At 62.5% G+C, this 57,671-nt stretch carries 47 protein-coding genes and 1 tRNA gene; 12 read left to right on the plus strand and 36 right to left on the minus strand.

The window, feature by feature from the left end:
• Positions 1–595: 595 nt before the first annotated feature.
• From tyrS to infC, 17 genes are all read right to left on the minus strand, one after another.
• A complete protein-coding gene (gene tyrS / locus GBB18_RS07965) occupies positions 596–1,879 on the minus strand; it encodes a tyrosine--tRNA ligase (protein ID WP_151550169.1) in 1,284 nt (427 codons plus the stop codon).
• A 25-nt stretch (positions 1,880–1,904) separates the two neighbouring features.
• On the minus strand, positions 1,905–2,081 hold the full coding sequence (locus GBB18_RS07970) for a Trm112 family protein (RefSeq protein WP_151550168.1): 177 nt from the start codon (positions 2,079–2,081) through the stop codon (positions 1,905–1,907).
• Positions 2,082–2,092: 11 nt separating this feature from the next.
• The gene (gene argH / locus GBB18_RS07975; protein ID WP_151641328.1) at positions 2,093–3,529 is read right to left on the minus strand and encodes an argininosuccinate lyase; all 1,437 of its coding nucleotides are present in this window, start codon (positions 3,527–3,529) and stop codon (positions 2,093–2,095) included.
• A gap of 88 nt (positions 3,530–3,617) precedes the next feature.
• A complete protein-coding gene (locus GBB18_RS07980) occupies positions 3,618–4,814 on the minus strand; it encodes an argininosuccinate synthase (protein ID WP_151550166.1) in 1,197 nt (398 codons plus the stop codon).
• Between the two features lie 149 nt (positions 4,815–4,963).
• Positions 4,964–5,455, minus strand: a complete 492-nt coding sequence (locus tag GBB18_RS07985; protein WP_151550165.1) for an arginine repressor — start codon at positions 5,453–5,455, stop codon at positions 4,964–4,966.
• Entirely contained in the window at positions 5,452–6,411 is a 960-nt protein-coding gene (gene argF / locus GBB18_RS07990; RefSeq protein ID WP_151550164.1) for an ornithine carbamoyltransferase, read from the minus strand. Before argF ends, GBB18_RS07985 begins: the two co-directional genes overlap by 4 nt.
• Positions 6,408–7,604, minus strand: coding sequence for an acetylornithine transaminase (locus tag GBB18_RS07995; RefSeq protein ID WP_151641329.1), 1,197 nt, complete (start codon positions 7,602–7,604; stop codon positions 6,408–6,410). The genes argF and GBB18_RS07995 overlap by 4 nt, the downstream gene beginning before the upstream one ends.
• A 7-nt stretch (positions 7,605–7,611) precedes the next feature.
• The gene (gene argB / locus GBB18_RS08000; RefSeq protein WP_151550162.1) at positions 7,612–8,553 is read right to left on the minus strand and encodes an acetylglutamate kinase; all 942 of its coding nucleotides are present in this window, start codon (positions 8,551–8,553) and stop codon (positions 7,612–7,614) included.
• Between the two features lie 86 nt (positions 8,554–8,639).
• Positions 8,640–9,800: a bifunctional glutamate N-acetyltransferase/amino-acid acetyltransferase ArgJ gene (argJ, locus tag GBB18_RS08005; protein ID WP_151641330.1), complete on the minus strand. Its 1,161-nt coding sequence runs from the start codon at positions 9,798–9,800 to the stop codon at positions 8,640–8,642.
• 85 nt (positions 9,801–9,885) lie between these two features.
• Positions 9,886–10,929 carry an N-acetyl-gamma-glutamyl-phosphate reductase gene (argC, locus tag GBB18_RS08010; protein ID WP_151641331.1) on the minus strand — a complete coding sequence of 348 codons (1,044 nt, stop codon included), beginning with the start codon at positions 10,927–10,929 and terminating at the stop codon, positions 9,886–9,888.
• 202 nt (positions 10,930–11,131) lie between these two features.
• Positions 11,132–13,645: a phenylalanine--tRNA ligase subunit beta gene (gene pheT, locus GBB18_RS08015; RefSeq protein ID WP_151641332.1), complete on the minus strand. Its 2,514-nt coding sequence runs from the start codon at positions 13,643–13,645 to the stop codon at positions 11,132–11,134.
• 79 nt (positions 13,646–13,724) lie between these two features.
• Positions 13,725–14,801 (minus strand): phenylalanine--tRNA ligase subunit alpha, encoded by a 1,077-nt coding sequence (gene pheS / locus GBB18_RS08020; protein WP_192795980.1) that lies wholly within the window; start codon positions 14,799–14,801, stop codon positions 13,725–13,727.
• A gap of 154 nt (positions 14,802–14,955) precedes the next feature.
• Positions 14,956–15,768 (minus strand): RNA methyltransferase, encoded by an 813-nt coding sequence (locus GBB18_RS08025; protein ID WP_151550157.1) that lies wholly within the window; start codon positions 15,766–15,768, stop codon positions 14,956–14,958.
• A 40-nt stretch (positions 15,769–15,808) separates the two neighbouring features.
• Positions 15,809–16,249, minus strand: coding sequence for a TM2 domain-containing protein (locus GBB18_RS08030; protein WP_151641334.1), 441 nt, complete (start codon positions 16,247–16,249; stop codon positions 15,809–15,811).
• 455 nt (positions 16,250–16,704) lie between these two features.
• Positions 16,705–17,091: a 50S ribosomal protein L20 gene (gene rplT, locus GBB18_RS08035; RefSeq protein ID WP_151530259.1), complete on the minus strand. Its 387-nt coding sequence runs from the start codon at positions 17,089–17,091 to the stop codon at positions 16,705–16,707.
• Between the two features lie 67 nt (positions 17,092–17,158).
• Positions 17,159–17,353, minus strand: a complete 195-nt coding sequence (gene rpmI / locus GBB18_RS08040) for a 50S ribosomal protein L35 (RefSeq protein WP_018019889.1) — start codon at positions 17,351–17,353, stop codon at positions 17,159–17,161.
• A 41-nt stretch (positions 17,354–17,394) separates the two neighbouring features.
• Entirely contained in the window at positions 17,395–17,916 is a 522-nt protein-coding gene (infC, locus tag GBB18_RS08045; protein ID WP_151530260.1) for a translation initiation factor IF-3, read from the minus strand.
• A gap of 1,039 nt (positions 17,917–18,955) precedes the next feature.
• Here infC and GBB18_RS08050 point away from each other — a divergent pair.
• Positions 18,956–20,899, plus strand: coding sequence for a hypothetical protein (locus tag GBB18_RS08050; RefSeq protein WP_192795981.1), 1,944 nt, complete (start codon positions 18,956–18,958; stop codon positions 20,897–20,899).
• 33 nt (positions 20,900–20,932) lie between these two features.
• Here the strand turns inward: GBB18_RS08050 and uvrA are convergent, their stop codons facing one another.
• Positions 20,933–23,791, minus strand: a complete 2,859-nt coding sequence (gene uvrA / locus GBB18_RS08055) for an excinuclease ABC subunit UvrA (RefSeq protein ID WP_151641336.1) — start codon at positions 23,789–23,791, stop codon at positions 20,933–20,935.
• Between the two features lie 191 nt (positions 23,792–23,982).
• Between uvrA and GBB18_RS08060 the strand changes: the two genes are divergently transcribed.
• The 3 genes from GBB18_RS08060 to GBB18_RS08070 all read left to right on the plus strand — a co-directional run bounded on the left by GBB18_RS08060 (position 23,983) and on the right by GBB18_RS08070 (position 28,252).
• Positions 23,983–24,585: an MBL fold metallo-hydrolase gene (locus tag GBB18_RS08060; protein ID WP_151550153.1), complete on the plus strand. Its 603-nt coding sequence runs from the start codon at positions 23,983–23,985 to the stop codon at positions 24,583–24,585.
• Between the two features lie 172 nt (positions 24,586–24,757).
• Positions 24,758–25,582, plus strand: coding sequence for a DoxX family protein (locus tag GBB18_RS08065; RefSeq protein ID WP_151550152.1), 825 nt, complete (start codon positions 24,758–24,760; stop codon positions 25,580–25,582).
• A gap of 300 nt (positions 25,583–25,882) precedes the next feature.
• The gene (locus tag GBB18_RS08070; RefSeq protein WP_151641337.1) at positions 25,883–28,252 is read left to right on the plus strand and encodes an AAA family ATPase; all 2,370 of its coding nucleotides are present in this window, start codon (positions 25,883–25,885) and stop codon (positions 28,250–28,252) included.
• Positions 28,253–28,311: 59 nt separating this feature from the next.
• On the opposite strand, the gene GBB18_RS08075 is transcribed toward GBB18_RS08070, so the two are convergent.
• From GBB18_RS08075 to coaE, 3 genes are all read right to left on the minus strand, one after another.
• On the minus strand, positions 28,312–28,755 hold the full coding sequence (locus GBB18_RS08075) for a universal stress protein (protein WP_151530266.1): 444 nt from the start codon (positions 28,753–28,755) through the stop codon (positions 28,312–28,314).
• 202 nt (positions 28,756–28,957) lie between these two features.
• Positions 28,958–31,060 (minus strand): excinuclease ABC subunit UvrB, encoded by a 2,103-nt coding sequence (gene uvrB / locus GBB18_RS08080; RefSeq protein WP_151641338.1) that lies wholly within the window; start codon positions 31,058–31,060, stop codon positions 28,958–28,960.
• Positions 31,061–31,070: 10 nt separating this feature from the next.
• Entirely contained in the window at positions 31,071–31,670 is a 600-nt protein-coding gene (coaE, locus tag GBB18_RS08085; RefSeq protein WP_151641339.1) for a dephospho-CoA kinase, read from the minus strand.
• A 71-nt stretch (positions 31,671–31,741) separates the two neighbouring features.
• On the opposite strand from coaE, the gene GBB18_RS08090 reads away from it, so the two are divergent.
• On the plus strand, positions 31,742–32,707 hold the full coding sequence (locus tag GBB18_RS08090) for an L-lactate dehydrogenase (protein ID WP_151641340.1): 966 nt from the start codon (positions 31,742–31,744) through the stop codon (positions 32,705–32,707).
• 146 nt (positions 32,708–32,853) lie between these two features.
• Here GBB18_RS08090 and GBB18_RS08095 read toward each other — a convergent pair whose 3' ends face one another.
• Both GBB18_RS08095 and rpsA read right to left on the minus strand, forming a co-directional pair.
• A complete protein-coding gene (locus GBB18_RS08095) occupies positions 32,854–34,920 on the minus strand; it encodes a glucose PTS transporter subunit IIA (protein WP_151641341.1) in 2,067 nt (688 codons plus the stop codon).
• A gap of 553 nt (positions 34,921–35,473) precedes the next feature.
• Entirely contained in the window at positions 35,474–36,937 is a 1,464-nt protein-coding gene (gene rpsA, locus GBB18_RS08100; RefSeq protein WP_151550145.1) for a 30S ribosomal protein S1, read from the minus strand.
• 224 nt (positions 36,938–37,161) lie between these two features.
• Here rpsA and GBB18_RS08105 point away from each other — a divergent pair, with 224 nt between their 5' ends.
• Together GBB18_RS08105 and GBB18_RS08110 are read left to right on the plus strand one after the other, a co-directional pair.
• On the plus strand, positions 37,162–37,926 hold the full coding sequence (locus GBB18_RS08105; protein ID WP_151641342.1) for a class I SAM-dependent methyltransferase: 765 nt from the start codon (positions 37,162–37,164) through the stop codon (positions 37,924–37,926).
• A gap of 50 nt (positions 37,927–37,976) precedes the next feature.
• The gene (locus GBB18_RS08110; protein WP_151550143.1) at positions 37,977–38,885 is read left to right on the plus strand and encodes an AEC family transporter; all 909 of its coding nucleotides are present in this window, start codon (positions 37,977–37,979) and stop codon (positions 38,883–38,885) included.
• Positions 38,886–38,908: 23 nt separating this feature from the next.
• Here GBB18_RS08110 and polA read toward each other — a convergent pair whose 3' ends face one another.
• Positions 38,909–41,578, minus strand: a complete 2,670-nt coding sequence (gene polA, locus GBB18_RS08115; RefSeq protein ID WP_151641343.1) for a DNA polymerase I — start codon at positions 41,576–41,578, stop codon at positions 38,909–38,911.
• Positions 41,579–41,698: 120 nt separating this feature from the next.
• Positions 41,699–41,772 (minus strand) — tRNA-Leu (locus GBB18_RS08120).
• Positions 41,773–41,989: 217 nt separating this feature from the next.
• On the opposite strand from GBB18_RS08120, the gene GBB18_RS08125 reads away from it, so the two are divergent.
• The 4 genes from GBB18_RS08125 (at position 41,990) to GBB18_RS08140 (ending at position 45,698) form a co-directional block, all read left to right on the plus strand.
• The gene (locus GBB18_RS08125; RefSeq protein WP_151641344.1) at positions 41,990–42,895 is read left to right on the plus strand and encodes a DUF368 domain-containing protein; all 906 of its coding nucleotides are present in this window, start codon (positions 41,990–41,992) and stop codon (positions 42,893–42,895) included.
• 108 nt (positions 42,896–43,003) lie between these two features.
• Positions 43,004–43,912, plus strand: coding sequence for an ABC transporter substrate-binding protein (locus tag GBB18_RS08130; RefSeq protein ID WP_151550140.1), 909 nt, complete (start codon positions 43,004–43,006; stop codon positions 43,910–43,912).
• Positions 43,913–43,976: 64 nt separating this feature from the next.
• Positions 43,977–44,930 carry an amino acid ABC transporter permease gene (locus tag GBB18_RS08135; protein WP_151550139.1) on the plus strand — a complete coding sequence of 318 codons (954 nt, stop codon included), beginning with the start codon at positions 43,977–43,979 and terminating at the stop codon, positions 44,928–44,930.
• Positions 44,931–44,936: 6 nt separating this feature from the next.
• Positions 44,937–45,698, plus strand: a complete 762-nt coding sequence (locus tag GBB18_RS08140; RefSeq protein WP_151550138.1) for an amino acid ABC transporter ATP-binding protein — start codon at positions 44,937–44,939, stop codon at positions 45,696–45,698.
• 42 nt (positions 45,699–45,740) lie between these two features.
• Here GBB18_RS08140 and GBB18_RS08145 read toward each other — a convergent pair whose 3' ends face one another.
• From GBB18_RS08145 to GBB18_RS08180, 8 genes are all read right to left on the minus strand, one after another.
• Complete coding sequence (locus GBB18_RS08145; protein ID WP_151641345.1) at positions 45,741–46,484, minus strand: sulfite exporter TauE/SafE family protein; 744 nt, start codon at positions 46,482–46,484, stop codon at positions 45,741–45,743.
• Positions 46,485–46,591: 107 nt separating this feature from the next.
• A complete protein-coding gene (gene coaD / locus GBB18_RS08150) occupies positions 46,592–47,080 on the minus strand; it encodes a pantetheine-phosphate adenylyltransferase (RefSeq protein WP_151550136.1) in 489 nt (162 codons plus the stop codon).
• 15 nt (positions 47,081–47,095) lie between these two features.
• Entirely contained in the window at positions 47,096–47,731 is a 636-nt protein-coding gene (locus GBB18_RS08155) for an RsmD family RNA methyltransferase (protein ID WP_151641346.1), read from the minus strand.
• 7 nt (positions 47,732–47,738) lie between these two features.
• Positions 47,739–47,987, minus strand: coding sequence for a biotin/lipoyl-containing protein (locus GBB18_RS08160; protein WP_151641347.1), 249 nt, complete (start codon positions 47,985–47,987; stop codon positions 47,739–47,741).
• Between the two features lie 19 nt (positions 47,988–48,006).
• Complete coding sequence (locus tag GBB18_RS08165) at positions 48,007–50,178, minus strand: ATP-dependent DNA helicase RecG (protein WP_151641348.1); 2,172 nt, start codon at positions 50,176–50,178, stop codon at positions 48,007–48,009.
• Positions 50,179–50,181: 3 nt separating this feature from the next.
• A complete protein-coding gene (locus GBB18_RS08170; protein WP_151641349.1) occupies positions 50,182–51,768 on the minus strand; it encodes a DAK2 domain-containing protein in 1,587 nt (528 codons plus the stop codon).
• A gap of 14 nt (positions 51,769–51,782) precedes the next feature.
• Complete coding sequence (locus GBB18_RS08175; RefSeq protein ID WP_151550131.1) at positions 51,783–52,487, minus strand: uracil-DNA glycosylase; 705 nt, start codon at positions 52,485–52,487, stop codon at positions 51,783–51,785.
• Between the two features lie 51 nt (positions 52,488–52,538).
• A complete protein-coding gene (locus GBB18_RS08180) occupies positions 52,539–53,549 on the minus strand; it encodes a thiamine-phosphate kinase (protein ID WP_151550130.1) in 1,011 nt (336 codons plus the stop codon).
• 158 nt (positions 53,550–53,707) lie between these two features.
• Between GBB18_RS08180 and GBB18_RS08185 the strand changes: the two genes are divergently transcribed.
• On the plus strand, positions 53,708–54,703 hold the full coding sequence (locus GBB18_RS08185; RefSeq protein ID WP_192795982.1) for a DUF3515 domain-containing protein: 996 nt from the start codon (positions 53,708–53,710) through the stop codon (positions 54,701–54,703).
• 13 nt (positions 54,704–54,716) lie between these two features.
• On the opposite strand, the gene GBB18_RS08190 is transcribed toward GBB18_RS08185, so the two are convergent.
• The 3 genes from GBB18_RS08190 to GBB18_RS08200 are packed head-to-tail and all read right to left on the minus strand — an operon-like array spanning position 54,717 to position 57,603.
• Positions 54,717–55,787 (minus strand): ABC transporter substrate-binding protein, encoded by a 1,071-nt coding sequence (locus GBB18_RS08190; RefSeq protein WP_151641351.1) that lies wholly within the window; start codon positions 55,785–55,787, stop codon positions 54,717–54,719.
• A 15-nt stretch (positions 55,788–55,802) separates the two neighbouring features.
• The gene (locus tag GBB18_RS08195) at positions 55,803–56,591 is read right to left on the minus strand and encodes an ABC transporter ATP-binding protein (RefSeq protein WP_151641352.1); all 789 of its coding nucleotides are present in this window, start codon (positions 56,589–56,591) and stop codon (positions 55,803–55,805) included.
• 7 nt (positions 56,592–56,598) lie between these two features.
• Positions 56,599–57,603 carry an iron ABC transporter permease gene (locus GBB18_RS08200; RefSeq protein WP_151550173.1) on the minus strand — a complete coding sequence of 335 codons (1,005 nt, stop codon included), beginning with the start codon at positions 57,601–57,603 and terminating at the stop codon, positions 56,599–56,601.
• Positions 57,604–57,671: the final 68 nt, after the last annotated feature.

Here is a 57,671-nt window from a genome sequence, read left to right on the forward strand (position 1 = left end):
ACATGCGACCAAACAAACCCCAATCACAAGGGCACCTGATCCACACACAACCAAACACGCACACCACAACAAAAGCAGCACACATCAACAAAACAAAGCTGGCACACTATCGAGTTCTCAAACAACATCCGCACACCATCAAACACCACACAAGCAGTGCCATCAAGCAGCGTGTCGAAAGCTTAATACACAAGCACCGTAACAGTCAAACCAACAACCGAACAACACTCGGTAAAACCTTCACCACCAACAAAACAACCAACACAACCGCGCCGGCCGCCTCGCTGACTCCGAAAACACTACACACAACCCCCACCCAACACCAAAACCCCAGCACAACACGCACAAACAGGAACCAGTACAGCTTCGTCGTGCACGCCTATAGCCGCCCCTCTGGGGGCGGTCGGTGCTCAGTACTCACGGCCAGAGACCACGTACCCCACCACTACCCCTGCCTCCTACATTGGGGCATGGAGGTGAGGTGCTCAGTGGTACCGATAGCGGCGACAGCGCACCTCTTCCCTACATACGCAAAAAACGAGGACCGCGCGGGGTGTTCCCACGTGGTCCTCGCCTTGTAGCGCTACAGATGCGGCTATGTCAGCAGGCGTACGCCCGCGAAGTTCTTCTTGCCGCGGCGCAGTACCAACCAGCTGCCGTGCAGCAGGTCCTCGGCGCTGGGCTCCCACTCCGCGTCGGAGACCCGCTCATTATTGGCATAGGCGCCGCCTTCCTTAATGGTGCGTCGAGCAGCACCCTTTGACTCAGCCAAGCCGGAGGCCACAAGCAGATCGACGATGGTGTGCGGCTCATCAGCCGCGATATCCACGACCTCACCATTGGAGGTTTCGGTGACCGCAGCAGCTAGGGTCTTCTCGTCGAGATCGGTGAGTTCACCGCGGCCGAACAGGGCCTGCGCAGCAAGTTCCACGGCCTTGCGGGCTTCCACGCCATGCACCAAGTCAGTCATTTCTTGGGCGAGACGCTTTTGGGCCTCACGCTTGTAGGCGCGCTCGGCTACTTCCTGCTCGTACTCGGCGATTTCTTCCTTACTGAGGAAGGTGAACCAGCGCATGTAGTCGATGACCACGGAATCGCCGGCATTGATGAAGTACTGGTACCAGGCATAGGCGCTGGTGAGCTTCGCGTCCAGCCAGAGCTTGCCGCCGCCGGTGGATTTGCCGAACTTCTGGCCATCGGCGTCGGTAACCAGAGGCACGGTGAGTCCGTGCACCTTCTTCTGATCGAGGCGGCGGTTGAGATCCACACCGGAGACGATATTGCCCCACTGATCGGAGCCGCCGATCTGCAGCACACAATCGTAAGTGCGCTGCAAATGCACGAAGTCGTTGGCTTGCAAGAGCATGTAGGAAAACTCGGTGTAGGACATGCCATCGCTGTCCAGGCGACGCTTCACGGTGTCGCGATCGAGCATGGTGTTAAGCGAGAAGTTCTTTCCCAAATCGCGCAGGAATGCGATCACGCTCATCTGGCCGGTCCAATCGGCATTGTTGAGCATCAAGGCGGTGCCGTTGGCACCATCGCCGAAATCCACGAAGCGCTCCAGCTGGGCCTTAATGGATTCCACGTTCTCCGCGATGGTCTCCTCGGAGAGCATGGACCGCTCCCCCACGTCGCGCGGGTCGCCGATCATGCCGGTGGCGCCGCCGGCGATAGCGATCGGGCGGTGGCCGAACTGCTGGAAGCGCTTGAGCATGATGAGCGGAACGAGGTGTCCGGCATGCAGCGAGGAGCCTGTGGGATCAAAACCGCAATAAAGCGTGATCGGGTTCTCGCAGGCCTCGCGCAAGGCATCGAGGTCGGTGGACTGGTTAATCAGGCCGCGCCAGTGCAGCTCATCAATGATGTTGTCAGACATGAAGTCCTCAGGGCTAGAAGATGGATTATTGTTCGGGGAAGTCGCGTGCCTCGTCGGCGAGCAACACAGGGATGTCATCGTCGATGCGATAGGCGATGTGCAAGCGAGGGTTCACCAGCACATCCGCGTCGGCGTCATAGCTCAGCGGTCCCTTGTCTTGGGGGCAGGCAAGCACCTCGAGCAAATCGGGATCAATACTCATGGCATATCATCCTATCGCCCGATGACGGGTGTGGTGGCCCATTGCCGATACTCGGCCGCGAGCGTGTCGACGCGCTCGCGTTGCTCATCGACGCGCACCCCGGCAGTACCGCCGCGGGTGGTGCGGGAGGCGACGGCGCCATCGATGGTGAGGACCTCGCGCACCTTCGGGGTCAGCCGCTTATCCACACTGGCCAGCTCCTCGTCGCTGAGATCAACGAGGTCCACTCCTCGGGACTCGGCGAGGCGCACGCAAGCACCGGAGGCCTCGTGGGCTTCCCGGAAGGGCACGCCCTCGCGCACCATCCACTCCGCGAGATCGGTAGCAAGGGTGAAACCGGCGGGGGCGAGCTCGCGCATGCGCTGCTCGTTGAAGGTGAGAGTGCCCACCAGCCCAGTCATGGCGGGCAGCAACAACTGCAGCTGCTGCACGGAGTCCACGATGGGTTCCTTATCTTCCTGCAGGTCGCGGTTATAGGCCAAGGGCATGGCTTTGAGGGTGGCGAGCAGACCAGAGAGATTACCGATCAAGCGGCCGGACTTACCGCGCACCAGCTCGGCGACGTCCGGGTTTTTCTTCTGCGGCATGATCGAACTGCCGGTCGACCACGCATCGGCCAGGGTGACATAGTTGAACTCCGGTGTGGACCACGCAATGATCTCCTCCGCGAAGCGGGACATATCCACCGCGATCTGGGCCAGCACGAAGGCCGTTTCCGAGGCGAAATCGCGGGAGGCGGTGGCATCCAATGAGTTATCGGCGGCGGAATCAAAGCCGAGCTCTTCGGCGATGGCCTCGGGGTCCAAGTGCAGCGAGGAGCCGGCGAGAGCACCGGAGCCATAGGGCGAGACGGCGAGGCGCTTATCTAGGTCCTGCAGGCGCTGGACGTCGCGCAGCAGCGGGTGGGCGTGCGCGAGCAACTGGTGTGCGAGTAGCACCGGCTGCGCAGCCTGGAAGTGGGTTTTGCCCGGCATGATTGCGCGGGGGTGCGTGGCCGCTTGGCGCGAGATGGCGTCGACAAGCTCGAGCACGCCGAGGCTGATCTCACGGATAGCATCGCGGACCCACATGCGAAAGAGCGTGGCCACCTGATCGTTGCGGGAACGGCCGGCGCGCAGCCGCCCGCCCACCTGCGGACCGACGCGATCGATGAGGCCGCGCTCCATGGCGCCATGTACGTCCTCGTCGCTGGGGTCCGGGGTGAAGCTGCCATCGGCCACGTCGGCGCCGAGCTGTTCGAGGCCGGCGAGCATGGTTGTATAGTCCTCATCGCTGAGCAGACCCGCCTTGTGCAGCACCCGCGCGTGGGCCTGCGAGGCGAGCACGTCATAGGGGGCGAGGACCCAGTCGAAGTGGGTGGACACGCTCAGCGCAAACATCGCCTCGGAGGGCCCGCCGGAAAAGCGCCCGCCCCACAGCGCACCCTGGTTGGTTCCGTGCTTATCCATGTGAGTTCCTTTAATTGGTTGGTGGTACACAGCCGAGACGCCGACCCGAGGCCGCACAGGCTTCGAATCGGCGCACAGACTCTCTAGTTTAGGCCTCGCGGTCGCGCTTGCAGGCGATCTGGGAGGACAGGCCGTGGAGGTGGACGAAGCCCTTGGCCATGGACTGGTCGAAGGTGTCGCCGGTGTCGTAGGTGGCCAGGTTGAAGTCATAGAGCGAGCTCTCGGAGCGACGACCATTGACCACGATGCTGCCGGCGTGAAGCACGAGGCGGATATCGCCGGTGATGTTCTGCTGGGTGGAGTCGATGAAGGCATCGAGGGAGCGCTTCAGCGGGGCGAACCACAGGCCGTCATAGACTTCCTCGGACCAGCGGGCGTCCACGCCACGCTTGTAGCGGGCGAGCTCGCGCTCCAAGCAGACGTCCTCGAGGGCCTCATGTGCCTTGATGAGGATCATAGCCGCGGGTGCCTCGTAGACCTCGCGGGACTTGATGCCCACCAGGCGGTCCTCCACCATGTCCAGCCGGCCCACGCCCTGGGCACCGCCGCGACGGTTGAGCTCCTCGATGGCCTCGAGCACGCTTACCTTGCGGCCATCGATGGCCACGGGCACGCCGTTCTCGAAGGAGATGATGACCTCGTCGGGGGCGTTACCGAGGGTGGGCTCTTCGGTGTAGGCGTAGAGATCCTTTGTCGGCGGGTTCCACAGATCCTCGAGGAAGCCCGTCTCCACGGCACGACCCCATGCATTCTGGTCGATGGAGAAGGGAGACTTCTTGGACTGCTCGATCGGCAGGTTGATCTCCTCTGCGAAAGCAATGGCCTTATCTCGGGTCCATGCGTAGTCACGGGCCGGGGCGATCACCTTCAGGTCTGGGTTGAGGTCGGCGAAGCCCACCTCGAAACGCACCTGGTCGTTGCCCTTACCGGTGCAGCCGTGGGCGACGTGGGTGCCGCCGTGCTCCTCAGCAGCCTGCACTAGGTGCTGCACGATCAGCGGCCGAGAGATAGCAGACACCAGCGGGTACTGCTTCATGTACATGCCATTGGCCTTGATGGTGGGCAGGCAGTAGTTCTCGGCGAACTCGTCCTTGGCGTCGATCACGATGGATTCCACGGCGCCGCAGTCCAGGGCGCGCTGCCGCACGGACTCCATATCCTCGCCGCCCTGACCCAAGTCGATCGATACGGCGATCACTTCCCCACCGGTCATCTTGGCCAGGTACGGAATAGCAACAGAGGTATCGAGGCCGCCGGAATAGGCAAGCACAACGCGGTTAGTCATAATCAGTCATTCTCCTTGGTGGTAGTCACCAACAATGGTGTGTTTTCAGTGTAAGTATGTAGTTCTCGCTGCTGCGGAACATTCACAGTGTAGTCTGCTACTCCTCGATGATGAGGGTGCACGCGCGCACTCTCATCATCGCGGGAGGCTTAGCTGTTCTCGCGGCTGGTTTTGCGGAAGCGTTCGGCCAATTCCGCCCCGGTGAGTGGCTCCCTCGCCAGAACGAAAACCGTGTCATCGCCGGCGATCGTGCCCACTACCTCGTGCATTCCCACGCGGTCGATGAAACTCGCCAGGTATTGGGCGGCCCCGGGCGGGGTGCGCAGCACGGTGATATTGGCGCTGTGATCGACAGAGACGAGCAATTCTTCCAGCATCCGACGCAGTTTCTCTCGTGGCCCTCGCAGCTCATTGCTGGCGGCGGGTTCTTGGTATCCCACGGCATAGAAGGCACGGCCACCATCGGGGCGCACCTTCTTCGCTCCCAGCTCATCGAGGTCGCGGGACAAGGTGGCTTGGGTGATATCGATGCCCTCGTCGAGCAAAAGCTCGGAGAGTTGCACCTGGCTGGAGACACGGCTGTCGTTGAGGATCTCGAGGATCCGCGCCTGCCGGGCGGTTCTGGATACGGGCTGGCTCACGCGCTACCGCCTTCCTGGTGTTCCATCAGCCACACCATCAGTGCCTTTTGGGCGTGAAGTCGATTTTCCGCCTCATCAAAGACCACCGACTGCGGGCCATCAATCACCTCGGCAGTGACCTCACTGCCGCGATAGGCCGGCAAACAGTGCAGGAAGATGGCATCATCCTTGGCCTGCGCCATCACCTCGGCATTGACCTGATAGGGCTGGAAGGGGGTGGTGCGGTCGATACCGTCTTCCTCCATGCCCATCGATACCCAGGTATCGGTGATCACCACGTCGGCACCGGCGACATCGGCCACATCGGCGCTGACGGCGACGGTGGCTCCCGTGCGCTGGCCGATAGCACGTCCACGCTCGACGAAACGCTGCTCCGGCTGGAAACCCTCGGGGGCAATGATGGTGATGTCCATGCCCGCAGTGGCGCACCCGAGAATGTAGGAATTAGCCATGTTATTCGCGCCATCGCCGAGATACACCGCCTTTGTGCCGTGGAGACCCTCCGGCCCCGCTTCTGGGCAGAGATGCTCCACGCAGGTGAGCAGGTCGGCGAGGATCTGACAGGGATGCAGATCATCGCTTAAGGCGTTGATGATCGGCACCGTGGCCGTGGTCGCCATCTGCTCGAGGTTCTCGTGAGCATAGGTGCGCCAGGCGATGAGCGAGACGAAACGCGATAGCACCGCGCCGGTGTCTTCGAAGGTCTCTCCCTTGCCCATCTGGCTGCTGCCGGTGTTCACCACAATGGGGCTGCCCTGGAGCTCGGCGATGCCGGCGTGGAAGGAAAAACGGGTGCGCGTCGAGGTCTTGTCCAGCAGCAGCGCTACGGTCTGCGGCCCAGCGAAGGTGCTTTTCGCATAGCGATCCTTCTTGAGCTCTAGGGCCAGTTGCAGCACCTCCGCCTGTTCGGCGGGGCTGAGGTCATCATCGGCGAGGAAATGTCGCACTGTGGTCATTGCTGTTCTACCTCTTTACACGTCTCGGCGAGACGAACGATCGCGGTGTCAATATCGGATTCGGTGATGACCAGCGGCGGGGTCAGACGCAGCACGTCATCGCCGCAGGCGTTGAGGATCAGGCCGTGGCGATAGCCGGCCTCTACTACCTTCTTCGCTAGCGGCTTGTGCAGCACCAGCCCCAGCATGAGGCCACGACCCCGCACGTGATCCACCAGCTCTAGCTTGTCGACGCCGTCCGCGAGGCGCTGTCCCTTCTGACGCACGCTCGCGAGGAAGGCGGGATCAGCAACAGTGTCCACCACGACGCGGCCAGCGGCGCAGACGATGGGATTACCGCCGAAGGTCGTGCCATGGGAGCCGGGACCAAAGAGTTCAGCGGCACGCCCAGTGGCCATGCATGCCCCGAGCGGCAGCCCGCCGCCCAGGCCCTTGGCCATGGTGATCACATCGGGAATTACTCCCGCTTCGTGCTCGAAGGCCCAGAAGTCGCCGGTGCGGCCAATGCCGGTCTGTACCTCGTCGACGATCATGAGGATCCCGTAGCGATCGCATAGCTCGCGCACGGCCCGCAGGAATCCCTTAGGTGCGGGCACCACGCCGGTTTCGCCCTGGATGGGTTCGAGCATGATGGCCGCCACGTCCTCAGGCGCGCGAGCGACCATCTCGTTCAGCGCGTCGATATCGCCATAGGGGTAGTACTCCACTCCCGCCGGCAAAGGCTCAAACGCGGCGCGTTTATCGGGCTGGCCGGTCAGCGCCAGCGAGCCCATGGTGCGGCCATGAAAACCATGCACTGCGGTGAGCACACGCGACCGCTTGGTCAAGCGAGCAAGCTTGAATGCGGCCTCATTGGCTTCTCCTCCGGAATTGCAGAAGAACACCCGGGCGCTCTCGCCGGCCACCGCATCGAGACGGGATAGCTGGGCCTTGAGCTGCTGTGCCAAGTCCACGGTGGGGGCCGAAGCAAAGAGGTTCGAGACATGCCCGAGGGTCTGGGTTTGCTGCGAGACGGCGTCGACAAGCGCTGGATGTGCATGCCCCAGCGCATTGACGGCAATGCCGGCGAGCATATCGATGTAGGTGTTGCCAGCGGCGTCGCGCACGTGGGCGCCCTCACCGGAGGTCAGTTCCACCGCGGGCGTGCCGTAGGTGTTCATGAGCGCGCTGGACCATGATTCGAGAGCAGTCATGACTGGTTTAGGCGTCCTTTCTGAAAATAGTGGACTCGGGATAGTCCTCGCTGTCATAGGAATCCGGCAGCACCATGGTGCCAATACCGCCCTCTGTGAGCAGCTCCAGCAGCACGGAGTGGGCGATGCGGCCATCCACCACGTGGGCGGCATTGATGCCCTGATCCACCGCCCGCAGGCAGGATTCCATCTTCGGGATCATGCCCTCGTGCAGCTGCGGCAGAATCTTAGACAATTCCGAGGAGGTGATCTTCGATACCAGCGAGGACTTATCGGGCCAGTCGGTATAGAGACCCTCGACATTGGTGAGGATGAGCAGACGCTCCGCGCCAATAGCGCTGGCCAGGGCGCCGGCGGCGGTATCCGCATTGATGTTGTAGACCTCGCCGTCGAGACCCGGGGCGATGGTAGAGACCACGGGGATACGGCCGGCATCGATAATGTCCATCAAGGCTTCAGGATTGACATCGACGATGTCTCCCACGAGTCCGATATCGAGATGCTCGCCACCGACATCGACATAGCGCTTGGTGGCGGTGAACAACCCGGCATCCTCGCCGGAGGTTCCCACCGCATAGGGGCCATGGGAGTTAATCAATCCCACGAGATCGCGGCCGACCTGGCCAAAGAGCACCATGCGGACGATCTCCATCACCTCATCGGTGGTGACACGGAAACCGCCCTTGAACTCCCCCTCTAGACCCACGCGGCTGAGCATCTTCGAAATCTGCGGACCACCGCCGTGCACCACGACTGGCTTGGCGCCCACGGTGCGCAAAAAGACCATGTCTGCGGCGAAGGCAGCCTTGAGCTCCTCGTCCACCATGGCATTGCCGCCGTACTTGACCACCACGATCTTGTCGCGGAAGTGCTGCAGCCATGGCAGCGCCTCAGCAAGCACATTGGCCCGGACTTCGTTGTCCAGATTCCTCGTTAGGTCGTTCGTCATCTCTTCTTCTCTCGCAGCGATACCGCCGTGCGGCGGGGGTCGCTAGATTATGTGCTCGGATGGAACACGCTGCACGTAGTGGGCGGCTAGCTGGAATAGGCGCTATTGATTTCGACATAAGCATGGGAAAGATCGGTGGTACGCACCATGGCGTAGCCCTCACCGTCCATGCCCAGATCCACGCGGACATCGATATCGGCGCCGGACAAATCCACCTCGCGGGCATCCGGGGTGCCGCCGGTATCAATGCACACGGGGTGATCGTTGAAGTACACGGAGATGTGCTCCGGATCCATGTCCGCATCGGCCATGCCGACCGCGGCGAGCACGCGACCCCAGTTGGGATCAGAGCCAAACATCGCGCACTTGAAGAGGTTATCGCGGCCCAAGGTACGGGCGGCGTTGAGCGCCTGAGCATCCGAGGTGGCGCCGGTGACCTCGATCTTGACCCGCTTGGTCACGCCCTCGGCATCGGCCTGCATGGCATCGGCCAGATCAGCGCATACCGCGAGCACCGCAGCATCCAGCTCCTCCTGGGTTGGCTCGATGCCCGATGCCCCCGAGGCCAAGAGGAATACGGTGTCATTCGTAGAGGTGGAGCCGTCAATATCGAGGGTGTCGAAGGTGACGGCGGTGGCCTTGTGGATCGCCTCATCGGCCATGGCGGCGGTGATCTTCGCATCCGTGGTCAGGCACGCCAGCATGGTGGCCAGCGAGGGCGCGATCATGCCCACGCCCTTGCCCATACCGGCCATGCACCAGCCTTCGCCACTAAAGAAGCTCTGCTTATCGGTGGTGTCCGTGGTCAGAATGGCCTGGGCCGCGGCGGCGCCATGATCACCGAGATCACTCACCAGGGCGCGCACGCCAGCGCGGGCTTTGTCCATGGGCAAAGGCTCACCGATCAGCCCGGTAGAACACGCCGCCACGTCCGTGGGACTGCACTCCAGAGCTGCGGCGACCTGCGCGGTGAGCTCCGCCGCGTCCTTGTCGCCCTGGACACCATTGCAGGCATTGGCGTTACCGGAGTTATACAGCACCGCGGTGAGCTGGCCATCAGCCACGGCCGTGCGCGATAGCTTCACCGGAGAGGCCACAATGCGATTGCGGGTAAAAGCGCCGGCGGCCACGAATTCCGGGCCTTGATTAACCACGAGTGCCATATCGGACTTGCCCGAGGGCTTAATGCCTGCAGTAGTTGCTGCAGCCACAAAACCGGCGGGAGTGGTGATGCTCTGAGTGCTCATGGGCGAAAATCCTTGACGTTATGTGAGGGAATAAGAACAACAGTGGAAGGGCGAACGATGGGCGGAGGAGATAATCCCCGCCCCCTTAGGGGGCCACACCCACCAAGGGTAGGCCCAGCGTTTCCTCCCAGCCGAGAGCCAGGTTCATGCACTGGACCGCGGCACCGGCGGTGCCCTTGGTGAGGTTATCGATGGCGGAGGTCACCAGTAGTCGGCCGGAGAGTTCATCCAGCTCCACCTGCACCTGACAGCTATTCGCCCCCACCACGTTCTGGGTCTGGGGCTGCTGGCCGGCGGGCAGCAGCTGCACGAAGGGCTCCTCGGCGTAGAACTGCTCATAGGCGGCGCGGGCGGAGGCCGCACTCACCCCAAGACGAGCCGGGGCGGTTGCGGTGGTGAGGATGCCGCGCGGCAGCGGGGCCAGCACCGGGGTGAAGCTGAGCGTGATCTCGCTGTCGGTGAACTCCGAGAGATTCTGAATCATCTCGGGGGTGTGGCGGTGCTTACCGGCGGTGTTATAGGCCTTGAGTGAACCCATAGTTTCCGATCCCAGTAGCGGCACCGACGCCTTCTTGCCTGCCCCGGAGACACCCGTGATGGAGGTGATCGCAATATCGGGCTCGATCAGCCCTGCCGCTACCGCGGGCATCAGCGCCAAGGTGGCACCGGTGGGAAAGCAGCCCGGCACTGCAATACGGGTGGCACCGCGCAGCTGCTCGCGATGGCCAGGCATCTCAGGAATGCCATAGGGCCAGCTGCCTGCGTGCTCTGATGCGTAGTAGCGCGTCCACGCCTCTGAGTCGCGGAGGCGGAAATCGGCCGCGCAGTCGATCACGATGGCCTCTTCCCCGACCTGGCGGGCGATCTCTGCGGAAAAACCATGCGGCAATCCGAGAAAGACCACATCATGGCCGGCCAGGTTCTCGGCGGTGGTCTCCTCGATAACGCGCTCGTGCAGTGGCAGCAGCTGGGGCATCAGATCTGCCACGCTCTGCCCGGCCGAGGAGTTCGCCGTGAGGGCGCCAATGCGCAGCTCTCCGCTGAGATAGGCGGGATGAGCGAGCAGCAGGCGCAGGATCTCAGATCCGGCATAACCTGTGGCTCCAGCAACGGCAACAGAAATAGTCATAGAAGCCAAGTATAGCTTTTATGCAGACTTTTGCAAACTATGCATTGCGGCGGCGTGGCGGGTGGAGGCCGGTGGTCGCGCCGGCGGAGGGTGGCGGCGGGGTGTACTACACACCACAGCGGAGAACCCCTCGTGGGGTCCTCCGCTGCTACGCATCAGAGCGTATCGAGGTATGCAGGGCTTTAGCCCCGCTGACGCGCTTCTAGGCGCGGATGGTTGCGTCGAGCTTTTCCTTGGCTAGGTCCACGGCTGCCATGCGTGCGGCGTTGCACTCCTCGTCGGTGAGGGTGCGATCCGCGGCGCGGAAACGCAGCGCGAAAGCGAGGGACTTCTTGTTCTCGCCGAGGGTCGCGGAGCGGTAGATATCGAAGAGTTCGACATGCTCGAGCAGCTCTCCCGCACCCTGGGCTACCACGGTGCGCACGGTCTCTGCGGGGATATCCTCGTCCACCACGAGTGCCACATCCTGCAGTAGCGCCGGGTAGGCAGAGAGGACGGGCGCGGGGAAGTTCTCCTCCAGCGGCAGGGCGGTGACATCCAGCTCCATGGCGCAGGTACGCGGTGGCAGCCCGGTGTCCTTGCACACCTGCGGGTGCAGCTCGCCGGCATAGCCGACCACGGTATTGTCCACACGCAGCTCCGCACAGCGGCCGGGGTGCCACGGCAGCTGTTCGGCATTCGCCAATTCCAGCTCCACGCCCGCCGCGGCGGCGACGATGCGCGCGGATTCGATGGCATCCGCATAGGTGTAGGCACGGCCGGCACCCCACGGGCCCTCGGCCACCTTGTTGCCACAGGCCACCGTGGCCACGTGCAGTGGCTGGTAGGGCAAGGAGGTGAGCAGCTGCTCGATTTCTTCTGCGCTGGGTCGCTGGGCCGTAGAGGGCATGGGAGAGCTGTCGGCACGGTGGAAGGAAACCTGCTCTTGGCCGAACAACGCCACGCTGGCGTGACCCCGAGCAACGTTGCGCTTCACGGCGTCGAGCATCGCTGGTAGCAAGGTAGTGCCCAGCACGGAGTGATCCGATTCGAGCGGGTTTTGCACGTGCACGACATTGCGGCGCTCATCCTCGGAGTCCAATCCCCACTGATCCAGAATCGAGGTCTCCATGAAGGGGGTGGGTAGAACCTCCGCGTAGCCGGAGTAGGCCAAGGCATGGCCGATGGCGCGGCGGCGGCGCTGCGCGGGGGTCAAACCCGTACCGGCAGGAGCGGTAGGCACGATCGAGGGAATCGATTCCAGGCCCTCAAGGCGCAGAATCTCCTCCACCAGGTCCACGTCCATGGTGATATCGGGGCGCCAACTCGGCGGGGTGACGGCCAGGGTGGTGTTTTGTCGCGCCACCTGGCAGCCCACCTCCTCCAAACGGGCCACCACCACGGATTCTTCGTAGTGCACACCGGCATAGCGGGAGGGGAAGTCCACATCCATCATCACGGTCACGGGCTCGTGCTCGGCGACCTCCACGAGGGTGCGCTCTTGAGCGACCTCTCCCCCACCCAGACGGGCGAGCACGCTGGCGGCGACATCGAGGGCCACCTCCACTAGGTGCGGATCGACGCCGCGCTCGAAGCGTCGAGAAGCCTCAGAGCTCAGCTTGTGTCGGCGGGAGGTGCGCGCCACCGTGATCTGATCCCAAATGGCGGCTTCGAGATAGATATCCGTCGATTTCTCGTTCACCTCGGAGGAGCTTCCCCCCATCACGCCGGCTAGGGACTGCACGCCGTTGTCATCACAAATGACCACATCCTCGGGGTGCAGCTCGCGCTCCACATGATCAAGCGTGGTCAGCGTCTCGCCCTCGGTGGCGCGCCGGACCACGAGGTTGCCGCTAATCAGCGAGGCATCGAATGCGTGCATCGGGGTACCGAGCAGCAGCATCACATAGTTCGTCACATCGGTGGCGAGGTTTACTGGGCGCTGACCGCACAGCATCAGCTCGCGCTGCATCCAGAAAGGCGTAGGTACGGCAGGGTCAATGCCCGTGACCGCACGCAGCCCGAAGCGCCGTGCCTTGGTGTCCGCTCGCACATCCACATCGAGCAGCGTTCCGGCGACCTCGGGAACAGCGACCTCAATATCGGCCACCGCGGGAGTGTACGCGGGATCTACAAAGGGCTTGTTCAGGCTCGAGGCGATCTCCCGCGACAGGCCACGGGCAGAAAGCGCATAGCCGCGATCCGGGGTGATATTCACTTCGAAGACGGTGTCATCTAAGCCGAGGACCGGGCGGGCGTCCGCACCCGGCTCTGCCACGCCCTCCGGCAGGGTGATGATGCCCGGGTTCTGCTTATCGGTCAGCCCCAGCTCCATAGCGGAGCAGATCATGCCGGCCGAGGTGTGGTCATAGGTACTGCGCGCGGAGATCTCGAAACCACCGGGTAACACGGTACCCGGGAGGGAGACCACTACATAGGAGCCCTCGGAGAAGTTCCGGGCACCGCAGACAATCTCTTGGAGCTCGCCGGTGCCGTTGGCCTCGCCAACATTGACATGGCAGAAGCGGATGGGCTTTTTAAAACCGGTGAGTTCTTCGATGCTGTCCACCCGCCCAATTACGAGCGGGCCGGTGATCTCCGGCAGCGGCGCATAGCCCTCGGTTTCGAAGCCGACCCGCACAAAGGCGGCGTCGAGCTGCTCGGAGTCGATGCTGAAATCGGGCTGCTCGGCATAGGCGCGGAGGAGTCGGGTGATCCAGTTCTGAGAAATGAACATTGTGTCTTAGCTCTTTTTCCTTCTTAACTCTGCTGCGTACATCACGGTGCGGCACAGCGCTGCGCCGCTCACGTGACTTCTATGCCTGCACTCCGAAGGGCAAGGTGAAGCGCACATCGCCCTCGACCATATCGCGCATATCGGAGAGTCCATTGCGGAATTGCAGGGTGCGCTCCAGCCCCATGCCGAAGGCGAATCCGGTGTATTCCTTCGGATCAATACCGGCGGCGATCAACACATTCGGGTTCACCATGCCGCACCCGCCCCACTCGATCCAGCCGGCGCCGCCTTTCTTATTCGGGAACCACACGTCCACCTCTGCCGAAGGCTCGGTGAAGGGGAAGTAATTGGTGCGCATACGAGTGCGGGTCTCAGGGCCGAAGAGGGTCTTAGCCAAATGATCGAGCGTGCCGCGCAGGTGCGCCATGGTCAAGCCCTTATCCACAGCCAACCCCTCCACTTGGTGGAATACCGGGGTGTGGGTGGCGTCGAGCTCATCGGTGCGGAACACGCGTCCTGGGCAGGCGATATACAGCGGCAGATTACGCGACAAGAGGGTGCGCACCTGCACCGGCGAGGTATGGGTACGCAGCACCTGGCGGGAGCCTTCGGGAGCAATATGGAAGGTGTCCTGCAGGGTGCGCGCGGGGTGATCCGGCAGGAAGTTCAAGGCATCAAAGTTGAAGTACTCGGCCTCCACCTCGGGGCCCTCGGCGATTTCCCAGCCCATGCCGATGAAAATATCGGCGATATTCTCGCTCAGCGTGGTGATCGGGTGCAGCGCTCCCTTTTGGCTGCGGGTGGTGGGTACCGTGACATCGACGCGCTCGGATTCCAGCACCTCGCGGTTGTGCTTCTCCTCCAACACGGCATGAGTCTGCGCATAGTGCTTTTCGACGCGGCCTCGCGCCATATTCACCAGTCGCCCCAGCTCTTTGCGCTGCTCCTTAGGCACCTGGCCGAGGCTGCGGCGGGCCTGGGGAATGGGGGCTTGATCACCTAGGTGTGCCTTGCGGGCCGCCTGCAGCTCCTCCAGCGAGGAGGCGGTATCAAAAGCGTCGATGGCCTCGGTGGCGGCCTTGTTTAAGCTCTCTTCGGTCAGTTGAATCTCAGACACCGTCTCTTCGTCCGAACCTTTCTGCGCGGCAGTACACATTCTGTGGGCATTAGTAGTGGGTAGCAGTTTACTGCTCTGCCTACTGCCTGCACATCACAGGGGGTGGAACAGCGCCCGCTGTATCGACTCATGTGCCCGCGCCTAGGTTCGCGCCCTCACCGGCGCAGGACGCCGGATCGGGAGCATGAGCTCGCTAGGAGTTCAGTGCCTTTGAGGATTCATACATGCAGATCGCTGCGGCGGTGGCGAGGTTCAAGGACTCTGCACGGCCCCGTAGCGGGATGCGGATACGCACATCGGCCTGCTCGATCAGCTTCTCGTGCAAGCCATGCGCCTCATTTCCGAAGAGCCACGCGGTGGGCTGTGCGAGAACCTCCTGGGCATCGTCTAGGCTGGTCTCCCCTTCGGCGGTGGTGGCCACGATCTGCAGCCCCTTCTCCCGCACGGCGTCGAGGACCTTCGGGATATTGGGTTCGCGGGTGACCGGCACGTTAAACAGCGAGCCGGCCGAGGAGCGCACCACCTTTGGATTAAGCGGGTCCACGGTGTCCCCAGCGAAGAGCACATGGTCGGCACCGGTGGCGTCGGCGACACGGATCAGCGTTCCCGCATTACCCGGCTCAGAGGTGTCCACGGGAATACTCACCAGTGTAGGCGTGGGCGCGTCGGAGAAGGCGTCGACGCGGGTGACGATCGGGGTGCAGACAGCAATGATCCCCGTGCCCGAGACGGTGTCTGCCAGCTTTTTGGCAGCACGGTCGGTCACGGGGTGGACGTATACGCCCGAGGATGCGGCGGTGTTGACGAGGCCGGCGTGTCGGGCGTTCGCGGATTCCGTCACGAAAATATCGGTGGCTACGCCGCGGCGCACTGCCGCTTCCACCGCGTTTTCGCCTTCCGCGAGGAATCGCTGGGCCTTTTTGCGCCCAGCTGGGCGGAGCAGTTTGGCGGCGGCCACCACTCGCGGGGTGCGTTCGGTAAAGGCATCGCTGAAGTCTAGGTGCATGGCCCTAGGCTAGCAGTACCGACGCGGTTGCTCACTGGCGCTAGCTCAGCGGCACTCCGTTAGCATCGCGGTCATAGCCGCCCATGCCGGCCAGAATCATGATGAACTCGACGAAAGCCCAGATTCCCACGGCGATAAGGACGAATGCGCCGATGATGAACAGCAGACCCAGGTAGCCGAAGATGGTGCACACCAGCTGGGCTGCGCCGCGCCCATTCCGGCCGAGGTAGAAGTTGTGCACGCCGAAGGTTCCGAGGAAGAACGCGAGCACAGCGGCGAGCACCTTCGACTTTTGCTGCACCGGTGCCATGTTCTGGGGATAGTTCCCAGCCATGCCGTACTGCTGTGCCGGCACCTGCTGGCCATAACCCTGAGGGGTCTGGCCGTAGCCTTGGGGATTCTGCGCGTGGTTCGGAAAATCATAAACGGGACGGTTCTTCTCCACGGGCAAACCGTCCTTGTCGTACTCGATTTCAGCCATGGCCTTCGTTAAGCCACCTTTCTCTCACCTTTAGTTCTGTTCACCGGCACCTAGCTCGAGGTGCCCACTGGATGGTGCGCACCGGCTCGGTCCGTGCCGATGATTTGTTCAATCTAACCATGTCGCCTCGGCCTTCGCAGCCATGACCACGAAAGTGAGGGTAATCTGGGCGACCCGCGTCGATAAGCACTGCCAACACTCGAGCCGGTAGCGCCGGATACTATGGCTATATGCGCTGTTATCCTGCGCAATCAACGCGTGTCTCACTCTATACAACGCCCTAGACACCTGCCGGCGTGGCATCGCACGCGCGTTCGACGCCTCGTGTGACAACAGTGACCCTGGCGCAGGGTCACGCCCACGACAAACAAAACCACCCGGCACCAGAGATGGCGCGGGGTGGATAGTGCCGCGGTCGCTGCCCTTCTACAGGGCAGCACCTGCTGCTTGAGCGATTAGGCAGCGTTCTTCGGGGCGTTGACATCCTCCGGAAGAGCGGCCTTGGCTGCATCGCAGATAGCGGAGAATGCAGCGAAGTCGTTCACGGCGAGCTCAGCAAGAATCTTGCGGTCAACCTCAATGTTGGCCAGGCGCAGGCCCTGGATCAGGCGGTTGTAGGTGATGTCGTTCAGGCGCGCGGCCGCGTTGATACGGGTGATCCACAGGCGACGGAACTCACGCTTCTTGGTGCGACGATCGCGGTAAGCGTAGGTCATGGAGTGCAGCCACTGTTCCTTGGCCTTACGGTAGAGGCGGGAACGCTGGCCGCGGTAGCCCTTAGCGGAATTCAGAATCTTGCGACGCTTCTTCTTAGCGTTTACTGAGCGCTTGACACGTGCCACAGTGATACTTCCTTAACTGATCAATTAAAAGTGTTGGTGAATGAAGGGGTGCGGGTGGGTGAGGCTCTTAAGCCTTGCCCAGCATGCGCTTGACGCGCTTGACGTCCGACTTGGCAACGTCGGTGGTGCCCTTCAGACGGCGGGTACGAGTGGAAGGCTTACCCTCCAACAGGTGGCGGCGGCCGGCCTGCTCGCGACGGAGCTTGCCCTTGCCGGTGATCTTCACGCGCTTAGCCATACCCTTGTGGGTCTTCTGCTTCATAAGTCTTCTTCCTTAGAACCCTGTAAAAAGTTTCTGTCTAGTTACTTCTTGCCCTTGCGTACAGGGCCGAGAACCATGGTCATGTTGCGGCCGTCCTGCTTGGGACGGGCCTCGACGATTCCGATGCCGTCGACGTCTTCTGCAAGACGCTCCAGCAGACGGAAACCTAGTTCCGGTCGCGACTGTTCACGACCGCGGAACATGATCGTCACCTTGACCTTGGAACCCTTTTCCAAGAATCGAACGACGTTATTCTTTTTGGTTTCGTAGTCGTGGTCGTCGATCTTCGGACGGAACTTCTGCTCCTTGACCACCGTCTGCTGCTGGTTACGGCGGGACTCACGGGCCTTCTGGGCCAGTTCGTACTTGTACTTGCCGTAATCCATGATCTTGCACACCGGCGGCTTGGCCTTAGGTGCAACCTCAACGAGGTCGAGGTCTGCGTCGTAGGCAAGCTTACGAGCGTCCTCAATACGGACGATTCCTACTTGTTCACCACCGGGGCCAACAAGTCGGACCTCCGGTACTCGGATTCGCTCATTAATGCGAGCTTCAGCGCTGATGGGGACTCCTCAGATCGACGAAAATAACGTGACTCTTGTTCTTTCGCGCCCCGCCGTCACCGGCGCGGCGCGTAACTGACCGCTTAATCGATATCTCGCGCAATGATCCCCGAACCTTTCCGCGCCCACGGTGTGGCAACACACGCGGAGCGGAAACAAGAAAACTCCCGTTCTCCTCGGCAGTAGTCTGCGAGAAGAGCGGGAGATCCACTCAACACACCTCATTGGCGAACACACAGTGTCCGCCCGCTGTGGCGTGATGCAAACCCTGATCCTCGCATATGCGGGCCTCGGGTGGGAGGGATCTCCACTTTGATTAATCCACAACAGCCGTAATACACGACTGTAAGCGGTAGTGGTCCACACCTTAACAGCTCACTGCGCCGAGGACAAATCCACTCCGCGCAGCACTACGCCGGCACACCCTTGCGGCGGGAAGACACCCACCCAGATACCCCGCTCGGGGAGCACCCGTAGAGCAGTCTAGCTGGACTTCTTGCGCATGTAGTACACCCTTCATTGTCTTGCCGAGCGACGGTTTCACGGCTGGCTTAATCTAGGTTTTATGGCCGAAAATTCTTATCCTTCTCCTCGTCCTCAGCAGCCGCCCCACGGACAGCCACCTCAGGAGCAACCCCCTAGTAAGCCGCCGTCGCAGGCGCAGACATCGGATTCTGAACGAGAACAGCTCTACCTCGCCTTAGACCAGTTATCTCGCGCCGCTCACTCCATGCAGCAGGCGGTTACGGTTATTCGTTCCTCGCTTGACTCCGGTGCGAAGCCACGCCCGCATTTTCCTCGCGGTGGCCAGCACCCTGCGGGTGCGCCGCAGCACAGGAATCAGCCGAGCCCGCAGGCACAGACCGCGCCTAGTCCGCAGTCTTATGGCTATGGCTATCCGCAGCCTGGCGGACAGCCGCCCTATCCCCCGCCACCACCGGGATATAGCTCCCCCGTATTGGCGGGCTATCCGGCGCCGGGCCAGGACCCGCGCCCGCCTGTCGGCGCACCCGTAGCGTCACCCCAGCAGGGTGCGCCCGTGGGTCCACCCCCAGGCCACACGCCTTATAGCAGCGGCCAGCCGGAGCACAGTGCACGAGGACAATGGTGGCGCGATGAAGTATCAACGCTGCGCGTCATCGCCGCCGGCGGCGGTATACTCACCCTGTTCGGCGTCGGCTTTTTGGTCAATATTGCGATCTCGAATGGCTGGTTTGGCCCCGGGGCACGGGTGGCGACGGCCTATCTGCTGGCCGCAGTGATGCTCTTTATCGCTGTGCGCCATTACCGCAGCGCCAGCACCGCCACTGGGGCGATCACGGCGCTGGTGGCGACCTCCGCTGGCACCGCCTGTGTCACTACCCTGGCGCTCTACTCGCCTTTGGGCTGGATGCCCGACTACCTCGCGGCAGCTCTGATCCTCGTGCTCAGCGCAGCATATGTGTGGTTGAGCCACTGGATGCGCGCCGAGCTCGCCGTGGTTCTTTTGTCCACGGTCTCCGCTCTGTGCCTTATCTTGCTCGCCTCCGAGGGAGTCTCCTCCGGCGACAGTATCTTTGTGCCCGTCCTCCTGCTTGCCGCCATGGTCTACGGCGTCGCATGGCTGCGCGGGTGGTCGAAGGTGCGCGTCGCCAGCGCGCTGATAGGCATGCTCGGCATCTACACAGACCTCAACGCCGTGGTGCTGTTGATGGACGAGCGCGGGTTCGGACCCGGTGTTCTCCTGCTCTACACAGCGGCCGCCTACGCGTGGCTATGCCTCGCCGGTATTCACGCCGCCCGCCACCTCGCACATACCGCAACCCAGCAGGGAGAACGCGCGGACGCCGCAGCCACCGAGCATCTTCGCCGCTCTGTACTCACGCATCTGCTCGTGGTGCTCCTCGTGGGCCTTACTGTTGCGGGCAACTCCCCCGCCCTCTATCCCCTCCTGCTCATTCTCCCCGTGGCCATCGTGAGCGGCTACGCGGCATACACAGCCCACGGCCTCGGCAGCATAACGACGAGCAACGCGGATCTCGGCGGCGGATGGGGGCTGCTGGCTCCGCTGAATCCCGCCCCGCTGCAGCATGCTCAGGCTCATCGCAGTAGCTACTCGCTCAACGAAGCCGCGCTGCTATTCGCCCACGGCTACTATGCCCTATTCCAGCTCCTGCTGCCGCTGGCAGCGGTAGTGGCCTGGTTCGCCGCTGATTTCTCCGCCGCTAGTGCTGAATTGTTTGGTCTGGTCTTTCTCGCCGTGGCCATGATGGTGGTGTGGGCGGCAGTTCGCGTCGCCACGCTAGTGCCGATGTCTGCTTCTGGCAGGGCGCAGCTGTGGGTGGGGTGGCTCATCGCCATTCAGCTGATCATGCTGTCTCAGACACTGACCGTGATGACCCTCCTGGGCACTGCTTATACTCGCCTCGGCGAGCAGCCACCGCTGTTCGTCGTGCTCACCACGCTCGGGGTGCTGGGCGCCTTCCACGTGCCCTCACTTCTGCGGGGGCTATCGACACGGTCTTATGTGCTGGGCGGGCTGCTGACGCTTTCTCTATCGCTCACGCTCATTGTTCTCGCCGTCACCCGCGCCACCGCGACGCTTGCCCCCAGCATGATCTCTGCCGCATTCTTCACCTCGCATGCCGTGGCATCGGTGTGCTGGATGGTGGCAGCGGCACTCATCATCCTGGGCAAGACCCCCATCGCCCGCGACTATGAGTTTCCCGTCGGGCTATTGCTGGCCCTTGCCGCCACGGTCAAGGTGGTGTTCTTTGATCTCACCACCCTCGACTCTGTGGCACGCACGATCACCTTCCTCGGCTGCGGCCTCGTTCTCCTCGTGGTGGCGATCATTCGCTCCCGCACGATCAGCCCCTCTGCGACTGATACGACGGGCGTGGCCGCTGCGCCGCACCAGGCCCAGGACCCTGCCGAAGCGCATCCAGCGATGGCCGCAGCGGATACCCGCCCCCAGCATCCCGATCCAGGTGCGGGACATTAGCGGCATTCCAGCTATGGCGGCGCTGGCTGTGGCTTAGACCGTGGCCAGCAAGGGCTGGAGGAACTGGCCGGTATAGGAGCCGGAGACCTGGGCGACATCCTCGGGTGTGCCTTCGGCTACTACCTGGCCGCCGCCGTCGCCGCCTTCGGGGCCCATGTCGATAATCCAGTCGGCAGCCTTGATCACATCAAGGTTGTGCTCGATGATCACCACCGAGTTGCCCTTATCCACTAGGCCTTGGATCACCAGCATGAGCTTGCGGATGTCCTCGAAGTGCAGGCCCGTGGTGGGCTCATCGAGGATATAGATGGTGCGACCATTGGAGCGTTTCTGCAGCTCTGCGGCGAGTTTCACGCGCTGCGCCTCGCCGCCCGAGAGCGTGGTGGCCGACTGGCCCAGCCGTACATACCCCAAGCCCACCTCGGTGAGCGTGTTGAGATAGCGGTGGATCGAGGTGATCGGCTGGAAAAACTCCGCCGCCTCCGCGATGGGCATGTCCAAGACCTCGGCGATGTTCTTGCCCTTGTAGCGCACCTCGAGGGTTTCGCGATTATAGCGGGCCCCGTGGCACACCTCGCAGGGTACGTAGACATCCGGCAGGAAGTTCATCTCGATCTTCAAGGTGCCATCGCCCTTGCAGGCCTCGCAGCGGCCGCCCTTGACGTTGAAGGAGAAGCGTCCCGCCTTATAACCGCGCACCTTGGACTCGGTGGTCTCGGCGAAGAGAGTACGAATCTTGTCGAATACACCGGTGTAGGTCGCTGGGTTCGAACGTGGGGTGCGACCAATCGGAGACTGATCCACCTGCACCAGCTTATCGAGATGCTCGATGCCTTCCACGCGCTTGGCTCGCCCTGGCACGAGCCGAGCGCGGTTGAGCTCATTGCTCAATACCTTGGACACGATCTGGTTAATCAGCGTGGATTTACCCGATCCGGAGACACCAGTGACACAGGTAAGCACCCCGAGCGGGATGGTCACATCCACATTCTTCAGGTTATTTTCTCGCGCACCTACCACCTTGAGACAGCGTTCTGGGTCAGTCGGGCGGCGGTGTGCTGGCACGCCCAACACCTTCGCCCCGGAGAGATAATCGCCGGTCAGAGAATCGGCGGCGTTGAGTATTCCCTCCGGTTCTCCTTGATAGACGATCTCGCCGCCGTATTCACCGGCGCGGGGTCCGATATCCACCAGCCAGTCAGCCGCCTTGATCGTGTCTTCGTCATGCTCGACCACGATGAGGGTGTTGCCGAGATCGCGCAGCCGCTCCAAGGTGGCGATCAGGCGCTGGTTATCGCGCTGGTGCAGCCCAATGGAGGGCTCGTCCAGCACGTAAAGCACCCCCGCCAAGCCCGATCCGATCTGGGTAGCCAGGCGAATGCGCTGCGCCTCTCCGCCGGAGAGTGTGCCGGCAGCGCGGTCGAGGGTGAGATAGTTCAGCCCTACATCCAGTAGGAAGCGCAGGCGTGCTTGTACCTCCCGCAGCACTGCACCTGCGATCATTTCCTCGCGTTTATTCAGGGTGAGATTGTCGAGGAAGGCGCGGGCATCCTCGACCGATAGCGCCGATACCCCAGCAATGGATTGCTCGCCGTGGCCCTCCGAGGCGAGACGCACGGAGAGGATTTCGGGCTTGAGCCGCGAGCCCTGGCACGCTGGGCAGGGCACCTCGCGCATATAGCCGCGGAAGCGTTCCTTCTGGTGCTCGGAATCGGTTTGCTCAATCTTGCGCTCCACGAACGCGATCGCGCCCTCGAAGGGTGCGGTCCAGTCGCGGCGGCGACCGTATCGGTTCTTATAGCGCACCCGTACCTCGGTGCTGGAGCCGTGCACGAGTGCCTTTTGCTGCTTCTTCGTCAACGAGGAATAGGGGGCGTGCGCATCGAAGTCCATTGCCTCTGCCAGCGCCTCGACGAGCTTGACAAAGTATTTCTTATTCGGCGAGGAGTGCCACGGGGCTATCGCATCCACCACCTTGGCATCGGCATCCGGGATAAGCAGCTCCGGATCCACGACTAGGCGGGAACCGAGACCATCGCAGCGCTCGCAGGCGCCATAGGGAGAGTTAAAGGAAAAGGCGCGCGGTTCCATCTCATCGAGATGAAAATCGTGGCCGTTGGGGCAGGCCATCTTTTCGGAGAAACGGCGGACTCGGTGCGGGTCGGCGTCGTCAAGCCCCACAAAATCAAGGACCACGACCCCATCGGCCAAGTTCAACGCTGTCTCGATGGAGTCGGTGAGGCGCTGCTTCTGCGATTCCTTGACCTGCAAGCGATCAACCACCACATCAATATCGTGCTTGATCTGCTTCTCCAGTTTGGGCGGCGAGGATAGTTGGTGCATCTCGCCATCGACCATCACGCGGGCATAACCCTGGGCGGCGAGATCCGCGAAGAGATCCACAAACTCGCCCTTGCGGGTGCGCACCACCGGCGCCAACACCTGGAACTTGGTGCCCTGCTCCATCTCCAGCACCTGATCCACGATCTGCTGCGGCGTTTGGCGGTCGATCACCGCATCGCATTCCGGGCAGTGCGGCGTTCCCGCGCGCGCATAGAGCAGGCGGAGATAGTCGAAGACCTCAGTAATCGTGCCCACCGTGGAGCGCGGGTTGCGGTTGGTGGACTTCTGATCGATCGACACGGCCGGCGAGAGTCCCTCGATCATCTCCACATCGGGCTTGTCCATCTGCCCCAAGAACATGCGCGCATAGGACGAGAGCGACTCCACGTAGCGACGCTGCCCCTCGGCGAAGATGGTGTCGAAGGCAAGCGAAGACTTGCCCGAACCAGACAAACCCGTGAACACCACGAGCTTGTCGCGCGGGATATCAATATCTACCCCTTTGAGGTTGTGCTCGCGGGCTCCGCGGACAATGAGGCGTTCAGCCACAGGCTTTCCACTACCTTTCCTAGTGCACGACATCGGTGTTGATGCTGGGCATCGTCTCACTTCAACGCCGCTGATGCGCAATTCATTCCCGTGGACGAAATGCGGTCTGTGCTCCACCGCCCCCACGGCATAGTCGAGTGTTCCCCACCGCGTCCGACCACCGTCTCTGTGTCTCATCTAGTGTAGTACGCATGAGTGCCGAACTAATTTTGGATTCCCTCTCTGTATCCGAGATGGATAACAACTGCTACCTTGTGGTCGCTGGCGATGAGGCGATGCTTATCGACGCCGCCTCGAACCCAGACGCCCTCATGGAGCTCGCCGCCAAGCACAAGGCCACGATCACCACGGTGGTCACCACCCACCGCCACGGCGATCACGTGGGTGCACTCGCGGAGATCCTGCAGCGCACCGGCGCCCGCCACGTCTCCTCGAGTCTGGATGCGCCCGCGCTGCCGTGCGATGTGGACGAGGAGCTGGACCACGGCGATACCCTCAGCTTCGCCGGCCACGAGATTCCCGTGTTCGTCCTTCGCGGCCACACCCCAGGCGGTCTCTGCTTGGAATTGACCATCGACGGCGATACCCACCTCATCGTTGGTGACAGCCTCTTCCCCGGCGGCGTGGGAAAGACCAACTCCAAAGAAGATTTCGCCCGCCTGATCACCGATGTCAAGGAACGCGTCTTTGATGTCTACCCGCCCGAGGCGCACGTTCACCCCGGCCACGGCGATTCCACCACGGTGGGGGCCGAAGCACCGCATCTCGAAGAGTGGTGCGAGCGCGGCTGGTAGGCCGCGTAGCGCTTATCGACGCAGCGTGCCAGATATTCCTACATCTACCTGAGAACACTGCGCGCCTCGGCCTCATGTCCTTTTCGTCTAGGATGGTGTGAGGTAAAACTTCAGTTCGAGTCCGACACGGGCTGCGAGCTACCAGAAAACATATAAGGAGCTGGAAGAACGAATGATCCGTAAGATCGCTCGCCCCATGGTGGCCACCGTCTACATCGCTGACGGTGTGGACACCATCACTAATACCGAGAAGCACGTCGAGGGCACCAAGACTATCCTCGACCGACTGCGCTCGGTGCTGCCGAATGACTACAGCCGCAAGCTGCCGGAGGACCCGGAGACCGTGGCAAAGGCCATTGGCGTGACCAAGACCACCGCCGGCACCCTGCTGGCCTTGGGCAAGGCACCGCGCCTGGCAGCCGGCACCCTCGCAGTGCTGTCTATTCCCACCATTCTCGCTCGCCACGCTTTCTGGGAGACCCAGAACGAGGACGAGAAGGCCGCTCGCCGCAGTGGTTTTATGACGGACGTTGCTCTGCTGGGCGGGCTGTTCATCGCCTCCGCCGACACCGCCGGCAAGCCCGGACTGAAGTGGCGCGCTAACCGTGCTGCTAAGGATGCCAACAAGACCATCCAGTCCGCTCTTCCGGGCAAGTCTGACACGGAGAAGTTCAAGGAGAATGTGGCCGAGCAGGCCTCCGCCGTCAACTCCGCCACGAAGGACTTCCTGTCCACCACCTCCGAGAAGGTCTCCGGCTACGCCGACGAGGCTAAGTCTTATGTGGACGACAACAAGGACGATTGGTTGGATCTGGCCAAGTCCAACACCAAGACCGCTAGGAAGAAGCTGGTCAAGGTTGCCGACCAGGCCCAGAAGCGCGCCGAGAAGGCCCGCAAGGATGCCTCCAAGAACGCTCCGAAGCTGCAGAAGCGCGCCGACAAGGCCCTGCGCAAGGCACAGAAGAGCTTGGACAAGAAGGTCAAGGATTTCGCCTAAGCTACCTCGGCACTGAGCTTCAGTGCCAGCACATCCACCAACGCCCCAGTTGTGTCCCCGTGCGGGGCCCGCTGGGGCGTTGTGCATACCGGGGCGAGGCGGGCTAGGGTGCGGCGCAGCGGGGTAGAAGGTGGGAACAAACGTGGCCGCTCTGCTGTTGGCTCTACTACGATGCTCTAGTTCATGCTGCCCGCCACTGGCGCCGCTGGCGTCGCCCCGCGGTGCCGACGTGGGCGAGTATGATCATCATTTCTCGTATCCTGCATTCGATGTGTGTGACGTGATCAGAAAGGATCTCTCTTGCCGCATAGTCCGCACGGCCCTCTCCCCGACTCCGACGCTGCCCGCGACGCCGCGACAACTGATGCGATCGCCACCGAGCAGCGCTATGTGGATGGTCTTTTCGATCATCTCGACGAGGACATTCGGGCTGCCCGCGAGCGGCTAGCGGCCGTGTCGCTGCGCCCCGAGGGAGTGGACCCGGACACAGATGATCTCATTCGCCGCGAAGCCGAGTACCACAGCCTGAATGAGAAGCTGGATCGTGCCGCGCTTGCCCAACTCGGTTTAGTTTTTGGCCGTATTGACGTCGATGATGCCGACCCCGACGATCCCATTGAGCTCGATGGGCAGCGCGTGGATCGTCGATATATCGGGCGTATGGGAGTCCAAGATGCCGCCGATAATTATCGCTCTTTGCTTCTCGATTGGCGCGCCCCCATGGCACGCCCCTTCTATCTGGCCACCACCGTCAACCCGGCGGGGGTGCACCGTCGCCGCCATATCCGCACCCGCGGGCGTACCGTCACAGCAGTCGATGAGGAACGGCTTGTGGGCCAGTCCCCTGCCACATCCGATGGAGACGCTCCCGCCGATATCGCTGGTGAGGCCGCTTTGGCGCAGGCGCTCAATGCTGCCCGCTCCGGCCACATGAACACCATCGTGGAAACGATCCAGCGGGAACAAGACACCATCATCCGCGATAACAACCGCGGCGTGATGGTGGTCGATGGCGGCCCCGGCACCGGCAAGACAGCAGTGGCGCTACACCGTGTGGCCTATCTGCTCTATACCTGGCGCGCACAACTGGCCAAAACCGGCGTGCTCATTGTGGGGCCGAATCGTCGCTTCCTGGACTACATTTCGCGGGTGCTGCCAGAGCTCGGCGAAACTGGCGTGGTTCTCTCCACCATTGGAGAGCTCTATCCTTCGGTCACGCCCACCGGCCAAGACACCCTCCTGGCCAAGGAGATCAAGGGCTCCTCGGAGATGGCCTATATTCTGCGCGAGGCGGTCAAGGCATATCAGCAAGTGCCCGCTGAGGAGATTTCTCTCACCGTGGATGGGGTGTCGCTGCGTATCAGCCCGGCCATGGTGAAAAAGGCGCGCACTCGCGCCCGACGCTCGCGCAAGCCGCATAACCGCGCCCAGCCAATTTTTGCCGATAGGCTGCTCGAGTTGCTGGCCGAGCACATGGCCGAGGTGATCGGCGCTGATCCCCTGGGACAGGAGAATTTGCTTTCTGCCGCGGATATCGCCCAATTGCACGATGATCTCAGTGAAGAGGCACAGGTCCTCGAGATCATCGACACTCTCTGGCCGCGGCTGAGCCCTCAACAGGTGCTCGCGGAACTCACCTGCGACCACGATCGTCTCACCGATGTGGCCGCCGACTATGACGAAGCCACCATCGAAGGATTGTTCCGGCCAGGCTATGATCCGGACACGCTCGACGATGCGGTGATCGCGTGGACCCCAGCCGATGCCGCACTCCTCGACGAGCTCTCGCTGATCATCGGCATCGACAACCCCGAAGAGTCGGCAGAGCAGGCCGAGCAGCGGTGGCGGCAACAAATTGACGACGCCCAAGATGCGCTGGATATTCTCATCGGCTCCGCCAACTCGGACTTGGACGATGAGTTCGATGCCGAGGTGCTCTCCGCCCACGACGTGGTCGATGCCGAGACTCTCGCGCAGCGGCAGCAGGTGCGCGATAATCGCTCCACGGCGGAAAAGGCCCGTGCTGATCACACGTGGGCCTTTGGCCACGTGGTGGTGGACGAAGCCCAGGAGCTCTCCGAGATGGAGTGGCGGATGGTGTTTCGCCGGGTGCCGAGCCGGTGGATGACCATTGTGGGCGATACCGCCCAAACTGGCTCCCCCGCTGGCGCGGATAGCTGGGGAGAGACCTTCGCCGAGTTCGTCGGCTCGCGGGTACGCCACCACGAATTGACCGTGAATTACCGTACTCCGGCGACGATCATGGAGCTGGCGCAGACACTCTTGCCGCTCATCGCCCCAGAGCAACAGCCCGCACAGTCGGTGCGCGATGTCGATGATGCAGTCACGCAGCTTCCCAAGGAGGCCTCTGTGCGCCGCATTGTGAAAGCACTCAAGGAGGAACATCCGGAGCGGATGGTGGCCGTCGTCGCCGCCCCGGAGGTTCTCGACACGCGCGCCGACCTGCAGGATATGGATGAGGCCCGCAGCGTCGATGAGGTCAAGGGATTAGAGTTTGACCACGTTATCGTGGTCGAGCCGGAGGCCATCGCAGCGGGGTCGGCACGGGGGCTGAACGATCTTTATGTGGCGTTGAGTCGCGCTACCCAGACGGTGACGGTCGTGGGCGCGAGCATCGCAGACGTTGCTGCCGCCTATGCAGAGCTCTGATGCGTAGTAGCACAAAGCACCCGCCCTTTTCGGGCGGGTGCTTTTCAGTGGTATAGCGCTTAGCTGACGGTGTGAACGATCATCACATCGCAGTCAGACTGGCGGGCCACATCGGCGGGCACGGAGCCCAGCAGGCGGCCGGTGAGGGAGTTGATGCCGCGGTTGCCGACGATGAGCAGATCTGCCTTGTACTCGTTAACGATGCCCATCAGTGCCTGCACCGGGGTGCCGGCCTTCAGCGCGGTCTCGATCTTGGTGGCACCGACCTTCTTGGCCACCTCGGCGGCGCTGTCGAGGTTCTTCTGTGCCGGGTCATTACCGAGAACGGTGACGGAGTCCTGGCGGAGCGTCTTGGAGGCTTCTTCCGTGCTCTCGTAGTAGGCGGAACCGATGACCAAGGTGGCGTCGAACGCCGCGGCAATGGAGGCAGCACGCTCGACGGCCAGTAGCGAAGACTTGGAGCCGTCGGTACCCACGACGATGGTCTGGTAGTTTTCGTTCATCGACAAAGAACCCCTTTAACACATACCTAGGTTGTATTTGCTGTTGGACTTTAGGTTACCACCGACGCGTCCGCCTCGGCCCCAAGGTGAGCGTCGTTGTGCCGCTCGCCGGGACGGTGCAGAGAAGAAAGGGCGGCGTCGATAAGCGGCGCAGCACTTGGGCGCAGCGCATAGCCGCAGCATCGAACCACAACACCGGGTATTAGATGCCGGCCTCGGTGATACCACGCAGTTCTTTCTTCAAATCGCGGATCTCATCGCGCAAACGGCCCGCCAGCTCGAATTTGAGTTCCTTGGCTGCGGCAGACATCTCCGCGGTGAGCGAGTCAATGAGCCTGCGCAGCTCCTCTTGCGGCATGGAGGAGATATCGCGTTTATCCACCAGCGCGGCATCGGCGGCCGCATCGGGGCGCGCCTCCCCCTCTTCGGCATTGTCATAGACCTGGTCAAGGATGTCGGCGATTTTCTTGCGCAGCGGCTGGGGGTCGATGCCGTGTTCGCGGTTATAAGCGAGTTGCTTCTCGCGGCGCCGCTCGGTTTCGTCGATCGCGGCCGCCATGGATTCGGTCACCTTATCGGCATACATGTGCACCTCGCCGGAGACGTTGCGGGCGGCGCGGCCGATGGTCTGGATCAGCGAGGTGGTCGAGCGCAAGAAGCCTTCCTTGTCCGCGTCGAGGATCGCCACCAGCGACACCTCCGGCAGATCCAGCCCCTCGCGCAAGAGGTTGATGCCGACCAATACGTCATAGGTGCCGGTGCGCAGTTGGCGCAGCAGCTCCACGCGTTGCAGCGTATCGATATCGGAGTGCAGATAGCGCACCCGCACCCCATTTTCCAGCAGGTAATCGGTGAGGTCCTCGGCCATCTTTTTGGTCAGGGTGGTCACCAACACGCGCTCGTTTTTCTCGGTGCGCAGGCGAATCTCGTGGATGAGATCGTCGATCTGGCCTTCGGTCGGTTTCACCACCACCTTCGGATCCACCAGCCCAGTGGGGCGAATAATCTGCTCCACGAACTCGCCGCCGGTAGCGGCAAGCTCATAGGGGCCGGGGGTAGCGGACATGTAGACGCATTGGCCCTTGCGGGCGTCGAATTCATCCCAGGTGAGCGGGCGGTTATCCAGCGCCGAGGGCAGGCGGAAACCGAAGTCCACGAGGTTACGCTTGCGCGACATATCGCCTTCGAACATGCCGCCGATCTGGGGCACGGTCACGTGGGACTCGTCGATGATGGTGAGGAAGTCTTCGGGGAAATAGTCGATGAGGGTGGCCGGAGCCGAGCCTGCGGGCCGCCCATCGACGTGCCGAGAATAGTTCTCGATGCCGGAGCAAAAGCCCACCTGCTGGATCATCTCGAGATCATATTCCGTGCGCATCCGCAGCCGCTGCGCTTCGAGCAGTTTGCCGCGATTCTCTAGGTCATCGAGGCGCTCTGCCAGCTCGGCCTTGATGTCTTCTACCGCTTTGGCCATGCGTTCCTCGCTGGCCACATAGTGGGTGGCGGGGAAAATGCGCAGCTCTTCTACCTGGCGGATCGGATCGCCGGTGACGGGGTGAATGTAGTAAAGGGAATCAATCTCATCGCCAAAGAACTCCACCCGCACCGCGAGCTCCTCATAGGCGGGGATGATATCCACCACATCGCCCTTGACGCGGAACGCGCCGCGCACAAAGGCCACGTCGTTGCGATCGTATTGTATGTCTACCAGCAGCCGCAGGAAGCGATCCCGCTCCACTTCTTCGCCCACGCGCAGCACCACCGAGCGATCCAGATAGGATTGCGGGGTTCCAAGACCATAAATGCAGGAGACGGAACTGACCACCACAACGTCGCGCCGCGAAAGCAGCGCCGAGGTGGCGGAGTGGCGCAGGCGCTCCACATCGTCATTGATGGAGGAGTCCTTTTCGATATAGGTATCGGTCTGCGCCACATAGGCTTCCGGCTGGTAGTAGTCGTAGTAGGAGACGAAGTATTCCACCGCGTTATTCGGCAAAAGCTGCCGCAGCTCATTGGCCAGCTGGGCAGCAAGCGTCTTATTCGGCGCCATCACCAAAGTGGGGCGCTGCACCTGCTCGATCAACCACGCCGCCGTGGCCGATTTACCGGTACCGGTAGCGCCCATGAGCACCACGTCCCGCTCGTTGTTATTGATACGAGCAGTGAGTTCCTCGATCGCCCGCGGCTGGTCGCCGGCCGGTTGATACTCCGAGATCACCTCGAATTTTCCGTTCGAGCGTTCTACCTCGCCTACGGGACGAAACTCGGACTCGGACAACACTGGGTGCTCTGCTGCAAAAGCCATAGCCTCGAGACTACCCGCCAGTGTTGACCCGCTCCCATAGCTGCTCAACCTGGGCGGCCAACTCGTCTATTGTCCCGGAATTATCCAGCACCACATCCGCCGCCGCGCAGCGCTCCTGCTCCCCCATCTGCCGCGCAATACGATGACGCGCATCCCGTTCATCCAGTCCTCGCTTATCGACGAGACGCTGCAGGCGCAGCTCCTCCGGGGCGGAGACCACCGCGGTGATGTCCACCGCGCGATCGAGTCCGAGTTCGATGAGCAGCGCCGAATCGTGCACGATGACCTCTGCTCCACTCTCCGCTGCTTCGGCGAAGAGCTCGCGGGTGCGCTCGGCGATGCGCGGGTGGGTGATTGCGTTGAGGCGCTCGGTTCGCTTTTCATCCACGAAGGCTCGCTGCGCGAGAACTCTTCTGCGTAGTACCCCAGAATCGTCGAGAATATCCTCGCCAAACTCGGCTGCGAGTTCCGCGAGTGCCGGCTGTCCGGGTTCGACGATCTCTCGTGCGATGAGGTCTGCGTCGATAATGAATGCCCCCTTGTCCTTGAGGATCGCCGTCGCTGTGGACTTCCCAGAGCCGATGCCGCCTGTGATGCCAATGATCGTCATGGTGTCTCAGTCTACGGGCGTAAGCTTGAGCCGGTACATACTACGGTCGAGAGAAAGACGAGGTCACACATATGGTGTCGCCACACAAGCTCGTGGTGATCGGAGTCGGGCACGTGGGAAGCTATGTGCTCGCTGACGCGATGAAGATGGGGCTCTTCGGCGAGGTCGTCACGATCGACATCGCCGAGGGGGTGGCCCACGGCGAGGCCCTAGATCAGCATCACGCTACCGCCCTGAGTTCCATGACATCCACAGCGGTGCGCGCTGGAGACTATAGCGACTGCGCCGACGCGGATGTCATTATCTGCGCCGCCGGCCCCTCCATCATTCCTTCCGCGGAGAACAGCACTCCTGATCGTGCCGAGCTTGCCGCCATTAACGCAGCAGTGATCCGCGACGTGATGAAACAGGTGGTGGACTACACCCGCGATGCGGTGGTCATCATGATCACCAATCCCTTGGACACCACCCTTTACGTTGCGGAAAATGAATTCGACTACCCCGCCGGAAGAATCTTCGGTACCGGCACCATGCTTGACTCTGCGCGACTACGCAGAATAGTTGCGGACAAGCTCGGGGTGTCCCCGCTGAGCGTCAGCGGCTACATGATGGGTGAGCACGGCCTGTCCGCTTTTCCCGTGCTCTCGCATCTGAGCGTGGGCGGATTGTCCGTCGCCGAGCTGGAGCAGACCTTTACTGGGGTGCATCTCGATCCGGAGCGTCTCGCCGAGGACACCGTCCAGGCCGCCTACGAGGTATTAAACTCCAAGGGCTGGACCAATGCCGGTGTGGCGCAGTCCGCGGTACTCATGGCGCGGCACGTCTTGCTCGATGAAAAGGTGATCGTGCCGGCCTGCACCACCGCCCGTGGCGAGTATGGTTTCGATGGCGATGTGGCGTTCTCCATGCCCACCCTGCTGGGTCGCGGCGGCGCCGAGCGACGCTTCGCTGTCTCGCTCAACGATTGGGAAGAGGCCGCATTGGAGCGCTCGGTGGCGGCGATTCGCACCGCCATCACCGCCGCCCAGGCCACCTAGGACTTGCCCCACGAGGGGCGTGTCCTCCCCCCCCCATCCAGACACAATCAAGGGGCGCTGCGTGATCGCAGCGCCCCTTGATTGTGTGCTCATCGCTGCCCGCTAGGCGGGCTGAGGCGAGAGGAGCGAAGCTTTAAGCCTGAGGCTTATTTATCTTCCACGTCGAGGAAGATGGTGCCGTGGGTAATGGTGCCATAATCGGCAACGACGTTGATAGCGCCCTGCTTCTTGTGGTTGGTCACCAGCACCGGGGTGATCGGCGAGTAGCCGGCGGCCTCGATAGCGGCGCGGTCAAACTTCAGCAGCGGGGTGCCAGCCTCGACCACATCGCCCTTGTTTACGAGAACCTCAAAGCCCTCGCCATTCATATTCACGGTGTCTAGGCCCACGTGGATGAGCATCTGCAGCCCATTGTCCAGCTTCAGGCCCACGGCGTGACCGGTGGGGAAGGTCATAACGACCTTGCCGTCGCCCGGGGCGTATACGGTGTCGCCGGACGGATCGATGGACGCACCCTTGCCTACAGCACCCATGGCGAAAGCCTCATCGGGAGTGTCGGCCAGCGGCACCAGCGTGCCGTCCAAGGGAGCCTCGACCTTCTTCTCGGTCTTAACTGCGGTGGCGGTGCCAGCAGCAGCTGCACCAGCGGCAGGAGCGGCGGCAGCCGGAGCGGTCTCCGCTGCACCAGCGGTCGGAGCGGAGGCCTCGGCGGACTCATCGGCCTCGTCCTCGGCGATGCGGGCGCGCACCTCATCCTTTTCTTCCTTAGACCGGTAGTCGAAGAAGACCACGAGGAAGAAGGAGGTGAAGAAGGCGACAGCCAAACCGATGGCGTAACCCAAGGTGGGGGTCATGGCCGGGATGGTCAGCAGCGAGGTGAACACGAAGGCCTGAGCCTTAATGCCGAACAGGCCCATCACGATACCGCCGGCGAAACAGCCAGGAAGTAGTCGCAGGTAGGTCTTCTTGAAGCGCAGCACGATGCCGTACAGGCTGGGCTCGGAGATACCACCAAGCAGGCCGGCGGCAAGACCACCGGTGGCAACCTGACGCATCTGGCGGTTGCGCTCACGCACAGAGACCACCAGCACACCAGCGACGAGGCCGAAGCAGGCGAAGTTCCATGCGCCCATGGGGCCCTGGATGACGTCGAAGCCGAAGGTGGCAATGTTCTGCAGCATGACGGCGTTGAGCGGCCAGTGCAGCCCCAGCGGCACTAGGAAGGGGTACAGCAGCGGGATGATGATAGCGAGGATGAACGGCGAGAACTCGTAGGTGTTCATGAACAGTCGAGCGATGCCGTCACCGATGAAGATACCGAAGGGGCCCACCACGAAGGCGGTCAGCGGAATCATGACCAACAGGGAGACGAAGGGCACAAACACCATTTGCACGGCTTCGGGAATGACCTTCTTCAGGCCCTTCTCCACCCAGAACAGGCCGATAGCGGCCAGCAACGGCGGGAAGACTTGTCCACCGTAGTTGTTGAGCACCAAGGTCAGGCCGGCGACATCGATCTTGTAGATATCGATGCCCTCGGTCGCACCTTGCTCCACGACGGTGTGGATATTGTCCTTCAGTCCGATGAACTCGGGAGTGAGCAAGGCGGCTGGAATTGCGGCGCCCACCCATTCGTTTGCGCCGAGCTTCTTCGCTGCGGAGGCACCCACCATGATCGGCAGGAAGTAGAATACCGAGCGCCACATAGCGTGCATGAGCACATAGACGCCGGACTGCTCCGTCAGCGGTTCATCGAATGCCTGGATGCCTGCGGTGTCGAGCAGCACCAAGATGGTGATGATCAGCGAGGCGCCAAGCAGGGCCCACAGGATGGGCCGGAAGGTATCGGAGAGGAATTCAAAGGCGAAGTCCACCCAGCCGAACTTGCCGCGAACACCGGAGTACTCCTTCTTCGCGGACTTCTTGGAGGCGCCGCCTTCGCCGCCGGCGATGTGTTCCATGCCGGGCAGCTTGACAATGTCGTTGTAGTAGTTAGCTACGCCGCCACCCATGATCACTTGCAGACCATTGGATCCCTGCGGCACAACGCCCATCACTTCGGGAATATTGTCGAGAGCGTCTTGATCCGCCAATGAGCGGTCGCCTAGTTGCATACGCAGGCGAGTAGCACAGTGCGTAAACGAATCAATGTTTTCAGGTCCGCCGAGATTGGCCAGTATGGCCTCAGCGGCTGACGCATTCTTAGTCGCCATTGCGTCTACCTTTCGTAGAGAGTTTGTGAGAAAAGACTTAGGCCCACCCTACTTGGTAATCCGAAAAAGACTCGCGCCGCAGTTCGTCGCACCAGGAGCATCAGTGGGCATATATGAGCCACCGATAGAAATTGTGGGTTTCTGTCCGTTTTGCCACTATCGTGTGTGGCATCACGATAATTATAGGACACAAATCCACTCACACCTAGCGCCAGTACTATGCCGTAGATCACATTTGCTTAGTACGCCCTAATGACAATGAGAATAATAAACACGCAGTTAAAACGCCCTAGTGCTGGTTTTCACGGCTCCCACCGCCCGGTACTGCGCCGTCTCTCATGCCACAGCAATGCCCTGTGTACGGGTGTTTTATTAATGTCCGAATCAACATTTTTATCCACATCGACCCCACACGAAGTCACACTCCTTGGGTGTGCTACGGGGCTGTAGAAAAAGTGCACACTCTCCTGCGTAGTGACACAAAAAAGTGCCCTACCCCTGGGGGTAGGGCACTTCTTCTCAGTGACGCGTGCAGCGGTCACCGAGTGGAGGCTTAGTTGCCTTCCAGCTTCTCCTTCAGGGCAGCGAGCTGCTCGTCGGAAGCGAGGGAACCACCGGTGGTGGCTGCGGCCTCGGCTACGCCAGCGTCAGCGCTGGAGTAGTTGGAAGCTGCACCCTGCTGCTCGCCGGCCTCGGCAGCAGCCTCGGCTGCGGCGCGGTGACGCTCGATCTGCTGGGTGTGCAGCTGGAAGCGACGCTCGGACTCTGCGTAGCGAGCCTCCCATTCCTGGCGCTGCTCGTCGAAGCCCTCGAGCCACTCGTTGGTCTCCGGGTCGAAGCCCTCCGGGAAGATGTAGTTGCCGTTCTCGTCGTAGGAGTCGGCCATACCGTACTTGGAGGGATCGAACTCCTCGGAGTAGTCGTCGTCAGCCTGCTTCAGGGACAGGGAGATGCGGCGACGCTCGAGGTCGATGTCGATGACCTTGACCATGAGGTCTTCGCCAACGTTGACAACCTGATCCGGCACCTCGACGTGGCGCTGAGCCAGCTCGGAGATGTGGACGAGGCCCTCGATGCCCTCTTCGACGCGCACGAATGCACCGAAGGGAACCAGCTTGGTGACCTTGCCGGGCACGATCTGGCCCACAGCGTGGGTGCGGGCGAAAACGCGCCACGGATCTTCCTGGGTGGCCTTCAGGGACAGGGACACGCGCTCGCGGTCGAGATCGACGTCGAGAACCTCAACGGTGACCTCGTCGCCCACGGTGACAACCTCAGACGGGTGGTCGATGTGCTTCCAGGACAGCTCGGAAACGTGAACCAGGCCGTCGACACCGCCGAGATCGACGAAGGCGCCGAAGTTGACGATGGAGGAGACGACACCCTTGCGCACCTGACCCTTTTGGAGCTGGTGCAGGAACTCGGAGCGAAGCTCGGACTGGGACTGCTCGAGCCATGCGCGGCGGGACAGGACCACGTTGTTGCGGTTCTTGTCCAGCTCGATGATCTTGGCCTCGATCTCCTGGCCGATGTACGGCTCGAGATCGCGGACGCGACGCATCTCAACGAGGGATGCGGGCAGGAAGCCGCGCAGCCCGATGTCAAGGATCAGGCCACCCTTGACAACCTCGATAACGGTACCGGTGACGGGCTCGTCGTTGGCCTGGAGCTGCTCGATGGCGCTCCATGCACGCTCGTACTGAGCGCGCTTCTTGGACAGGATCAGACGGCCTTCCTTGTCCTCCTTGGTGAGAACAAGTGCGTCGATCTCGTCTCCGACCTCGACAACCTCTTCCGGATCGACATCGTGCTTGATAGACAGCTCACGAGAGGGGATAACGCCCTCGGTCTTGTATCCGATGTCGAGCAGAACCTCGTCGCGATCGACCTTGACCACGGTTCCCTCAACGATGTCACCATCGTTGAAGTACTTGATGGTGGCGTCGACGGCTGCGAGGAAGTCCTCAGCGGAGCCGATATCGTTGACGGCTACCTGAGGGGTGTTGTTGGTGGGCATATGTTAGTTGCTCCGAAAAATGTTGAAATAGGAATCTCGAATGGACAGGAAACGTATCTCTTGACGAGTAGATCGTGCGCCCTATTCGACGCTCTGACCAGCTTGTTCAATCTCACGCGCCCCATTTTCAGCCGTCCTATTACACCTGAAAACCGTGGACGCGTTGCGACACGCCTCCAACACTCTACTGCACGTTTTCGCTTCCGGCAAATAGAGTAACCTGCATGAACTCTCGTTTCACACCCGCCACATTTTCCGCAGCGAACCGCTCGTGGTGGGACCACGACGCCGCCAATTATCACGCCCAACATCCCGAGTATCTTTCCTCTTTCTACTGGTGCCCAGAGATGCTGCACGAAGAGCAGGCGCAGCTGTTGGGCGATGTCTCCGACACCACGGTGTTAGAGCTCGGCTGCGGCTCCGCCCCCTGCAGCCGCTGGCTCGCCCAGCGCTTCCCCACCGCCCGCATCATCGGCGTAGATATCTCCGAGCAGATGTTGCAGCACGCAGCTAGTGACGACGCCCCCCTCCACCTGCTCCACGCCGATGCCTTAGCCCTACCCCTGCGCCCTGGCAGCGTGGACACCGTCTTTTCTGTCTTCGGCGCGCTGCCTTTCATCGAGGATCTCTCCGCCGCCTTCGCCGAGGTCTCCCGTGTGCTGCGCCCCGGCGGGCGTTTCGTATTTTCCGTCAATCACCCCATGCGCTGGATTTTCGCCGACGATCCCAGCGCCGAGGGCCTTACGGTGGCGTATTCCTATTTTGACGACGACTATACGGAGGCGGATGATCAGGGCGTGCTTTCTTATGCTGAAGGCCACCACACGGTCTCCGACTACGCTAATGGTCTGGTAGCCGCCGGCCTCAGTATCCGTCACATGATCGAACCGGAGTGGCCAGAGGATCTCGAGACCACCTGGGGGCAATGGTCGCCGCTGCGGGGACGCATCTTCCCAGGCACGCTCATTATTTCCGCGCGCAAAGACTAAGAACGCACTCCCGACCGGCCACCTCCTAGAGAAAGGACCCTCGCGGCGTCATGGGCGGCATCCTCACCAGCTACGGCATCATTCTCGGTCTGATTGCCGTGGGTTTCCTCGTGGGTTCTACACGAGTCATTGCCTCTGAGGAGCAGCGCACAGTACTCGACCGGCTCGCCTTCTATGCCGCGCTGCCTGCCCTTTTGTTCACGGTGTTCGCCCGCTCCGAGCCGCAGCAGATGCTCTCTCCCGTGGTGGTGGCGACCTCGGCGGCGGCGGTGATTACCGCGGGTGCATTCGTCGCTATCGCCTGGGCAGGTGGTTGCCGGCATCGGGCGGATCTGACGATCGGAGCGGCGTCGTCAAGCTATATGAACTCCAATAACATCGGCCTGCCGGTGAGTCTCTACGTGCTCGGTAGCGCGGCCTATGCGGCGCCGGTGGTGTTATTTCAGGTGCTGATCTACGCCCCGATCATTTTGGCGCTGATCGATCGCTCCTCCTCATTATTGGTCGCGGTGCGCCACGCGCTGCTTAGCCCTGTGGTGCTGGGCGCAGCCGCGGGGCTGGTGGTGGCGTGGAGCCATCAGACAGTGCCCGATGTGCTCTTTCGCCCCGTCGAGGTGCTGGGCGGGGCGGCCATTCCGCTGATGCTCATGAGTTTCGGCGCCTCGCTCACCACCGCCACCCCGCTGCGGGATCCGCAGGCGCGGACGCTGACCTTCTGGGCGGTGGGGCTGAAACAGCTGGGCATGCCGCTGGCCGCGCTCGGTGTGGGCATGCTGCTGGGGCTGGATCGCCAGCAGCTCTTTGCGGCCATGATTCTCGCGGCACTACCGACCGCTCAGAATGTGTATAACTACGCATCGAACTATGGCCGCGATACCCGCGTGCCGCGCGATACCGGGCTGATCACCACCTTCACCGCATTACCGGCGATGATGGTGATAGCCGCATTCTTCGGTTAAACGCTGCTGCGTAGTAGCAGCGTCTAGTGCGCAGCGGCATCCCAGTTCACGCCGGCCCCTACGGAGATCTCCAGCGGTACAGACAAGCGCACAGCCTTGTCCATCTCTTCTTGCAGGATCTCCACGACGGTGTCCTTTTCCCCTGGGGCGACCTCCACCACGAGTTCATCGTGCACCTGCAAAAGCAGCCGCGAGCGGAGCTTTTTATCCTGCATCACCTGGTGCACGCGCAGCATGGCGATCTTGATGATGTCAGCGGCTGTGCCCTGGATGGGCGCATTCAGCGCGGCGCGCTCAGCGTTCTCGCGGGCGACACGATTGTTGGAGGTCAGCTCCGGCAGGTAGCGGCGCCGGCCGAAGAGGGTGGCCGTGTAGCTATCATTGCGGGCCTGTGCGACGACGTCGTCGAGATAACGCTTCACCCCGCCGAAGCGCTCGAAGTAGGTGGACATGATCTCTTTGGCCTCCCCGGGTGAGATGTCCAGCTGCTGGGAGAGCCCATAGGCGGAAAGCCCATAGACCAGGCCATAGGACATGGCCTTGACGCGGCGGCGGATTTCTGGGGTGACCTCATCGACGGGGACACCGAACACGCGGGAGCCGACGAAGTTGTGCAGGTCCTCGCCGCGGCGATAGGCCTCGATGAGCCCAGGATCCTCCGATAGATGCGCCATCACGCGCATCTCGATCTGGGAATAGTCGGCGGTGATGAGGCATTCGTGGTCTTGGTCGACTACGAAGGCGGAACGGATATGGCGGCCCACCACGGTGCGCACGGGGATGTTCTGCAGGTTCGGCTCGGTAGAGGACAAACGCCCCGTCGAGGTCACCGTTTGGTTGAAGGTGGTGTGGATGCGCCCATCCGGCTGCACGGACTTGATCAGCCCGTCCAGGGTGGTCTTCATCTTCTGGTATTCGCGATGGGCCAAGAGATGATCGAGGAAAGGATGCGGATGGGTGCGGGCGAGGTTCTCGATTTCCTTGGCTGCAGTGGAATAGCCCGTCTTGGTTTTCTTCGTCTTGGGCATCTCGAGGGTCTCAAACAGCACCACCTGCAGCTGCTTCGGGCTGGAGAGATTCAGGCTCTCGTCGCCGGCGATCTCGCGGGCGGCCTGCACTTCCGCGGCAACGTGCTCGATGAAGGAATCGCGCTGCCGCTCTAAGCTGTCGATATCCACGGCGATACCGGTGTGCTCTACCTCGCCGAGCACGCTCACCAGGGGCAGCTCGAGATCCCGATAGAGCTCGAAGCTGTCGATCTGTTGCAGCTGCGTAGTAAGTTCCTCGGCCAGCTCGATAATCGCCACGCCCTCCGCTGCCAGCAGCTCGGATTGCGCATCGTCGAGCAGGCTCATCTGGCCGCTGTCCTCGGTCTGCTTGAGCTGCCGCTGCAGATGGCGCTGGTAGATATCGTTGAGCGCATAGGTGCGCTGGCCAGGCCGCAGCAGGTAGGCGGCGATAGCCACATCGTGGGCGATGCCGCCCAGGATCAGGCCGCGCCCACGCACCATGTGATAGACGGCCTTGGCGTCGTGCAGCAGCTTGGGGCTGTCCGATTCGAGCCACGCGGCGAGCGCCTGCTCGTCCTCCGGATCCAGCTCGGCCACCTCAGCGATGACCGCGCTGCCCGTCGCGTCCACCAGCGCAATACTCTGCAGATCCCCGCGGCCGGCGGCTGCCGTGCCGCGCGCCGCCAGAGCGAGCGGTTGCTGCCGACGCTCCTGCAGCCACTGCGCCAGCGAGCTGGGCTTATCGACGCTCACCTCTAGGCGCTGCTCCTCTTCTACTACAGCCGCATCGCCATCGCTGGGCAGCGCGCTCAGCACCCGCTCGCGCAGATTCGAGCCGAATTCCAGCTCATCGAAGCGCTCGGCCACATCGGCGGCGTCGGCCGGGCGCAGTTTCAGCTGCTCGGGGGTGATATCGAGAGAGAGGTCGGTGACCATCCCGGTGAGTTCACGGTTGAGCTGCACCTGGTCTAAGCGGGCGCGCAGGTTATCCCCGCGCTTTCCGCCGATATCATCAGCGTGTTCCACCACGCCCTTGAGGCTGCCGTATTTCACGATCCACTGGGCGGCGGTCTTTTCTCCCACCAGCGGAATATTGGGCAGATTATCGGAAGGATCGCCACGCAGGGCCGCGAAGTCGGGATATTGGGTGGGGGTGAGACCGTATTTCTCTTCCACCGCCGCAGGTGTGAAGCGCTTGAGGTCGCTCACGCCCTTCATGGGATAGAGCACCGTGGTCTGCTCGTTCACCAATTGCAGATAGTCGCGGTCGCCGGTGACGAGCAGAATCTCGTAGCCCTCGGGCTCGGCCGCCTTGGTGAGGGTGCCCACGATGTCATCGGCCTCGTAGTTCTCCATCTCCACGGTGACGATATTGCAGGCCTCGAGCACCTGCTTGATAAGCCCCACTTGCCCCTTGAACTCCTCCGGGGTGGCCTCACGCTGGGCCTTGTACTCGGGAAAGAGCTCGGTACGGAAGGTGGTGCGGCCCACATCAAAGGCCACGCCCACGTGGGTGGGCTGCTCCTCTTTCAGCAGAGAGGAGAACATGGACATAAATCCGTACACCGCGTTCGTGTGCTGGCCGCCGGAGGTGGAGAAATTCTCCGTTGGAAGGGCATAGAAAGCGCGAAAGGCCATGGAGTGGCCGTCGATAAGCATCAGGCGTGGCGTCGGATCAGTCATAGTGTCTCAGTGTAGACAGCTCGCGGGATGCCGATGTAGCGCGGTCATGACTAGCCGCGGTGGCCAGAGAAAAAACCAGCGGAGGCCCCCTGAGTGGGTTGCTGCCTCCGCTGGTCACTGTGCCCCAGGTGAGACTCGAACTCACACTGGACGGGTTTTGAATCCGTTGCCTCTGCCAATTGGGCTACTGGGGCGCGAGACATCATTATAGAGCACCCCATGAAGGAAGGATAAATCACCTGCCTAGGGCTTAACTATGGCCGTTCCCACACCTTCGCGGCGGCCACGAGTGTCGTTTCGTTGCGCCCATTGCTGCTGTCGTATAGTCGCTACAGCACAGCACCGCGGCGGCAATGGGCCCGTGCCCCAGCCCCGCAGCCAAGACGAGAAAAGAGAGTCGCTGCACACACCATGAGAATCAATCCTGTCGAAATCCTCAACAATGCCTTCCGCGGTGCACTCATTGCGCTGGCGGAGCTGGTCCCCGGGGTCTCTGGCGGCACGATCGCCCTCGTCGTCGGCGTCTACGAGCGCGCCATCTCCGCCGGTGATGGAATCTTGGCCGCCTGCAAGGCGCTTCTGAGCGACCGCAAAGAGGCCGCGAACCGCTTTAAAAACCTCGACTGGGCGCTGCTCATCCCGCTGGTCGGGGCCATGGCGATCACCATTTTGCTCATGGCTGGGGTGATGGCCAGCTTCGTGGAGAACCAGCCGGAAATCGCCCGTGGCCTCTTCCTCGGCATGGTTGCCGCCTCCATCGTGGTGCCGCTGCGCATGGTGGACGCCGCTGCTCTGCGCCGTAAGCGCATCTCGGCGATCATCGCTTTTACTCTTGCCGCGATCGTCACCTTCATCGCCACCGGTGCCTCCTCGGCGCCGCAGAGCGACCCAGCGCTTCCGGTGTACTTCTTTGCCGCCATGGTCGCGGTGTGCGCCCTCGTTCTGCCCGGCGTCTCCGGTTCCTTCCTGCTACTGGCGCTCGGGCTCTACCAGCCTGTCCTCAACGCGGTGCATGAGCGCGACCTCACGGTCATGGGCGTGTTCTTCCTCGGCGCCGTCACCGGTATCGCCCTGTTTATCAAGCTGCTCAACTACCTGCTCACCGCCCATCGCACCCTCACCCTCATCACCATGAGTGGACTCTTGCTGGGCTCCCTGCGGGCCCTGTGGCCGTGGCAGAATGACGCCGCCGAGGCCATGGCACCGGACGGCAATATGCTCATCGTTTTTGCCTTCACCCTCCTCGGGGTAGTGATCGTTCTCGGCTTGGTATGGATGGAAACATTCACCGCACGCAAGGCTCCCGCCGCCATCTAGACTGCGATCACCGCGCCGCGACGTCGTGAAGCTGCTGCTCACTACGCAGCACACGGCCTCAGGCGCGGTTTTTTCCTGTCTCCACAAGTATGCGCTAGGGTGAATATCATGCATAAGTTTTCAGCGCAGCTTCTTCGTCGCCTCACCGCCGGCATCCTCGCGGTGAGTGTGGCCTGCAGCGCGAGTGCGTGCGTGGTCAATGAAGAAAATGGGCACCCGGAAGGCTGGCAGGACATTCAACCCGAGCCCAATCCGGATGTGGTTGCTCTCGTTCCCCCAGAGATCGCCGAGGCCGGCGTGATCACCATGGCCACCAATCCGCCCTTCGCCCCCGCGGAGTTCAAGGACTCCCACGGCACCATCATCGGTTTCGATATTGACCTCGCGCGTGCCGCGGCCGCCACGATGGGGCTAAAGCTTGACGTTCGCCAGCAGGACTTCAACATGATTCTGCCCGCAATCTCCTCGGGCACTATCGACTTCGGAGCCTCGGGAATGACCGATAACGAGGAACGCCGCCGCAAATACGACTTCGTGGACTATCTCACCGCCGGCATTCAATGGGCCGCGCCGCCGGATAGCGGGGTGGATCCCGATAACGCCTGCGGACTCACGGTGGCAGTGCAGCGCGGCACCGTATCGGAATCGGATGATGTTCCCGCCCGCTCCGAGGCCTGCGTCGCAGCCGGCAAAGAACCGATCACGATACTGGCCTATGATGACTCCGACTCGGCGGCGCTCGCTGCGGTGCTGGGCCGCGCCGATGCCTACTCGGCGGACTCCCCCATCAGCGCCTGGGCGGTGGAACGCTCCGAAGGAAAGATCGAATTGATCGGAGACATCACCGACGCCGCACACTATGGCTGGCCCGTAGACAAGGGCTCTCCCCTCGCCCCGGCCCTCGCCGCCGCCTTGCAATCGCTCATCGATTCCGGCGACTACGAGGCCATCATGACCCAGTGGGGCATCTCCTCCGGGCTGGCCGATAGCGCCGCCATCAATGGCGAGGACATCTAATCCCGTGGGCCGCCGCCTGCCACCTCTTGAACTCTTCGAGCACGCTAGACATTAGGACTATCTCATGACTCATCCCTCCACCGGCGCGAGCTCTGCTGCCGCCGACGCCGCCCCCATCGTGGCCAAGCCGCTGCGCCACCCCGGGCGGTGGGTGTTCGCCGCCATCTTGTTGCTGCTGACCGTGTGGTTCTTTATCTCTGCGGCGCGCAACGAGGCCTATGGCTGGGACACCTACGCCCAGTACATTCTCGATCGCCGCATCGCTATCGCCGCCCTGCATACCCTCGCCATCACCGTGCTCGCGATGATCATTGGTGTGGTGCTTGGCGCCCTCTTAGCGGTCCTGCGCATGTCGCCCAACCCGATTATGCGTGGTGTCTCCTCGATCTATTTGTGGATCTTCCGCGGCACTCCCGTCTACGTGCAGCTGGTGTTCTGGGGGTTGCTGAGCTCGATCTACTCCTCGATCGGGGTGGCGGGCTTTGAGCTCAGTTTGGAAGAAGCCCTGCGTAACACATTTTTCCTCGCCGTGATTGGGCTGGGGCTCAACGAGTCCGCCTATATGGCCGAGATCGTGCGCGCTGGTATTCAATCCGTTCCCGAGGGCCAAACCGAGGCCTCGAAGGCGCTGGGCATGAGCTGGTGGCAAACAATGCGCCGCACCGTGCTCCCCCAGGCGATGCGTATCATCATTCCCCCGACGGGCAATGAGCTGATCTCCATGCTCAAAACCACCTCGCTGGTGGTGGCCATTCCCTACGCCGGGGAGCTCTATGGCCGCGCCACCGACATCGCCAACGCGATCTTCGAACCCGTCCCGCTGCTGCTGGTAGCCGCCACCTGGTATCTGCTGGTCACCTCCGTGCTCATGGTGATCCAGCACTATGTGGAACAGCACTTTGATAAGGGCTCCAGCCGCGAACTCACTGCCCGCCAACTGGCAGCGCTGGCCGACGCCGAGGGCGTTCCGCCGAACAATGTCACCATCAGTCACTCGACCACCCCGAAAAGGAAGTAATTACTCATGACACTCATGGTTGACGCCCAGAAGGTTGTGAAGAACTTCGGGCAGCTGAAGGTTCTCAAAGGCATCGACATGCAGGTGGAGAAAGGCAGTGTCACCTGCCTGATCGGCCCCTCTGGTTCCGGTAAGTCCACCATGCTGCGCTGCCTCAACCACTTGGAGCGCATCACCGCGGGGCGGCTCTACGTCGATGGCGAGCTCATCGGCTACAAGCAGCGCGGCAACACGCTCTATGAAATCTCGGAGAAGGAAGCCGCCCAGCAGCGCGCCGATATCGGCATGGTCTTCCAGAACTTCAACCTCTTCCCCCACCGCACCGCCCTGGAAAACATCATGGAGGCACCCATGGTGGTCAAGGGCGTCTCGGCCGCCGCAGCGAAGAAGCGCGCCCAGCAGCTACTCGAGGAAGTCGGTCTCGGGCACAAAGCCGAGGCCTATCCCCTGCAGCTTTCCGGTGGTCAGCAGCAGCGCGTGGCCATCGCCCGCGCCGTGGCCATGGATCCGAAGCTCATGCTCTTCGACGAGCCCACCTCCGCCCTCGACCCCGAGCTGGTGGGCGAGGTCCTCGGCGTGATGCGCCGCCTCGCCGAACAAGGCATGACCATGGTCGTAGTCACCCACGAGATCAACTTCGCCCGCGAAGTCGCCGATCAAGTGGTGTTCATGGCCGATGGTGTGGTGGTGGAATCCGGCACGCCCGAGCAGGTGATTGATCACCCCACCCAAGAACGCACCAAGGAGTTCCTCTCCTCCATCCTCTAGTCCTGCTACTACGCAGTAGCGTCGGCACGCGACGCGCAGCCCCTATGCGAGGCTGAGCACCCCGCGAATCAGTGCAGACAGTCCACCGGCCGTGGCCAGAATGAGTGCCAGCCGGTGGGCTTTATCGCGCGGAATCAGTGTGGCACAGCGCACCCCGAGATAAATACCGAGCAGCATTGCCACTACTCCCACCGGCCAGATCTGTACCGGGGTGCCCGACACGCTGCCGGCTCCGAGCACGAGCTTCATAATGAGCGAGACCAGGCCGGAGACAATAAAGATCGGCTGCAAGGTGGCGGCATAGCTGCGCTGCTCCCAGCGGCTGGCTGCGGCATAGACGGTGATGGCCGGCCCCGCAACACCCGCGATGGTGTTCATAAAACCGCCCACCACCCCGGAGATCGCGGCGGGCAGCGCGCCGGAAAACTGCGGCACCCAGCGTTTGCCATGGGTCACTACGCACAACGCCACCAACAGCAGCGCCCCGACCAGAATCATCAGCCACGCCGCGGAGACGGCCCGAATCAGTAGCGCCGCAGGTATAGAGCCGAGCACCAAAACCGAGCTGATGATGCTAAACATGCGCCAATCCACCCACTGGCGTACCGTACCGGTGGTGATCGCCGCATTGACCACGGCCAATACATTGAGCACCATGATGCCTTCGATCGGCCCGAGCAATACGCTCAGCACCGGCGCGGCAATCAGCCCCAGCCCCATGCCAGACACGCGCTGCAGCAAAGAACCGAGCACCACAATGAAGAAAACTATGAACGCACTAAGCATTCATTTAACGTAGCGGAGCCGAGCCGTGCGCTCTGCCATGAGGTGCGTGATGCAGGCGCTTATCGACGTCGCCCCGCCGCCACAAGCGCCACAGCCGCCACAGGGACCTACTCTTGGGCGAGTTTCTCCGCCATGGCTGCCGCCACCGGTTGCGGCAGCATGCTGGACACATCGCCGCCATAGCGGGCCACTTCCTTGCACAGCGTGGAGGAGATGTGGCCATAGTGCTGCTCGGTGAGCAGGAAGAAGGTGTCGATGCCGCTGAGCCGTTTATTCATCTGCGCCATGGGCAGCTCGTATTCATAGTCGAGGGAGCTACGCAGCCCCTTGACGATGACGTCGATGCCTTCTTTCTGGGTGTAATCCACCAGCAGTCCCGTCCAGGTGTCCACTCGGACATTGGGCAGATGCGTAGTAGCTTCGTGCACCAACTGGGCGCGCTCCTCGACGCTAAACATGCCCTGCTTGTGTGGGTTGTGGGTGATGAGCACGACCACCTCATCGAAGGTGGCGGCGCTGCGGGTGATGATATCGAGGTGCCCCAAGGTGACTGGGTCGAAGGAGCCGGGGCACACACTGCGGGTGGGGGTGGGCATGGAGGCGTGGTCTTTCTAGGTGGTGCTGGTTACAGCAGGATCTGCCGCATCGGCGCTGGCATCCTCGCTGGCATCGACGGCGCTGGCGTCAAAGACGGCCATGTCCATCCGGGCGATGCCATAGGTGCGCTTTTTCAGTTTCTGCCCAGTCGGGGTGAAACAGGCCGGCCACGCGGTCTCGGGAGAGTCAATATGGCGCTCCACCACCACGGCGGCGCCATCGCGCAGCGTCGGAATGAGGGCGCGCACCATCTCGGCCACGGCCTCATCGGCGAGATCATAGGGCGGGTCGGCGAGCACCATGTCGAAGTAGTCGCGCGGGGCCGAGGCCAGATAGCTGGAGGCGGCGCGCTCCTCGATGTGAATATCGGCGTGCGGGATCAATTCCGCGTTGCGCCGAATCACAGCGGCCGCCGGCGGGTGATTCTCCACGAAGACGGCGCCGCGGGCGCCGCGGGAGACGGCCTCGAGGCCAAGGGCACCGGACCCGGCGAAGAGATCCAGCACCATTTTGTTCTCAAACCCGAAGCGCACCTGGAGGGAGGAGAACAATCCTTCCTTGGCGCGGTCGCTGGTGGGGCGTGTGCCCTTGGCGGGCACCGCGAGCTTTCGGCCGCGAGCCCAGCCGGAGATGATACGAGGGGAACCCATGATGTCGTTAAGCCTCCTTGGTGGCGGGGTCAGATGCGGTGGAGGTGGCGTCGAGAAGCTCGAGTAATTCATCGCCACCGAGACAATCACCGAAATTCTCGATAGCGAGTGCGCCCACTACCCCAGGGCCTGGGGCGTGCACCGCCGTTTCGAGCTTCACGGCCTCGATGATGGCGAGCTCATCACCGGTGCGGACCTGCTGGCCCGGCTCCACCGTGAAACGCACGATGCCAGCAAAGGGGGCGAAAATCTTCATGCCCCACAGCTTAACAACGCTAGGACTTCTCGATGAATTCTTGCGTATCCTCTTCGACCTCACTCGCGAGCTCGCGGGCCCAGTCGGGATCGGTGCGCACATAGTCCATGGCATCGGCATAGGCCTGCTCGATAATGTCCCCATCGTCGATCAAGCTCAAAAGCTTGACTCTCCGGTGTCCGCCGGACTGGTCGGTGCCGAGTACATCGCCTTCTTGGCGGGTGCGTAGATCCAGCTCTGCGAGCGCAAAACCATCAGTGGTCTCTGCGACGCGACGCAGACGTTCAGCGGAGGGACTCTCGGCAGGCTGCGCGGTATGGAACAGGCACAGCGCAGCGTAAGCGCCACGGCCGACGCGACCGCGCAGCTGGTGCAGCTGGGAAACACCGAATCTATCGGCTTCACGCACATACATCACCGTGGCATTGGGCACGTCGATACCCACCTCGATAACTGTGGTGGAGACCAGCACATCGATACCGCCGGCGGCGAAGTCGCGCATCACATGATCCTTGGTGGCCGACTCCATCTTTCCGTGCAGCATGCCCACCTCGAGTTCGGGGAAGATCTGCGTCGCGAGCTGCTCGTGCATCTCATAGACCCCGCCCTCGCCGTCGATGCGCGGACACACCACGAAGCATTGCCGGCCTTGCTGCGCCTCCTCGCGGATACGCTCCCACGCCCGGTTCACCCAGGCGGGCTTGGACTCGGGCACCACCGAGGAGGTGATCGGGCGGCGACCGCCTGGGAGTTCCCGCAGCATGGAGATCGCGAGATCGCCGAAGCTCGTCATGGCGATGGTGCGTGGGATAGGCGTGGCCGTCATCACCAGCATGTGCGCCTGCAGGCCATCGCCGCGGGCCAGCCGCAACTTATCGCGTTGCTCCACACCGAAACGATGCTGCTCATCAACCACCACGAGCCCAAGATCGAAGAACTCCACGCCTTCTTGAAGAAGCGCATGCGTGCCGACCACAATATCGGCCTCGCCCGAGACGATATCGAGCAGCGCCTGGCGCTTGCTGGCCGTCGGCGCCGACCCAGTAAGACAGGTGATGTGGACCCCGCCTACCCCGCCCATGCCGGCCGCATCCAGCAGCGCCTGCAAAGAGCGGGTGTGCTGCACCGCCAGTACCTCCGTGGGGGCGAGCAAGACCGCCTGGCGGCCGGCATCGACCACCTGCAGCATGCCGAGCAGGGCCAGCACTGTTTTACCGGAGCCCACCTCGCCGAGCAGCAACCTACTCATCGGCTGGGTGCGGCCGAGATCCTCGCTGATCTCGCGGTGAACCGCACGCTGGCCGGAGGTGAGACTAAAGGGGAGGCGAGCCACAAGCTGGGCGGCGCGCGACCCAGCGGCATCGGCGGCGCCGGCGCTATCTGCGGCAGGACAACTCGGGGCTACTTTCTCCGCATTGTCCACGGTGCGTAGTGCCATCACCAGCGCTAGGGTGAGCGCCTCGTTGTATTTCAGCCGCTGGATGAACGGCAGCGGCCCCCGGCTATCGGGTTGGTGAATTCCGCGCAGGGCCGCATCGAGGCTGGGCAGCCCGTGGGGGGCAGGCTCGCCGAGGGGATCGGGGATGTGCTCAAGTGCGCCCAGCACGCGATCGACAGCGGCCATGAACCGCCACGAGGTGACGCCTTTGCGCATGGGATAGACCGGTAGGTAGTCCATGGTGGCGAAAAGCTGCTGGATGGCCTCGCCATCGCCATAGGATTTCAAGTCATTCATGTTGCTCACCGGCACCTCGCCGGAGTCCGGGTCCGGCAGCGTGTGGAAGCTGGGATGGCTCAGCTGCGGCCGGCCGCGGTAATACTTCACTTTGCCGGTGAATATCGCGCGGGTGCCCACCTCGAGTGTGCGGTCGAGCCAGTGGGAGTTAAAGAAGCTGATACCGATGAGTGTGCGCCCATCGGAGACGGTGATGCGGGTCAGCCGCTTCGGCTTTTTCCCCTGCTCGGATGCTAGGTAGCGGGAATTGGCCTGCACCACGGTGCCGACGCAGGTCACCACATCGCCTTCTTCCACCGATTCCGCCAGCACATCCGAGCCATAGCGCGACCATGCGCGCGGATAATGCTCCAGCAGATCGGTGACGGTATAAAGCCCCAGTTTCTCCCGAATGACGCGGGCTTCTTTCGCCGGCAGCAGCGTAGATAAGCGCCGCTCGTCCTTCCAGCCCAGCACGGTCTATTCCACCCCGATCTCCGCTGCGTAGTTCATCCCCCGCGCCGGATAGACGCTGAGCTCAATATCGCGCTGCGCCAGTACCTCCTCCTGCAGCAGCGCACTCAGCTGCTCTACCCCACTGGCATCACTGAGCAGCACGGTCACGAGTTCGGACTCCGGCCGCAGCAGCCGCTCGCAGGCTGCAGCCACCGCCTCATCCAGGGTGCTGGCGCAGGCGAGTTCCTCGCTTGTCGACGCCGCCCCCGAGCCACTATGCGCCACGTACTGGTTCTGCTCTGCACTGATATAGCTGGTACGCATCGCGGAGGCGGCCTCGGACATCGCATAGCAGTCCACCACGAGCGGTTGGCGGGGATCGTGCACGGCGATAGCCGCCAGCCCCGCCACCAGCTGGCTGGTGGACACCAATTGGATAAACACCCCGCTGGCGTGGGCGGCTAGTTCGGTAGAGACCAATTCCCGCTTGGAGAGCATCCCATTGGGCAGCACCGAGACTTCTTTCGCGCCGACTGTAGAGATGGCCTCGCCGATCTTTTTCACCGTGTCCTCCCCCGCGCTCGCTGGCGCCACCACGGTGGCCCCAGACGCCTCGTAGAGCTCCGCGAGTTCCCCGTGCGGGCACAGGGCGATGATGATGCGCCGCTGCTGATTCACGCGAGCAGATTCTGGCTCCGGCTCGGGCAGGGCCTCGAGATGCAGCTGGGAGACCTCGCCGGCATAGCTATAGGCGGTCTCGATGACGGTGCCGGGCTGCTCGGAGTGAATGTGTATCCGGCCCTGATAGTCCCCGGCGCGGGCGAGCACCAAGCTATCGCCGAGCGGCTGCAGGGCGGTGTAGAGCTCGTCAATGTCCTCGCCCTCGTAGTAGAACATCACCTCGAGGTAGGTACTACTACGCATCTGCGTAGCAGTGCCGCGGTGCGGAGTGATGGCGGAGAGATCCCGCACCGGCACCGTGGGGTCGATCTGTTGGGCGAGCGTCTCGAGTAGCACCACGAGCCCGGCTCCCCCAGCGTCGACAACCCCCGCCTCGCGGAGGACATCGAGCTGCGAGGGGGTGGCATCGAGGGCTCGCTGGGCGGCGGCGGTGGCAGCCAGCACGACCTCTGCCAGATCATTCGAGCCGGTGGCGTCGGCGGCCACGGCGGCCGCCCGCAGCACGGTCAGTACTGTTCCTTCTACCGGCTCGTTGATGGCCTCATTGACCATGGCCAGCGCCGTGTTGAGGGAGGTGCGCACCATGGTGCCGTCAATGCCGCCCCCGGCGGCGGCCAATGCCACCGCTCGGAGCACTTGGCTGAGTACCATTCCGGAGTTTCCCCGCGCCCCGCGCACGGAACCCTGGGCGAGGGCAGTGGCGACGTCGTTGACGTCGAGTGGCTGCGGGGCGGCGTCGATAAGCGTCTCGAGATGCGCCAGTGCAGCTTCCATCGTGTGCGCCATATTGGAGCCGGTGTCCGAGTCCGGCACGGGGAACACGTTCAGCGCATTGATCTCCGCCCGGCGCGCCGCGAGCTGCGTGGCGGCGGCGCGTGCCCACGAGTGGAGTTCTTTGGGGCCGAGCGTGGTGGGGGCTGCTGAAGTCATAGTGACACTACAGTCTAGTGTTTCGGCTGGGATGCGTGGGTGGGGTGTGTATCGAGTCGCCAGTCTATGGGCGTGGCGCCGAGGGTGCTGAGGATTTCATTGGTGCGGGAGAAGGGGCGGGAGCCGAAGAAGCCACGGGAGGCGGACAGGGGCGAGGGGTGCGGCGAGCAGATGCAGGGAGTGTCGCCGAGGAAGCGTTGGGTGTTTTGGGCGTCGCGTCCCCACAAGATGGCCACCAGCGGAGTGTCGCGTTCGGCGAGGGCGGTGATGGCGCATTCGGTGACGTCTTCCCAGCCGTGGCCGCGGTGGGAGCCGGCGCGCCCCGGGCTGACGGTGAGTACGCGGTTAAAGAGTGCGACTCCTTGCTCGCACCAGGCGCTCAAATCGCCGTGTTCTGGCGGGGTGATGCCGAGATCGGAGTGGAGTTCGGTGTAGATGTTGTTCAGGCTGCGCGGCAGGGGGCGCACATCGGGTTGGACGGAAAAGGACAATCCCATGGCATGACCGGGGGTGGGATAAGGGTCTTGGCCGACGATGAGCACCTTGATCTCGTCGAAGGGATAGTTGAAGGCGCGCAGCACGTCGCTGCCGGCGGGCAGATAGCCGCGCCCAGCGGCGTTTTCGGCGCGGAGAAACTCTCCCAGCCGGTGGATGGTCTCGGCGACGGGGGCGAGTACGGGCGCCCAACTGTCGTGTACGGGCAAGTCGGTGGTGGTCATGGCGGTGCCTTTAACGTCGTGGTGGATGCGGTGTGGATGGGCCGGGATGGCTTAGGGGCTGTGCCGGTCTGCGGGTCTGCTGGAAAAGGTACTCCAGCCATCGGCAAAGCGGGCAGGCTCGCCATCGACGGTGACGGGATAGGGAGCGCGGCCGCGCACGACTTCGCCAATCACGCGGAATCCACTCGGGGCTTCGCCGGCGGTGGTGGCGATGATGGCGTGGTCTTCTCCCCCGCCGAGTACCCATTCCCAGGGGTCGCGGTCGAGGAGTTTTGCGGCGCGGCGCATGGTGGCGCTCGGCGCGATGGCGGCGCCGAAGAGGTTGATGCCGACGCCCGAGTGATAGGCGATGGCGTGGCAGTCGGTGTAGAGGCTATCGGAGGTATCGGTCATCGCGGTGGCCCCGGTGGCGCGGGCGATCACCCCGCGTTTGGGCTGCAGTTCTGGGGCGCAGTGGGAGCGCACGAGGTGGCGGAACTCATCCGGGATCCCAGCGGGGCCGAGCTCGGAGAGGAGGGCGAGCCCGGCGGCGGATTCCCCGAGGGCTCCCGAGGCCACTACTTTCTGCCCGACGCGCGCCTTGGATAGCGTGGTGGCGGGCAGATTGCCGCCGAGCTGCCCGGTGGCGGTGATGGAGATAATCAGTTCCTCGGATTCCACGAGATCGCCGCCGACGAGTTCGGCGTTGTGCTTGGCGGCTTCCTCGGCGATGCCGTGGGCGAGTTCTTCCACGAAGCTCACCGGGGTGACGGCGGGGGCGCCGAGCGCCAGCAGTGCGGCGACGGGACGCGCCCCCATGGCTTCGATATCGGCGAAGTTCGCCACGATCGCTTTGCGGCCAATATCGTGGGCGCTGGACCAGTCGAGCCGAAAATGCCGGTTGCCCACCAGCATGTCGGTGGTGACTACGGTGCGGGTATTGGGTACGGGGTGGCCGAGCACTGCGGCGTCATCGCCATTGCGGGCCGAGGGCGCGGCGCGCAGGATCGCCGCGATCGCGCCTTTTTCTCCTAGGTCGGCGAGTGTTGGCCCGCCGTAGCGGGTGGGAAAGGTCACGGGCATCGTGTTATGCCACCGTCCTCGTTGTGTGGGTGTTCATCCGTGGCGCCGCCGCTGCACGCTGCGCGACTCGTCGGTGTCCCGCCCCGCGGGCGTAAGGGCGCCGCATTTGATGCTATCCGATGCTCAGCCGCGACGGGCTGCGGGTAGAGTTTGTGGCTATGAGCAGCTCCCGTACTGAGACTCCCGCCTCTGATATTCCTCGGCGTCCCATCATTATCGCGCTAATGCTTTCGATTCTTCTCACCATTGCGGTGCTCGTCGGCACTAAGTGGCTTTTCGGCGATGGCCGCGATCCCGTAGCGCTGTCTGAATTGCCCTCTGATCAGGCCGATTCAGCGGAGTGCTCGGCGCTTATCGACGCTCTCCCGGAGTCACTCAACGGCCTGAAAAAGGCGCGCCTCGTGGAACCGGTACCGGCCGGGGCCTTCGCGTGGTCGGGCACCGATAATCAGCGCATCACCTTGCGCTGCGGTGTGCAGCCCCCAGCCCAGTACACCACCCTAGCCCGCACCGAGGATATTGCCGGCCGCGAGTGGTTGCGGGTCAAAGACGCCACCACCGGCTCGACCATGCAAACCTGGTATCTCGTGGGTGCTACCCCCACGGTGGCGGTGACCGCCGATGCTCAATCCTTGGGGGATGCCCCCAACCCGGTGGCGGATCTCGACGCTGCCCTAGCACCGATTCAGGGCGAGCGCTTGTCCCCTGCTGCCGCCCCCTTGGCGCAGCTGGACTCCCCCGATGCCGACAATCCGCGCTGTGCGGCCTATGAGCAGGCGCTGCCGAGCGTGCTGGAGACTTCCTCGGGCACCTACCGTCTGGTTAAGGGCTCGGAGCTGATCGCCGCCGGCTATCCGCAGGATCCGCAGAACACGGTGGCGTGGATGCCGGACGACGATGGCCTAGAGCCGATTGTCACCCGCTGCGGCCTGGCGGAGCCGGCCGGCTATGAGCCCGGCGAGCAGCTGCAGCAGATCAATGACATCCCGTGGTTCAATGACACCCAATTGGCCAATGGAACGACCCAAGGCGTGTGGTACGCCCTGGGCCGTGATGTAGCTATTGCGGTGGCCATGCCCCAAGCTGTGGGTCAGACCGTGTTTGTGGATATCGGATACGTCATCACCGACACCACCGCCACGGTCGCCCGCTAGGCCGGCACCTGTTTTAGGAATCGATACGGACGTTGAGGCTGGGCTGGATATCGGATTCCGGTACCAGCCCATACTCCTCTAGCCCCTTGCGTACGAGCTCGGCGCCGTCGATATTGAGCGGCCCGGAGGTCCACAGCGCATAGGGCAGATTAATGAAGCGTTCCTGCTGCACCGCCTCGAGATCCTTGGTGGCGGGGTTCTTCTTCAGCTGCTCTACCTTTTGCTCGAAGCTCTGGCCGGGATAGTCGACGAAGACAAACACATCGGGCTGGGCGTCGGCGAGGGTTTCCCAGCCAACCTCCACCCAGGTGTCATCGAGATCGTCTGTTGCGTAGTCCGCACCGGCAGCCGCCACCATTTCTGCGGGAGCGCCCTTCGCGCCGGAGGTAAACACCGCATCGGTGCCGGAGTCGTAGAGGAAGACCACCGGCTTGTTCTCTGCCTGCGGGGCGTTACTCAGCGCCTCGATACGCGCATCCATATCGGCGATCACGTCTTCGGCCTTATCCTCACGGCCGGTGATCGCACCGACGTTGCGCAGATCGCTGCGCACCGCATCCCACGGGTTTTCCACGCCGCGGGCCGTCGATCCTTCCTGGCGGCAGGCCTCGGTGAGGATATAGGTGGAGATATCGTGCGTGGCTAGGGAGTCGGGGGTGATGTTTTTATCCTCCCCCAGCCCATAGCCCCAGCCGCCGTAAAACACCTGCGGGGAGGCGGCCACGATTTGTTCCAGGGAGGGATACTTTTCGCTGATCTCCTTTAAGTTATTGACCTTCTCGCCATACTTTTCGACAAGCACGTCGCGGTCTCGGTTCAGGCTGGACACCGCCACCAGCTCATCTTGGGCATCGAGAGCCAGGTTGAGCGCGATGAGGTTGCCATCATTGGCCAGGCCGGCGGCCTTTTTCGGAAAGCGCACCTCCTCGCCGCAGTTGGTGACGGTGACCGTCTCGCCGGAGTGGTCGGTGGCATCGTTGGGTGCTGCGGGGTTCTCGGCGCTGCCGCCGCCGGAGCAGGCGCTCAGAAGAACAGTGGCGCTGCTCAGGGCGGCGACAAGCGCGACGCGATAAGGCTGTGACATGTGTTTGTACGCATCCTATGGGTTGGAGGAATCAGGACGGGTGTGTACCCCATCGACAACGAGGTGCGGGTGGCGCAGCCCCTGCCGCACAATCACCGAATCCACGCCAAATACCGTGCGCACCCGCGCCGCGTTAAGCACCTCGGTGGGGCTGCCGCAGGCAAGAACCTCGCCGTTGTGCAACACCAGGCAGATATCGAAATGCGTGAGCGCCAGGTCGAGGTTGTGGATCGTGGAGATGATTGTTGCGCGAGTCGAGCGCATGAGTTTCAAGACGCTGAGCTGGTGCTCCACGTCGAGGTGATTGGTGGGTTCATCGAGCAGGATCAAACCGGTGTCTTGGGCGAGGGCGCGAGCGATAAACACGCGCTTGCGCTGCCCTCCCGAGAGCTGATTGCAGGTGCGTTCGGCCAGATCGGTCACGCCCACCCGCTGCATCGCTTTCTCGGTGGCCTCGCGGTCTACAGCCGACGGCGGCCGCCACACCGATTGGTGCGGCAGACGCCCCAGCGCCACCGTTTGGCGCACGGTGAGCCCCTCCGGAACGGTCTCTTCCTGGCCGACATAGGCCAGCATCTGGCCCCTGTGCTTCGCGCTCAACGACGCCAGCGGCGTGTCATCGATGCGCACCTGGCCGCGGGAAGGGAGAAAACCCGCGATGCTGCGCAGCAATGTCGTTTTGCCGGCGCCATTAGGGCCAACAATGGCGACCATGGCGCCAGGCTCCACGCTGAGGGTGACGTTGCTGAGAATAGGGGTGGCGTCGATAAGACAATCCAGCTGCTCGAGATGGAGACTACGCATCAGAGTTCTAGGCCTCCTTAGCGAAGCTATACGAGCTCGACCTGCCCATGATGAACAGGAACAAGGGCGCACCAATAATGCCGGTGACTACTCCGAGGGGAATTTCCTGCGCGCCTGCGACAACGCGCGAAGCCATATCCACCCAGAGCAAAAACAGCCCGCCACCGAGCATGGCGATGGGCACCAACCTGCGATGCGTTGGACCCACTAGCATGCGTGCCAAGTGCGGCACCACGAGACCGACAAAACCGATCCCGCCGGACACCGCGACGAGCACGCCCACGAGCACCGCTTGGAGAAGGAACAGAGATGCTCGGAGCTTATCGACGTCCACTCCTACGCTTGCGGCCACATCCTCCCCCGATGCCAAGGCATCGAGACGAGGACCGAGGACGAAGAGAATGACAGCGGCCAGAAACGTCGCCACCACCGGGATGCCTAGTTTGATCCACTGCGCCCCTGCGACAGAGCCCAGCATCCAAAACATCACCGATTGCGCGGCGCGCGGATCGGGACCGATGAACACGAGAAAACTGGCGAGGGCTGAAAAGGCGCTCGCGAGCACGACACCGGTGAGAATCAGCCGCAAGGGGGTAATGCCGCCCTGCGCATAGGTGATCCCATACACCGCCATAGTGGCCACGAGCGCACCAATCAGCGCCCCGCCAGAAAGTGCCCACACCCCTAATGAGGAGAAAATGCCTAGAGTAATAACGGCTGTCGCGCCGACGCTAGCGCCGGAGGACACGCCCAACAGATAGGGATCAGCCAGAGGGTTACGCACCAGAGTCTGCATGGCCACACCGGCCAGCGCGAGCCCAGCGCCGACGATGAGAGCAAGCAGGCCTCGCGGCGTCCGCAGCTGCCACACAATGGTCTCCACCGACTGCTCCGGCACCGTGGCCGAAGACAGGCCCAGCTTCGACTGCATCACAGCAGCCACATCACCGAGCGGGATGGTGACCGATCCCACCGCCACCGAAGCGACGGCTGAGACCGCAATGAGCAGCATCAGCACGGCCACTAGGGCCGTGTAGCTGCGTCGAAAAATCGACACGCCAGCAACAATCCTTCACTGCT

The organism is Corynebacterium sp. 11A (assembly GCF_008930935.1).
GTDB lineage: Bacteria > Actinomycetota > Actinomycetes > Mycobacteriales > Mycobacteriaceae > Corynebacterium > Corynebacterium megadyptis.

Excerpts from the sequence above, each read along its gene's own strand:
- GBB18_RS07980 (WP_151550166.1), bottom strand. The coding sequence starts at position 4,814 with ATGACTAACCGCGTTGTGCTTGCCTATTCCGGCGGCCTCGATACCTCT.
- GBB18_RS08025 (WP_151550157.1), bottom strand. The coding sequence starts at position 15,768 with ATGCACCTAGACTTCAGCGATGCCTTTACCGAACGCACCCCGCGAGTG.
- pheS (WP_192795980.1), bottom strand. The coding sequence starts at position 14,801 with ATGTGTACTGCCGCGCAGAAAGGTTCGGACGAAGAGACGGTGTCTGAG.
- GBB18_RS08190 (WP_151641351.1), bottom strand. The coding sequence starts at position 55,787 with ATGTCACAGCCTTATCGCGTCGCGCTTGTCGCCGCCCTGAGCAGCGCC.
- GBB18_RS08105 (WP_151641342.1), top strand. The coding sequence starts at position 37,162 with ATGAACTCTCGTTTCACACCCGCCACATTTTCCGCAGCGAACCGCTCG.
- argC (WP_151641331.1), bottom strand. The coding sequence starts at position 10,929 with ATGACTATTTCTGTTGCCGTTGCTGGAGCCACAGGTTATGCCGGATCT.
- GBB18_RS08170 (WP_151641349.1), bottom strand. The coding sequence starts at position 51,768 with ATGACTTCAGCAGCCCCCACCACGCTCGGCCCCAAAGAACTCCACTCG.
- GBB18_RS08095 (WP_151641341.1), bottom strand. The coding sequence starts at position 34,920 with ATGGCGACTAAGAATGCGTCAGCCGCTGAGGCCATACTGGCCAATCTC.
- GBB18_RS08185 (WP_192795982.1), top strand. The coding sequence starts at position 53,708 with ATGAGCAGCTCCCGTACTGAGACTCCCGCCTCTGATATTCCTCGGCGT.
- GBB18_RS08180 (WP_151550130.1), bottom strand. The coding sequence starts at position 53,549 with ATGCCCGTGACCTTTCCCACCCGCTACGGCGGGCCAACACTCGCCGAC.
- GBB18_RS08200 (WP_151550173.1), bottom strand. The coding sequence starts at position 57,603 with ATGCTGCTCATTGCGGTCTCAGCCGTCGCTTCGGTGGCGGTGGGATCG.
- argF (WP_151550164.1), bottom strand. The coding sequence starts at position 6,411 with ATGACCACAGTGCGACATTTCCTCGCCGATGATGACCTCAGCCCCGCC.
- GBB18_RS08110 (WP_151550143.1), top strand. The coding sequence starts at position 37,977 with ATGGGCGGCATCCTCACCAGCTACGGCATCATTCTCGGTCTGATTGCC.
- GBB18_RS08065 (WP_151550152.1), top strand. The coding sequence starts at position 24,758 with ATGATCCGTAAGATCGCTCGCCCCATGGTGGCCACCGTCTACATCGCT.
- polA (WP_151641343.1), bottom strand. The coding sequence starts at position 41,578 with ATGACTGATCCGACGCCACGCCTGATGCTTATCGACGGCCACTCCATG.
- argB (WP_151550162.1), bottom strand. The coding sequence starts at position 8,553 with ATGACGAACGACCTAACGAGGAATCTGGACAACGAAGTCCGGGCCAAT.
- GBB18_RS08195 (WP_151641352.1), bottom strand. The coding sequence starts at position 56,591 with ATGCGTAGTCTCCATCTCGAGCAGCTGGATTGTCTTATCGACGCCACC.
- uvrB (WP_151641338.1), bottom strand. The coding sequence starts at position 31,060 with ATGGCTTTTGCAGCAGAGCACCCAGTGTTGTCCGAGTCCGAGTTTCGT.
- GBB18_RS08145 (WP_151641345.1), bottom strand. The coding sequence starts at position 46,484 with ATGCTTAGTGCGTTCATAGTTTTCTTCATTGTGGTGCTCGGTTCTTTG.
- pheT (WP_151641332.1), bottom strand. The coding sequence starts at position 13,645 with ATGTTCATTTCTCAGAACTGGATCACCCGACTCCTCCGCGCCTATGCC.
- GBB18_RS08075 (WP_151530266.1), bottom strand. The coding sequence starts at position 28,755 with ATGAACGAAAACTACCAGACCATCGTCGTGGGTACCGACGGCTCCAAG.
- GBB18_RS08160 (WP_151641347.1), bottom strand. The coding sequence starts at position 47,987 with ATGAAGATTTTCGCCCCCTTTGCTGGCATCGTGCGTTTCACGGTGGAG.
- GBB18_RS08030 (WP_151641334.1), bottom strand. The coding sequence starts at position 16,249 with ATGGCTGAAATCGAGTACGACAAGGACGGTTTGCCCGTGGAGAAGAAC.
- tyrS (WP_151550169.1), bottom strand. The coding sequence starts at position 1,879 with ATGTCTGACAACATCATTGATGAGCTGCACTGGCGCGGCCTGATTAAC.
- argH (WP_151641328.1), bottom strand. The coding sequence starts at position 3,529 with ATGGATAAGCACGGAACCAACCAGGGTGCGCTGTGGGGCGGGCGCTTT.
- GBB18_RS08090 (WP_151641340.1), top strand. The coding sequence starts at position 31,742 with ATGGTGTCGCCACACAAGCTCGTGGTGATCGGAGTCGGGCACGTGGGA.
- GBB18_RS08060 (WP_151550153.1), top strand. The coding sequence starts at position 23,983 with ATGAGTGCCGAACTAATTTTGGATTCCCTCTCTGTATCCGAGATGGAT.
- GBB18_RS08130 (WP_151550140.1), top strand. The coding sequence starts at position 43,004 with ATGCATAAGTTTTCAGCGCAGCTTCTTCGTCGCCTCACCGCCGGCATC.
- GBB18_RS08175 (WP_151550131.1), bottom strand. The coding sequence starts at position 52,487 with ATGACCACCACCGACTTGCCCGTACACGACAGTTGGGCGCCCGTACTC.
- rpmI (WP_018019889.1), bottom strand. The coding sequence starts at position 17,353 with ATGAAGCAGAAGACCCACAAGGGTATGGCTAAGCGCGTGAAGATCACC.
- rpsA (WP_151550145.1), bottom strand. The coding sequence starts at position 36,937 with ATGCCCACCAACAACACCCCTCAGGTAGCCGTCAACGATATCGGCTCC.
- argJ (WP_151641330.1), bottom strand. The coding sequence starts at position 9,800 with ATGAGCACTCAGAGCATCACCACTCCCGCCGGTTTTGTGGCTGCAGCA.
- GBB18_RS08135 (WP_151550139.1), top strand. The coding sequence starts at position 43,977 with ATGACTCATCCCTCCACCGGCGCGAGCTCTGCTGCCGCCGACGCCGCC.
- coaE (WP_151641339.1), bottom strand. The coding sequence starts at position 31,670 with ATGACGATCATTGGCATCACAGGCGGCATCGGCTCTGGGAAGTCCACA.
- GBB18_RS08140 (WP_151550138.1), top strand. The coding sequence starts at position 44,937 with ATGACACTCATGGTTGACGCCCAGAAGGTTGTGAAGAACTTCGGGCAG.
- GBB18_RS07970 (WP_151550168.1), bottom strand. The coding sequence starts at position 2,081 with ATGAGTATTGATCCCGATTTGCTCGAGGTGCTTGCCTGCCCCCAAGAC.
- GBB18_RS08125 (WP_151641344.1), top strand. The coding sequence starts at position 41,990 with ATGAGAATCAATCCTGTCGAAATCCTCAACAATGCCTTCCGCGGTGCA.
- coaD (WP_151550136.1), bottom strand. The coding sequence starts at position 47,080 with ATGCCCACCCCCACCCGCAGTGTGTGCCCCGGCTCCTTCGACCCAGTC.
- GBB18_RS08155 (WP_151641346.1), bottom strand. The coding sequence starts at position 47,731 with ATGGGTTCCCCTCGTATCATCTCCGGCTGGGCTCGCGGCCGAAAGCTC.
- GBB18_RS07995 (WP_151641329.1), bottom strand. The coding sequence starts at position 7,604 with ATGACTGCTCTCGAATCATGGTCCAGCGCGCTCATGAACACCTACGGC.